This is a genomic window from Bartonella sp. B1099, assembly GCF_944801835.1.
Classification (GTDB): domain Bacteria; phylum Pseudomonadota; class Alphaproteobacteria; order Rhizobiales; family Rhizobiaceae; genus Bartonella.
In genome coordinates this window covers 280001-337671 of the sequence record NZ_CALYLN010000001.1, presented here as the reverse complement: position 1 = coordinate 337671, position 57671 = coordinate 280001, and the positions used below count along the sequence as shown (strand labels likewise).

General features: G+C 40.5%; 52 protein-coding genes and 2 pseudogenes. 36 read left to right on the top strand and 18 right to left on the bottom strand.

The window, feature by feature from the left end; translation table 11 throughout:
• Positions 1-1231: 1231 nt before the first annotated feature.
• The 3 genes from NNJ73_RS01415 to purE form a co-directional block, all read right to left on the bottom strand.
• Positions 1232-1609 carry a hypothetical protein gene (locus NNJ73_RS01415; protein WP_254492374.1) on the bottom strand — a complete coding sequence of 126 codons (378 nt, stop codon included), beginning with the start codon at positions 1607-1609 and terminating at the stop codon, positions 1232-1234.
• Positions 1610-2950: 1341 nt separating this feature from the next.
• Complete coding sequence (locus NNJ73_RS01410; protein ID WP_254492373.1) at positions 2951-4111, bottom strand: 5-(carboxyamino)imidazole ribonucleotide synthase; 1161 nt, start codon at positions 4109-4111, stop codon at positions 2951-2953.
• 1 nt (position 4112) lies between these two features.
• Entirely contained in the window at positions 4113-4607 is a 495-nt protein-coding gene (purE, locus tag NNJ73_RS01405; protein ID WP_254492372.1) for a 5-(carboxyamino)imidazole ribonucleotide mutase, read from the bottom strand.
• 833 nt (positions 4608-5440) lie between these two features.
• On the opposite strand from purE, the gene NNJ73_RS01400 reads away from it, so the two are divergent.
• The 4 genes from NNJ73_RS01400 to NNJ73_RS01385 all read left to right on the top strand — a co-directional run bounded on the left by NNJ73_RS01400 (position 5441) and on the right by NNJ73_RS01385 (position 8257).
• Positions 5441-5593, top strand: coding sequence for a DUF5993 family protein (locus tag NNJ73_RS01400; RefSeq protein WP_012232294.1), 153 nt, complete (start codon positions 5441-5443; stop codon positions 5591-5593).
• Positions 5594-5603: 10 nt separating this feature from the next.
• On the top strand, positions 5604-6179 hold the full coding sequence (locus NNJ73_RS01395; protein ID WP_254492371.1) for a disulfide bond formation protein B: 576 nt from the start codon (positions 5604-5606) through the stop codon (positions 6177-6179).
• Between the two features lie 1327 nt (positions 6180-7506).
• Positions 7507-7716 (top strand): hypothetical protein, encoded by a 210-nt coding sequence (locus tag NNJ73_RS01390; protein ID WP_254492370.1) that lies wholly within the window; start codon positions 7507-7509, stop codon positions 7714-7716.
• Positions 7717-8035: 319 nt separating this feature from the next.
• Positions 8036-8257 (top strand): hypothetical protein, encoded by a 222-nt coding sequence (locus tag NNJ73_RS01385; RefSeq protein WP_254492369.1) that lies wholly within the window; start codon positions 8036-8038, stop codon positions 8255-8257.
• Positions 8258-8388: 131 nt separating this feature from the next.
• On the opposite strand, the pseudogene NNJ73_RS01380 reads toward NNJ73_RS01385, so the two are convergent.
• A pseudogene (locus NNJ73_RS01380) lies at positions 8389-8780 on the bottom strand (helix-turn-helix domain-containing protein).
• A gap of 1026 nt (positions 8781-9806) precedes the next feature.
• Here NNJ73_RS01380 and infA point away from each other — a divergent pair.
• The 4 genes from infA (at position 9807) to NNJ73_RS01360 (ending at position 12267) form a co-directional block, all read left to right on the top strand.
• Positions 9807-10025, top strand: a complete 219-nt coding sequence (infA, locus tag NNJ73_RS01375; RefSeq protein ID WP_004857577.1) for a translation initiation factor IF-1 — start codon at positions 9807-9809, stop codon at positions 10023-10025.
• A 239-nt stretch (positions 10026-10264) separates the two neighbouring features.
• Positions 10265-11014 carry a Maf family nucleotide pyrophosphatase gene (locus NNJ73_RS01370; RefSeq protein ID WP_254492368.1) on the top strand — a complete coding sequence of 250 codons (750 nt, stop codon included), beginning with the start codon at positions 10265-10267 and terminating at the stop codon, positions 11012-11014.
• A 21-nt stretch (positions 11015-11035) separates the two neighbouring features.
• Entirely contained in the window at positions 11036-11365 is a 330-nt protein-coding gene (gene yacG / locus NNJ73_RS01365; RefSeq protein WP_254492367.1) for a DNA gyrase inhibitor YacG, read from the top strand.
• Positions 11366-11877: 512 nt separating this feature from the next.
• A complete protein-coding gene (locus tag NNJ73_RS01360) occupies positions 11878-12267 on the top strand; it encodes a hypothetical protein (protein ID WP_254492366.1) in 390 nt (129 codons plus the stop codon).
• Between the two features lie 322 nt (positions 12268-12589).
• Here the strand turns inward: NNJ73_RS01360 and NNJ73_RS01355 are convergent, their stop codons facing one another.
• Positions 12590-12958, bottom strand: coding sequence for a helix-turn-helix domain-containing protein (locus NNJ73_RS01355; RefSeq protein ID WP_254492365.1), 369 nt, complete (start codon positions 12956-12958; stop codon positions 12590-12592).
• A gap of 774 nt (positions 12959-13732) precedes the next feature.
• Here NNJ73_RS01355 and NNJ73_RS01350 point away from each other — a divergent pair.
• Together NNJ73_RS01350 and NNJ73_RS01345 are read left to right on the top strand one after the other, a co-directional pair.
• A complete protein-coding gene (locus NNJ73_RS01350) occupies positions 13733-13984 on the top strand; it encodes a DNA-binding protein (protein ID WP_005774741.1) in 252 nt (83 codons plus the stop codon).
• Complete coding sequence (locus NNJ73_RS01345) at positions 13981-14379, top strand: type II toxin-antitoxin system VapC family toxin (RefSeq protein ID WP_254492364.1); 399 nt, start codon at positions 13981-13983, stop codon at positions 14377-14379. Before NNJ73_RS01350 ends, NNJ73_RS01345 begins: the two co-directional genes overlap by 4 nt.
• 190 nt (positions 14380-14569) lie before the next feature.
• Here the strand turns inward: NNJ73_RS01345 and NNJ73_RS01340 are convergent, their stop codons facing one another.
• Entirely contained in the window at positions 14570-14959 is a 390-nt protein-coding gene (locus NNJ73_RS01340) for a helix-turn-helix domain-containing protein (protein ID WP_254492363.1), read from the bottom strand.
• Positions 14960-15432: 473 nt separating this feature from the next.
• Here NNJ73_RS01340 and NNJ73_RS01335 point away from each other — a divergent pair.
• From NNJ73_RS01335 to NNJ73_RS01310, 6 genes and pseudogenes are all read left to right on the top strand, one after another.
• Positions 15433-16669 (top strand): annotated as a pseudogene (locus NNJ73_RS01335) (MFS transporter).
• A 329-nt stretch (positions 16670-16998) separates the two neighbouring features.
• On the top strand, positions 16999-17136 hold the full coding sequence (locus NNJ73_RS01330; RefSeq protein WP_254492361.1) for a hypothetical protein: 138 nt from the start codon (positions 16999-17001) through the stop codon (positions 17134-17136).
• A gap of 199 nt (positions 17137-17335) precedes the next feature.
• On the top strand, positions 17336-17473 hold the full coding sequence (locus tag NNJ73_RS01325) for a hypothetical protein (RefSeq protein ID WP_254492361.1): 138 nt from the start codon (positions 17336-17338) through the stop codon (positions 17471-17473).
• A 636-nt stretch (positions 17474-18109) separates the two neighbouring features.
• Complete coding sequence (clpB, locus tag NNJ73_RS01320; RefSeq protein ID WP_254474782.1) at positions 18110-20689, top strand: ATP-dependent chaperone ClpB; 2580 nt, start codon at positions 18110-18112, stop codon at positions 20687-20689.
• Between the two features lie 564 nt (positions 20690-21253).
• Positions 21254-21466 carry a hypothetical protein gene (locus NNJ73_RS01315; protein WP_254492360.1) on the top strand — a complete coding sequence of 71 codons (213 nt, stop codon included), beginning with the start codon at positions 21254-21256 and terminating at the stop codon, positions 21464-21466.
• Positions 21467-21843: 377 nt separating this feature from the next.
• Positions 21844-22080 carry a hypothetical protein gene (locus NNJ73_RS01310; RefSeq protein WP_254492359.1) on the top strand — a complete coding sequence of 79 codons (237 nt, stop codon included), beginning with the start codon at positions 21844-21846 and terminating at the stop codon, positions 22078-22080.
• Here the strand turns inward: NNJ73_RS01310 and NNJ73_RS01305 are convergent.
• From NNJ73_RS01305 to NNJ73_RS01285, 5 genes are all read right to left on the bottom strand, one after another.
• Positions 22077-22439 carry a helix-turn-helix domain-containing protein gene (locus NNJ73_RS01305; protein ID WP_254492358.1) on the bottom strand — a complete coding sequence of 121 codons (363 nt, stop codon included), beginning with the start codon at positions 22437-22439 and terminating at the stop codon, positions 22077-22079. The two genes, NNJ73_RS01310 and NNJ73_RS01305, sit on opposite strands and share 4 nt — an antisense overlap.
• 554 nt (positions 22440-22993) lie before the next feature.
• Positions 22994-23356 carry a helix-turn-helix domain-containing protein gene (locus tag NNJ73_RS01300; protein WP_254492357.1) on the bottom strand — a complete coding sequence of 121 codons (363 nt, stop codon included), beginning with the start codon at positions 23354-23356 and terminating at the stop codon, positions 22994-22996.
• Positions 23357-24197: 841 nt separating this feature from the next.
• Positions 24198-24587 carry a VOC family protein gene (locus NNJ73_RS01295; RefSeq protein WP_254492356.1) on the bottom strand — a complete coding sequence of 130 codons (390 nt, stop codon included), beginning with the start codon at positions 24585-24587 and terminating at the stop codon, positions 24198-24200.
• Positions 24588-24860: 273 nt separating this feature from the next.
• Positions 24861-25025, bottom strand: a complete 165-nt coding sequence (locus NNJ73_RS01290) for a hypothetical protein (RefSeq protein ID WP_254492355.1) — start codon at positions 25023-25025, stop codon at positions 24861-24863.
• Positions 25026-25540: 515 nt separating this feature from the next.
• Entirely contained in the window at positions 25541-25783 is a 243-nt protein-coding gene (locus tag NNJ73_RS01285) for a hypothetical protein (protein ID WP_254492354.1), read from the bottom strand.
• A gap of 505 nt (positions 25784-26288) precedes the next feature.
• Between NNJ73_RS01285 and NNJ73_RS01280 the strand changes: the two genes are divergently transcribed.
• The 15 genes from NNJ73_RS01280 (at position 26289) to NNJ73_RS01215 (ending at position 40471) form a co-directional block, all read left to right on the top strand.
• Positions 26289-26603: a hypothetical protein gene (locus tag NNJ73_RS01280; protein ID WP_254474774.1), complete on the top strand. Its 315-nt coding sequence runs from the start codon at positions 26289-26291 to the stop codon at positions 26601-26603.
• Positions 26604-26693: 90 nt separating this feature from the next.
• A complete protein-coding gene (locus tag NNJ73_RS01275; protein WP_254492353.1) occupies positions 26694-26873 on the top strand; it encodes a hypothetical protein in 180 nt (59 codons plus the stop codon).
• Positions 26874-27292: 419 nt separating this feature from the next.
• Complete coding sequence (locus NNJ73_RS01270) at positions 27293-28654, top strand: PBSX family phage terminase large subunit (RefSeq protein WP_254492352.1); 1362 nt, start codon at positions 27293-27295, stop codon at positions 28652-28654.
• Entirely contained in the window at positions 28639-30504 is a 1866-nt protein-coding gene (locus NNJ73_RS01265; protein ID WP_371923229.1) for a portal protein, read from the top strand. Before NNJ73_RS01270 ends, NNJ73_RS01265 begins: the two co-directional genes overlap by 16 nt.
• An 11-nt stretch (positions 30505-30515) precedes the next feature.
• Entirely contained in the window at positions 30516-30785 is a 270-nt protein-coding gene (locus NNJ73_RS01260; protein ID WP_254492350.1) for a hypothetical protein, read from the top strand.
• A 98-nt stretch (positions 30786-30883) separates the two neighbouring features.
• Complete coding sequence (locus tag NNJ73_RS01255; RefSeq protein ID WP_254492349.1) at positions 30884-31657, top strand: hypothetical protein; 774 nt, start codon at positions 30884-30886, stop codon at positions 31655-31657.
• Between the two features lie 424 nt (positions 31658-32081).
• Positions 32082-33200: a N4-gp56 family major capsid protein gene (locus NNJ73_RS01250; RefSeq protein ID WP_254474763.1), complete on the top strand. Its 1119-nt coding sequence runs from the start codon at positions 32082-32084 to the stop codon at positions 33198-33200.
• 83 nt (positions 33201-33283) lie between these two features.
• A complete protein-coding gene (locus NNJ73_RS01245) occupies positions 33284-33979 on the top strand; it encodes a hypothetical protein (protein WP_254492348.1) in 696 nt (231 codons plus the stop codon).
• Between the two features lie 318 nt (positions 33980-34297).
• Positions 34298-34429, top strand: coding sequence for a hypothetical protein (locus tag NNJ73_RS10015; protein WP_256477953.1), 132 nt, complete (start codon positions 34298-34300; stop codon positions 34427-34429).
• Positions 34430-34586: 157 nt separating this feature from the next.
• The gene (locus NNJ73_RS01240; protein ID WP_254492347.1) at positions 34587-36050 is read left to right on the top strand and encodes a hypothetical protein; all 1464 of its coding nucleotides are present in this window, start codon (positions 34587-34589) and stop codon (positions 36048-36050) included.
• A gap of 276 nt (positions 36051-36326) precedes the next feature.
• Complete coding sequence (locus tag NNJ73_RS01235; protein WP_254474756.1) at positions 36327-36818, top strand: hypothetical protein; 492 nt, start codon at positions 36327-36329, stop codon at positions 36816-36818.
• On the top strand, positions 36815-37948 hold the full coding sequence (locus NNJ73_RS01230; protein ID WP_254492346.1) for a tail fiber domain-containing protein: 1134 nt from the start codon (positions 36815-36817) through the stop codon (positions 37946-37948). The genes NNJ73_RS01235 and NNJ73_RS01230 overlap by 4 nt, the downstream gene beginning before the upstream one ends.
• Positions 37945-38949 (top strand): phage tail protein, encoded by a 1005-nt coding sequence (locus NNJ73_RS01225; RefSeq protein ID WP_254492345.1) that lies wholly within the window; start codon positions 37945-37947, stop codon positions 38947-38949. The genes NNJ73_RS01230 and NNJ73_RS01225 overlap by 4 nt, the downstream gene beginning before the upstream one ends.
• 37 nt (positions 38950-38986) lie before the next feature.
• Positions 38987-39169 (top strand): hypothetical protein, encoded by a 183-nt coding sequence (locus NNJ73_RS01220; RefSeq protein WP_254492344.1) that lies wholly within the window; start codon positions 38987-38989, stop codon positions 39167-39169.
• Positions 39170-40012: 843 nt separating this feature from the next.
• Positions 40013-40471, top strand: coding sequence for a hypothetical protein (locus NNJ73_RS01215; protein ID WP_254492343.1), 459 nt, complete (start codon positions 40013-40015; stop codon positions 40469-40471).
• 88 nt (positions 40472-40559) lie between these two features.
• Here the strand turns inward: NNJ73_RS01215 and NNJ73_RS01210 are convergent, their stop codons facing one another.
• A complete protein-coding gene (locus NNJ73_RS01210) occupies positions 40560-40943 on the bottom strand; it encodes a hypothetical protein (RefSeq protein WP_254492342.1) in 384 nt (127 codons plus the stop codon).
• A 1570-nt stretch (positions 40944-42513) separates the two neighbouring features.
• On the opposite strand from NNJ73_RS01210, the gene NNJ73_RS01205 reads away from it, so the two are divergent.
• Both NNJ73_RS01205 and NNJ73_RS01200 read left to right on the top strand, forming a co-directional pair.
• The gene (locus NNJ73_RS01205; RefSeq protein WP_254492341.1) at positions 42514-42957 is read left to right on the top strand and encodes a hypothetical protein; all 444 of its coding nucleotides are present in this window, start codon (positions 42514-42516) and stop codon (positions 42955-42957) included.
• 1787 nt (positions 42958-44744) lie between these two features.
• A complete protein-coding gene (locus NNJ73_RS01200; RefSeq protein ID WP_254492340.1) occupies positions 44745-45518 on the top strand; it encodes a DUF4167 domain-containing protein in 774 nt (257 codons plus the stop codon).
• Positions 45519-46550: 1032 nt separating this feature from the next.
• On the opposite strand, the gene NNJ73_RS01195 is transcribed toward NNJ73_RS01200, so the two are convergent.
• The 4 genes from NNJ73_RS01195 to NNJ73_RS01180 form a co-directional block, all read right to left on the bottom strand.
• The gene (locus NNJ73_RS01195; RefSeq protein ID WP_254492339.1) at positions 46551-46979 is read right to left on the bottom strand and encodes a hypothetical protein; all 429 of its coding nucleotides are present in this window, start codon (positions 46977-46979) and stop codon (positions 46551-46553) included.
• 63 nt (positions 46980-47042) lie between these two features.
• Entirely contained in the window at positions 47043-47408 is a 366-nt protein-coding gene (locus NNJ73_RS01190; protein WP_254492338.1) for a hypothetical protein, read from the bottom strand.
• A 916-nt stretch (positions 47409-48324) separates the two neighbouring features.
• Positions 48325-49338: a sensor histidine kinase gene (locus tag NNJ73_RS01185; RefSeq protein WP_254492337.1), complete on the bottom strand. Its 1014-nt coding sequence runs from the start codon at positions 49336-49338 to the stop codon at positions 48325-48327.
• Positions 49339-49360: 22 nt separating this feature from the next.
• Positions 49361-50155, bottom strand: a complete 795-nt coding sequence (locus tag NNJ73_RS01180) for a response regulator (RefSeq protein WP_254474737.1) — start codon at positions 50153-50155, stop codon at positions 49361-49363.
• 166 nt (positions 50156-50321) lie between these two features.
• On the opposite strand from NNJ73_RS01180, the gene NNJ73_RS01175 reads away from it, so the two are divergent.
• The 3 genes from NNJ73_RS01175 to NNJ73_RS01165 all read left to right on the top strand — a co-directional run bounded on the left by NNJ73_RS01175 (position 50322) and on the right by NNJ73_RS01165 (position 52737).
• Entirely contained in the window at positions 50322-50525 is a 204-nt protein-coding gene (locus NNJ73_RS01175; protein WP_254474736.1) for a NepR family anti-sigma factor, read from the top strand.
• A 7-nt stretch (positions 50526-50532) separates the two neighbouring features.
• Positions 50533-51087: an RNA polymerase sigma factor gene (locus tag NNJ73_RS01170; protein ID WP_254492336.1), complete on the top strand. Its 555-nt coding sequence runs from the start codon at positions 50533-50535 to the stop codon at positions 51085-51087.
• Between the two features lie 225 nt (positions 51088-51312).
• Positions 51313-52737: a sensor histidine kinase gene (locus NNJ73_RS01165; RefSeq protein WP_254492335.1), complete on the top strand. Its 1425-nt coding sequence runs from the start codon at positions 51313-51315 to the stop codon at positions 52735-52737.
• Between the two features lie 502 nt (positions 52738-53239).
• Here the strand turns inward: NNJ73_RS01165 and NNJ73_RS01155 are convergent.
• Both NNJ73_RS01155 and NNJ73_RS01150 read right to left on the bottom strand, forming a co-directional pair.
• Positions 53240-54817 carry a metallophosphoesterase gene (locus NNJ73_RS01155; protein WP_371923228.1) on the bottom strand — a complete coding sequence of 526 codons (1578 nt, stop codon included), beginning with the start codon at positions 54815-54817 and terminating at the stop codon, positions 53240-53242.
• 572 nt (positions 54818-55389) lie between these two features.
• The gene (locus tag NNJ73_RS01150) at positions 55390-57369 is read right to left on the bottom strand and encodes a M23 family metallopeptidase (RefSeq protein WP_254492334.1); all 1980 of its coding nucleotides are present in this window, start codon (positions 57367-57369) and stop codon (positions 55390-55392) included.
• Positions 57370-57671 lie beyond the last annotated feature (302 nt).

Sequence of the window (57671 nt, the reverse complement as noted above, 5' to 3'; positions counted from 1 at the left end):
AAGTGATAGAGAATTTAACAAGAAGACTTACTCTTGTCAAGGGTCTCTCTGCGACAAAAAGGGGCTTGATGCTTGCTTTGAAGGACAAAATATTTGAGCAAAAGACGGATAAGGCGTGAAAATAAGCTAAAAACTTCTCAGCTTTGAACAAATAAGCTCTGTCAGGGGGGCGTTGAAGAGTTCGGGCCGCGTTGTTGCGCCATTGGATTGTTCCATAGTGGGGGGCTTTTAAGGGCGTGGTGATGTTTTTAAAAGAGCAGGGCTATGAAGCTTGTAAGACACAGGAGAGCTAAAGGGTGGCGGCGCTGTTCGTGGCTCTTGAAAGATGCTTGAAGCGCGAAAAATTTGCTGCTTTGTAAAGCGCTGTTTTGAGGGGCTTGATGAATGATATTGCTGAGATAAGAGAGAGAAAACTGTTTCTTATGTGTGATAAGTCTATTGCATAAACAAAGGAGGCTTACGATAAGGGAAGACTTTGTGCGAAATGCCATAAAAATAGGGTATAAAATCAATGGATATTCACGGTTCCTGAGGCGTCTTATCATTTCATGATTATTCATTGTCTGAATAAACTTAAAGAAAAGATGGAAAAATACTAAAAAAAAGCTGGGGGCATGAGAGAAGAAAATTGATCTGGAAAGGAGAAAAAAGAGGAAAGAAAATATGAAACAATTATGTGCTTTGAAAACAACAACCCTTACTTAAAGTTGATGCTGTTGAAAGAGAAGAAAGTCTCACGAGATGCAAAAGTAAAAATCATGTTTGCTAAAATAAAAATCATAATTTATCGCTTTATGTTTTTTAATGCTTTTCGTCTGTAATTCTTTCACTCCCTGTACTTTCAGCTCTTGTAAAGTGTCGTCGACAGTTATTCCCCATTGGGAAATTATTGCTCCTTGTCCCTTGACATAGGATGTATAATATTAAGCTTAAAGTTTCAAATACTTCCCTAATGAAGCGCTTAATACCTTGAATAATGGAAACTGTAATTACATCAAGGAAGTCTAAAAATATGAAAATAAGAATTATCGCTTTTTAATAAATCATATGTTTCACGATTTTATGACTTAATCAATCTTTGTGACATGCTTGATTACTAGGTCTCGTCCTGTAAGTGCTTTACGGTACAGTTTTCGATATTTAAGAAAAGAATAAAAAAGCCAAACAGATAATATTACTATACCACAACCACAAATAATTCCTAGAATCTGCCCTAATATTATAGCTTCAGTCATTTTTGTCTCCTTGTTGGATTTGGCTTAGCAATGATTTCGTCCAGTTGCTTCATTACTTTTTTCAGTTTCTTTTTTACCATGATGTAGAGCACCAAAGAGATGGGTATTGAAACGTAAAGAATTAATGAGCATATCAGCCCTATTGCAGTTATAGCATCCATTTGAGCTTTATCTGCATTGCCTGTTACTGCAAGGAAAATGTATATACAAATGCTTATAAAAATGATGAGTATAAATTCTTTCTTTGAAACAACACCATATTTTATTGTTTCCTTAACTTCTTTTTGTATATCAAGGACTAAATCCCATTGAGAGCATGTATCACTTTGTTCTTTTGACGCTGTGCTTGATACGTTTGGTTTTTGTATTGTCATGTGGATATCAGTTTATTTCTTGAATGTTTTGTTCTGTTAAAGTTAACGATCCTGTTTTCACGCTACTCTTTGTTACATGGAAAGAAGATTTTCTGTACTTTTTAGGCTTATAATATGAGCGATTTGCAATGTTTGTTGCACATCTTCCCTTTATTACTTAATTAGATATGTACAATCCTTCATTTCACTGTGTAAACGATTCGTTTGTGCATACAATTATCTTTATGACTGATCCTCAGGTGTAGAGGCATTTAATATGTAGTGTGCAAGTCGTCTGAACTTGCTTAAGGGAAGTTCGATTGTGGATAGATCGACATGGGATTCTTCGTCCTTGAGAGCCGTTAGGCGTTTAAATGTGAATAAGGCCTATAGAGGTGAGAACGAAGGCGATAAACATACAGAAGGTTGATAGATATTAAAGTGAATGATTTTTAAATAGCTGTTGTTTTAGAAATTACGCTAATTTTACTGTTTTCTTTTAGTGTATCAGAGTATTTAAATCTGTTAGTTTTAAGCTTTCTCGCTAAATGAAGCAAAGAGGAGCGTTTAAAGCCTTCGAAAAGATGACAAAGGTTATACACCATCACACTCTTTACCAGTCTTAAAATATTGCGACAGCCTTTGGTACTTGAGAGGATTCAGGAGGGGTATTTTATTCCTTTCTGTCCACATTTTTACTCATACACTCGCTCTACTTTCGACGTGTAAGCAAGTGATATTAATTGATTCAATATGAGAGAGATGACGATGAAAAAATCTTACACTACTGGGGGGATGATTCAAGTTAAAAGATGATTATTTATCATTATAAATCAATATCTTGTATTGAATTCGCGTGGATGTTATCTGTGATGGATAAGCTTAGTACTTATAATTATATCTTTTACATAGATGTTCGGTATGGAGCGTGAAGCTTGGCATTTCTCTGTGAAAAAATGAACATAAGGACAGCCGTGAGACAAGAAGAGCGCATTGTAAGAGTGCTTTTGCTGTGGGCGCAAGCGGTAAGTCTATTCCTTAAAGGTTGGAATGAAAAGGGTATGGATGGGGGAAGAAGGATGTTGGAAAAGGTGGAGAAAAGGCAAAACTGAGTGGGGTAGTGGATGGTTTTAAGTCGTGGAGGGATATTTTTGAAAAGGGAAGGCACTGTTGGATTGTTGAATGGTACATTTTTTTGTTTTTTTCAGAGGGAGGCATGGAGGAGAAGGGAATTTTGAGGAGAGAAAACCGTGAGGGGGGACAAGGGTTAGAGGCATTGCTGCTGAGCCGTTGGATCGCGGTGCGCGCGGAGGTTTTTGTTTTTTTACTTCGGAAAAATGGGAAAACGTTTGTATAGGGAGGTTAAGATTTGCTCGCTGGTCCCGTTAATTGAATGACGTGGCCCATTTTGCGATAGGGTTGGACAGTGCGTTTGCCATATAAATGGATCGAAGTGTGCTCTTGTGTAAGAAAATATTTTAAAGTGTTCAAATTGTTCCCAAGAAGATTGGTCATTTGGCAATCACTATGGCGATAGGGGCTGCCTAAGGGCAGACCACAAATCGCACGTATATGCTGCTCAAATTGTGAGGTGATGCAGGCTTTTTGAGTCCAATGACCAGAATTATGTACACGCGGGGCTAATTCATTCACTAAAAGACGACCATCCGTTAAGACAAAAAATTCAATGCAAAGAACACCTACATAATGAAGAGCATCCATTACGGTAACGCCGATGTTTTGCGCGGCTTTTTGCACTTCAAGGGGAATATGAGAGGGAACAAAGGATTTATGAAGAATGCCGTTTTGATGCTGGTTTTCAGGACAATCATAAAAAATATGCGTCCCTTCTTTTGTCCGCGCCGAGAGAACCGAAATTTCCGATAAAAAAGGAACGATCTCTTCCAAAATACAAGGCTGTCCTTGAAAAGTTTCTAAGGCTTCTTTACAGGTTTGTTCATCGGGATGATCAAGCTTGATCTGATTTTTTCCATCATAACCAAAACGACGTGTCTTTAAAAGACCACGGCCCCCTAAGGTATCAAGAGCAGAAACAAGAGAAGAAAAATCGTCAACAGCATGCCATGAGGCGGTGCTAATCCCTTGATCCCGTAAAAATTGTTTCTCAAAAAGTCGGTCTTGTGCGATCTCTAAGGCTTTAGAAGAAGGATAAACAGGCTTGCTTTCCTCTACATATTGAATCGTTTCAAGCGAAAGATTTTCAAATTCATAACTGACAACATCACACTGCGCAATCAATTCATCTAAGGCTGATGTATCATCATAGGAGGAAACAATATGCTTATTGGCTGTTTGAGCGGCTGGGCAATCAGATTCAGGGCAAAAAATAACCGTTCGAAATCCTAATTCTGCGGCCGCTATGGCGAGCATGCGTGCTAATTGTCCGCCGCCGATTAAACCAATGACACTGCCTGGAGGGAGCATGCTGGATGGCGCGGTGTTGGAGAGTGTGGTGCTGGATGGGGAGGCGTTGGATGGCGGGATGTTGGAAGACAGTGTCATTTTAAACCTCCGTAGGCGTTAGGGCGACATTGGTGGTTTGTTGCTGACGCCAATCTTCTAAGCGTTGGGCAAGATCAGGATCATAAACCGCCATGACAGCGGCAGCTAAAAGGGCGGCATTAATTGCCCCTGCTTTGCCAATGGCTAACGTGCCAACCGGTATGCCTGCTGGCATTTGCACGATTGAAAGTAAAGAGTCTTGACCAGAGAGAGATTGTGAATGCACTGGAACGCCAAAAACAGGAAGCGGCGTAAGCGCTGCCAGCATTCCAGGAAGATGGGCTGCACCCCCAGCACCAGCAATTAAAATTTTAAAACCTGCCGATTTTGCTTCTTTGGCAAATTGGTAAAGGCGTTCAGGAGTGCGGTGGGCTGAGACAATATGCGAACTATGAGAAATGCCAAGAGCCGTCAAAATATCGGCACTATGGCACATCGTTTGCCAATCCGATTGGCTCCCCATTAAAATCCCGACATCACATGATTTCTTCATCATTCTCTATCCTTTTCAAAGGTTCAAGGCGATTCTTTATCATTCGTTTTGTAAGAGTTTTATAATCTCTTTGCAAAGCCAATTGATGGCAGAGAAATAGTTTTTTTAAAATAAGATTGAAAGGTCAAAATTTAAAGGGCAAATACAGAAGTTCAAAAATACCCTCTTCAAGCGCATAAAATACTGTCCTTTGAGCTTTTTGCTGTTCAATATGTTGGAGGGGGAGAGCTGAAACCAGCGAGAGTGGCTTTTACTTTAAGAATGCTTTTGTACTTTAAAGAAAATGTACTTTGAAGCAAAAAGCAAAAAATACAGGCTGAAAATATATTCTGGAAAAATTTTTGAAAACTATAAGGTTTTTAGAAAATGTCTCATTTTTTGTTGCTAAAATGAATACCGTTCCCATATACTTTACAATATGGTGCAATTTGAAACACTGTTTATGATAAAAAGAGATTTTTATGGCATAACTGCGTTGTAAATAAGGATATTTTTCCAGAAAAAGTACAAAGGAATATCTTGTCTTTCAAAGGATTTTTATTTGGTTGTTTAAGTATGGGGGGAGGGGCTTTTTCAATCATTGTTGAGATCAAAGAACGCAAATAATCAACGCTTTAATTTTTGTTAAGAGGCGCTTTTAGGCGATGATCTCTTTCATCATTTCTTCATATAAATGTAACGATAAGACCATAAAGATAACAGCACTACAAAGTGAAGGATGAATTGTGAAAATAAATCCATGGTCTCTTTTTTGCCCAATTTTTTAATATGTATGAACGCTCATAATAAGAAAGAACAGTTAAACACCGAATATTAAGAAAGGAGATTTAAAAGTTATGTTTTTTCCATTTTTAATCGCTTTAGGCACTGCAATAACAACGGTGTATGGCAAAAAAAATATAAGTTATGCTTTGTGGGCTATTTTGTTCGTTGTTATTCTTCTAACTTTTAATCATCACGCAACTTCTACTTTGAATTTATCTTTTTGAGAGAATAGCCATGGAAAATGTTGAACAAAAAAATCCTCATTTCGTCATTTTTATGAATATACTAGGACTGATTGGATTGTCCATTGTCTTGGTGGTCGCTTTTTATTATCAATTGGTAAAATTTGAGTTACCTTGTCCCCTCTGTTTGCTGCAACGCGTTGGATTGATGCTGGCTGGATGTGGGTTCTTGCTCAATATTCACCATAGGGTGAAAAATACCCATTATGGGATGGTTATTATCGGTTGTATGGTCACCAGTGCTGTTGCTGCTCGGCAGGTATTTTTGCATATCACACCTGATGATCTGGGATATGGTTCAACGTTCTTTGGATTGCATTTTTATACTTGGGCTTTCATTATTTCTGTCCTTTGTATCTTTGCTGTGGCATTCGTCATGATTTTAGGCGAATTGGCATACAAGTTTAAAGAATTTTCTCCTTTGCCAATTTTGAGTAAAACGGCAAGTTTCTTATTTGTGTTTTTAATCGCGGCAAATTTGATTTCGACCATATTGGAATGTGGGGGAGGACAATGCGCTGATGACCCTGTAAGGTATGAATTGTTATCAAATTGGTTCCCTTCATAGTCTTGAATTTTTTTAATTATTCCTCATCATAATTTTACGGTTAAAGAGGCGGAGATGTTAAAAAAAATCCGCTTCTTTTTTACTCGGGGGATAATTCATCAAGTGTACTGGGGCGATATTCATCAAGATTTTTGATCTCCTCAAAGCGATCTTGTATCGAGAAATTGGCTTTTATGCCTATTTGCGATTGATCTTAAAAAAAAGACTTGGTTTGTCGTCTTTTTGGGGGGTAATTTTTTTTTAAATCCGCGCTATTTTTAAATGCTATGGAGGGATTCGCTCGAAGAGGGGGCGAACCGTTGGATTGTCGAGCGGTGGTGGGGATAAAAAAAGCTCACGTTTGTTAAGGGTGCATTAACGATAAAAATTTTTTGTTCTTGATTTTTTTTTACTTTGTGCTAAATAACCCTTTGTATTCATTTTGGTGCTTCTGAAGTATTTTAGATACTTTTAGAGGGAGTAGTTTAAAATTTTGAAAGTTATCTCAATAATTTTCTCTGAGGTTTGTTTATAAGAGACGAACCTTTTTTTTTATCTGCTTTTTTGATGTTTTTTCTGTGAAGTCTTTGTTTTAGAAAAGCATGAGCGCTTTGATGATGCTCCTTACAAAAAACATTGACGTAGAAAAACAATTTATCGTTGTGAATATTGAAGGCGAAAATCAAAAAGTTTTCTCATGTATAACTTTCTGAGAGTGAAGCCATTCAATGGATTTTTGTTCATTCTAAGAAAAGCACCGCTTGTGGGGCAAGATTCTCTCAAAAATTGTAAAAATGCTTTTTATGACCCCTTTTGATCACCCAAATGGGCGTGTAAGATTTTGTGCTGGTCAATAAAATAATAAACCGGTTTATCTCTATGATTGAAATTAAAGTGGGGGGATTGAAGTGAAAATGGGATCGAGGTTTTAGAGGCGTTTTTTAAAAACGTAGTCGTATCATCATTTTGTACAGATATTTCTGTAAATCTGTAAAAGCGTGAAAACAGAAATGTGCAAAAAAGAGTAGAGGATTGATGTGTTGTGCAAGCTTTTGGGGCGTGGTTTGGGCTTGTGGCATGGTGTGGAATAGGAGGGAGAAAATTGGGGTGAAGAGTTTGTGATTGGAGAGACAAGCTGGGATGAAAAGGGGAGGCGTGACTGGAGAAGAGCGTCTTGTGAGTGGAAGGGCAAGATGGGATGGAGAGGGGTGACATGATTGGAGGGGGGATAAGTTGGGAAGGAGAGGGAGAGGTAAGTGGGGGGGGATGAGAGGATGGAAGGGAGGAGAGGGAAAGTGTGTATGGGTAGGTTAGGATGGTCCTGTATAAGAGGCGGCGGTGCGAAAGGATGCGTGAAAAAGCGCGGAGGATAGGGATTGTTTGGTCCTGTCTGTTCCATGTTTTTGAGGAGGCGATTTGGGATAGCGCACGGGGGCAAGAGGCTGAATTGTCGTTTGTAAACTTTTGTTTTCGCAGTGGTGCGGGAAGGGAAGTTTTGTCTTGTGGGGGCAAGCTAATTGGTCTTTTTATCGGCAGTTTAGTCTACAGATTTCTTTAAAAATGGTAAAATGTAAAAACGTGTATCTGTAAAAAGATGAGGGACGTTTAAGCCGTGGGGATTGATGTATTGTGCAAGCTTTTGGGATGTGGTTTGGGCTTGTGGCATGGTGTGGAATAGGAGGGAGAAAATTGGGGTGAAGAGTTTGTGATTGGAGAGACAAGCTGGGATGAAAAGGGGAGGCGTGATTGGAGGAGGGAGAAGTTGGGAAGGAGAGGAAGAGGTAAGTGTGGGGGGACGAGAGGATGGAAGGGAGGAGAGGGAAAGTGTGTATGGGTAGGTTAGGATGGTCCTGTATAAGAGGCGGTGGTGCGAAGGGATGCATGAAAAAGCGCGGAGGATAGAGATTGTTTGGTCTTGTCTGTTCCATGTTTTTGAAGAGGTGATTTGGGATAGCGCGCGCGGTAAGAGGTTGGTTGGTCGTTTGCAGATCTTTGTTTACAGAAGTGCTCGGGGTGGCGGTTTTGTCTTATGTGTGTGGGGGGGAGAAGCGGGATTATTTGGTGCTTTGTGGAGCAATGATGGTTGGGAACTTTTTTGAAAGTGCGTAGAAATTAAGAATATTTTAGAGTGGCATTATCTGTCGTGTTTTATGAAACACTCTCTTTGAGAGGTGCATAAATTTTACTGAAAAGGATAGTATGAGCGAAGAATGTTTCTGTGCGCTTTTGTCTAATCAGAAATGAGCCCAAAAATTGCCTGCTGTTTTTTGCGGAGAAGCTCTCTGAAATTTTTTAAAAGAGCGTGTTCTTTTGCACTATAGGTATATTGATCATCGTGTGCGTGATGGTCTTTTGAGATAATATCTGCTGTCACAATATCCGCATAAAAAAAGCTCATCGGAACTGCTAGTTTTTGAGCGATTTCCAATAAACATTTTGCGCTTACACGGTTTAAACCTTTTTCATATTTTTGAATTTGTTGGAAACTCACCCCTAAAAAGCTTCCTAATGCCTTTTGAGAAAGCCCTATGGCAATGCGTCTTTGATGAATTCTTTTGCTTGATCAGAAACATCAATAAAATGCGGGTTTTTGGTTTGAAACTGTGAATTTCTGGTTTGCATGTTAAGCCCCTCTCCAGTTGCGAGCGCCCTCGCATTGGTATTCCGGGAGTAACAAGTACTGAATCCGAGTCAGTTTTTTTGCTTTTAGTGCTGGTAAGCACCTGGACAGTGCAAAAACTCCCAGAATCCCGGGATACCCACAAGAATGGGTTCAATTATACGCTAGGGTTTAGGGCTTTTAGTTCCCTCTTGATCGGTGCGTAGACAATCAAAATATCTTTTAACTAATAAAGGAATTTCAAAAAATTGGCAAGAAAAATGAAAATATTGGGAAGGTGAAAATATTTTTTGGAGCTCAAGAATTATACTCTTATGCCCTAAAAACACACTCTTTACGGAGTGGTGAAGAGAGTCATTCGGGATAGAGCAAGGCGTATTTTATGAAGTATTCTCGCTGAGAGGGAGTGATCTGGACCACATGAAGTGATCAGCATGGGGAATGAGGCGTGTTTGGTCCTGTCTGTTCCATGTTTTTGAGGAGGCGATTTGGGATAGCGCGCGGGGCAAGAGGCTGAATTGTCGTTTGTAAAGTTTTGTTTTCGCAGTGGTGCGGGAAGGGAAGTTTTGTCTTGTGGGGGCAAGTCAATCGGTCTTTTTATCGGCAGTTTAGTCTACAGATTTCTTTAAAAATGGTAAAATGTAAAAACGTGTATCTGTAAAAAGATGAGGGACGTTTAAGCCGTGGGGATTGATGTATTGTGCAAGCTTTTGGGATGTGGTTTGGGCTTGTGGCATGGTGTGGAATAGGAGGGAGAAAATTGGGGGGGATTGAGTGTCATTTCTTGTCATGCTGAAACCAAGATCATTCTAAAAATTGAAAAAAATTGGCAGGTAAAATTTGAGGGAGTGAAATTGGAATGCTCAAAATGGAAGGTGCGGTTTTTTGAGAACAGAAAAGAGAAAACTGGAAAAACCTTCCCCTTTTTGTGGAATTTTTATTCACAAATTTGAGAAAATAGGGTATGAACGCTGGAAAATAACGCACAGCTTAACAAAATATGTGCATTGTAAAGGAAATTATTGTTTATGTCAAAAGAAGAAGTTTTAGAATTTTCGGGTATCGTTACCGAACTCTTACCAAATGCGATGTTTCGTGTAAAACTCGAAAATGATCATGAAATTATTGCACATACCGCTGGAAGAATGCGAAAAAATCGTATTCGCGTGTTAGCCGGTGATAAAATCATGGTCGAAATGACCCCTTATGATTTGACAAAAGGACGCATTACATACCGCTATAAGTAGCCTTATGGAGGGGGGGCGCTTTTTTGTAAAAGTCACAATATTCTTTCTGTGATTTTTAACAGTCCTTGAAGGGACTTTCTCTGCGTCAGAAAAGAGCAATGTTTAAAATGACCTTGAAAAAGTGTAAAATCAGTGCGGAAAGTATACAAAAAGAATTAAGGGCAGTGCACAAAAAGAATAAGGAGACCCATGGCGCTTAATATGGGGGAAAAAATAAGCCGATTGTAAAAGGGGTGGAAATGAAAATTATAAAAGAGTGGGGGAAAAAACGTTGGGCACAAACTCTTGGGGGGAAAATGCATTTGGGAGAAGAAATTCATTTGGTGCTTGCCTCCGCTTCGCCACGGCGTTTAATGCTCTTAGCGCAAATGGGCATTGAGCCCCAACAGGTTTATGCAAGCGATATTGATGAAACACCAAAATTAAAAGAACATCCCGCAAACCTTGCCAAACGTTTGGCAAAAGAAAAAGCACTCAAAGCGCAAGAGAGCTTGCGCTGGTACGCTCAAAAATCCCAAGAAAATCAAAACCCTCAAGAAAAATTGCAAAACGTTCCAAAAAAATTATCTGGGCAGAAAACGATTATCTTGGCGGCTGATACGGTGGTGGCGGTGGGGCGCACCATTCTTCCCAAACCAGAAGGGGAGGATGAGGCTTATGAATGTTTGCGTTTCCTTTCTGGAAGGGCGCACAAGGTCTATGGCGCCATTTGTGCCTTGAATGAACAAGGAAAAATAACCGTAAAATTGGTTGAAACGCGTGTCCGTTTTAGACGCTTAACCTCTTTTATGATGAAGGCTTACCTTGCTTCTGGAGAATGGCAAGGGAAAGCGGGTGGCTATGCTATCCAAGGAAAAGCAGGGGCTTTTGTGGTCTATATCGCAGGCTCTTATTCGAATGTCGTGGGATTGCCTTTGGCTGAAACTGCCGATCTCTTGACTGCTTATCACTATCCACTTTACGCTCAGTGGACTGAAGAGATGCCGTAGAAAAATTTGAAGGTAAGAGCTATGCAGGGTGAAAGGCAGCAAAAAGTGCAAAGCAAAAATAAAACAAGGCAAAATGAAAAAAGAAAAACAGAAGAAAATTTAATGAAAGAGGCGCAGACGTTTCAAAGCCAAAAGAAATTTCATAGCCAAAAAGAACGCTCTGAGCAACAAGAGCCCAATTTACCAAAAGAGACTCGTCCTCCGCATCCTTGTCCTATTTGTGGTCAAATGTCTCAAAAGTCTGCGTATCCTTTTTGTTCACCCCGATGCCGCGCCATTGATCTCAATCGCTGGCTTTCGGGGGCTTATATCCTTCCTCCACCTCCACAGGTTAGCGATGAAGAAGAATAAAGGGGCTATGGTGGAGGTTGTGTGAGTTTTGCGTGTTGGAGCAAGGCTTGGGGGGGAGGGTTTGTTCTTTGGGGGAATTTGCTTTTTGAAGGGGAATAGGGGAAAGTTTCATTGGGTTGCTTTTTAGTAAAGATGATAAAGCGTAAAAACGTTAAATCGTAAAATCGTAAGAAAAGAAGGAAAGTTCAAGGACGTGGAGGGTTAATGCGTTGTGGAGGCTGTATTTATGCAGAATAGCATGAAAGTAAGTGTCCATATAGGATATGTCTACGCTATGCCTTCCATGTGTTTTGTTGACGTTTAACATATATATTTTGTATCTGAAGTATCACTATAGGTTAAGGATAAGTTTTGAGGGCTATCAAGCCACCGTTTCTTTGACGCGTGAAAAATTGATGTACTATTCCTTGATTACAAACCAATACATTGTTAACATTGCTTTTTAGCAAAGGTGCTCTTAACTTTTGGTGTAGGAGCTTCTCAAGAGAAAATACAATTGAGAGGGGGTTAAGGTGTCAAGATATTTATTACCGTTACCACTTGTGTTGGTGGCTGGTTGCGCATCTATGAATCATGCAAATTATGTTGATCGAAATATTACCAACTCTGATATAAAATTAATTGCTCATGATTTTGTTCACAATCTTAAACAATCTTTATTGCCAGCTCAAACAACACTTATTGTGAAAAAAAGTAAAAGAGAAGACAATTTTGCACCTTTATTTATCGATCTGTTGCAGCGCAATGGATATCGCGTGATCTATACAGATCAACCAAATAAACAGCAAAATGGTGTCGTTTTGACTTATCAAATAATGCCAACAAATATAGGTATCCTGTCTACTGTCTATTATGATGAGGCTGGAGTAACACGTTATTATATCCGTACTTATAAGAGATGAAATCCCTTTGACGGTTTGTCTAAAAGAAGGAGATAATAAAGAAATGTTGGCAGAAAAATCGCCTTAAGAAGTGAAACTATAGGCCTGTCCAATCAGATAAAATTCTGCTGAGAATAGTGAAAGGTCTTCTCTAGACTTTGATGTTGGTTATTCTTAGGAGGGATGTTCCTCTATGAGACCGTAAAACAGCGTCGTTTGAGGTCTGGTTATATCCTACAATGTTGTAAAATATCATCATTTGGGATTTGGTGATATTAAGCATGGGGAAATCTTAAGCTGGGGGGGAGGGATATGCGCGAAGAATGTTGCTGGGCGCTTTGGTCTAATCAGAGATTAGACACCAAATCGCCTGTTGTTTTTTGCGGGGAAGCTCTCTAAAGTTTTTTAAAAGGGAAAATTCTTTTTCGCTATAGATGTATTGATCAGGGTTTGAGAGATTTTCTTTTGTAACAATATCCTTTGTTAAAAGATCCGCATAAAAAAAGCTTATTGGAACTTGCAGTATATTGGTGATTTCTAGTAAACAGCTTGCGCTTACACGGTTTAAACCTTTTTCATATTTTTGAATTTGTTGGAAACTCATCCCTAAAAAGCTTCCTAAAGCCTTTTGAGTAAGCCCCATGGCAATGCGTCTTTGACGAATTCTTTTGCCGATTGAAATATCAATAAAATGTGGGTTTTTGGTCTGCACTTTAAGCCCCCTCCAGTTGCGAGCGCCCTCGCATTGGTATTCCGGGAGTTTGAAAGCACTGAGCTCAGCCAGCCTTTTGCTTTTAGTGCTGGTAAGCACCTGGACATAGCAAAAACTCCCGGAAACCCGGGATACCCGCAAAGCGGGATAAATTTATGTGTCAAGTTTTGGGGTTTTCAAATCCCTATTGATCGTTGCGTAAGCGACCAAAATTACAGTATTCATTCATAAGGCAATTTCAAAAGATTGGCAAGAAAAATGAAGATATTGGGAAGGTGAAAATATTTTTTGAAGCTCAAGAATTATCCTCTTTTTTGTGAAAAAATGTTCTTTGAGGTCGATATTAGGGTATGGAATACTTAGCGGGGATATTTTGACAACGAATTGGGCGTTCCTTTGCTGTTTTTAGCAAAAGGTGGAGGATGCGTAAAACCTACGGCCTCATCATTTTTTTTCAATGGTGCGTGTTTTTCTGCTTTAAAAGCTTTTCCTATTGATCGCATTTGTGTCAGTGGATAGATGAAACATGATTATCTTCAATTCTACACATTCTTCTATGCTATAAAGCACCGTTGTTTAACGCTGTGAGGAGTTCAAGGTCTCCTATTTTTCGGGGATAATCAGGTATTGCCGGTATGAAAACGAATATATCTTACAATTCCTCATGTTCAGGATCTGCCCTATAGCGCTTTGGCAATTTTTAAAAAGTAATTGAATTTTTCATTATTTTTTATATATACTCAATAACGATATCTATATTAAGAGGATTTTTCTATGCCTTCACTAACTGTTACAGCAAAAGGACAAGTGACGCTGAAGCGGGATTTACTCCAGCACCTTGGTGTTAAACCAGGGGAGCGCATCAACTTTGATAAGTTACCAGGTGGTGAACTTCGTATAAAAGCAGCACAGCCTACAAGCACAATTGATAGCTTTATCGGACGATTTGCTGGAAAAGTTAAAAAAACACTGACTGTGGAAGAAATGAACGAAATTGCTGCCTCTGGTTGGGCGGGGAAAAAGTGAAGATTTCTGTCGATACAAATGTTCTAGCCCGCGCTGTTTTACAAGATGATAAAAAGCAAGGTGAAATAGCAAGTAAGATCTTAAGAGAAGCTTCTCTCATCGCTATTTCTCTGCCTTGTCTTTGCGAACTGATTTGGATACTCCGCCGCGGGGCAAAATTATCAAAAGAAGAGATTGCTTTGATGGTTCGTGATCTTCTTGCAACGCGTAATGTCGTCATGAATCGACCAGCTGTTGAAGCAGGGCTTGCTATGCTTGAGGCTGGTGGAGATTTTGCTGATGGAATTATATCTTATGAGGGACATTGGCTAGGTGGTGAAACCTTTGTTTCATTTGATAAATTAGCAATAGACCTGCTAACGAAAAATGGGCTCTCAACAAGACTCCTTTCTTAACCTTGTCAGTTAAGATCGTGATGGTGTCATTGTTATAGGAATAATGGGGCTTACTTTTTAAGCTTAGCGCATTTTTCTCTTCTATGATAAATTTATCCTATCATGCCCTAAAACACTGCTCTTTTTGGGGGATGGGGAATTTTAAGCTGGGGGAGGGAGATGCGCGAAGAATGTTGCTGTGCGCTTTGGTCTAATCAGAGATTAGATACCAAATCGCCTGCTGTTTTTTGCGGGGAAGCTCTCTAAAGTTTTTTAAAAGGGAAAATTCTTTTTCGCTATAGATGTATTGATCAGGGTTTGAGAGATTTTCTTTTGTAACAATATCCTTTGTTAAAAGATCCGCATAAAAAAAGCTTATTGGAACTTGCAGTATATTGGTGATTTCTAGTAAACAGCTTGCGCTTACACGGTTTAAACCTTTTTCATATTTTTGAATTTGTTGGAAACTCACCCCTAAAAAGCTTCCTAATGCCTTTTGAGTAAGCCCCATGGCAATGCGTCTTTGACGAATCCTTTTGCCGATTGAAATATCAATAAAATGTGGGTTTTTGGTTTGAAACTGTGGGTTTTTGGTCTGCACTTTAAGCCCCCTCCAGTTGCGAGCGCCCTCGCATTGGTATTCCGGGAGGCTAAAAGTACTGAATCCGAGTCAGCTTTTTGCTTTTAGTGCTGGTAAGCACCTGGACAGTGCAAAATCTCCCGGAATCCCGGGATACCCGCAAAGCGGGATAAATTTATGTGTCAAGTTTTCGGGGGTTTCAAATCCCTATTGATCGTTGCGTAAGCGACCAAAATTACAGTATTCATTCATAAGGCAATTTCAAAAGATTGGCAAGAAAAATGAAGATATTGAAAAGGTAAAATATTTTTTGGAGTTCAAGAATTATCCTCTTTTTTGTGAAAAAATGTTCTTTGAGGTCGATATTAGGGTATGGAATACTTAGCGGGGATATTTTAACAACGAATTGGGCGTTCCTTTGAAGTTCATATCATCAATTGTATGAAAGGGCGGGGAATTTTAACTGTAAAAAAGTTGAATATCGGGTGGGTGATATGAAGTTATTTTTAAAAAAGAGTCCCTTCGCTCTTTTTTCTTCTCTGTTTATTTCTAAAGTTGGTGATTATGCTTATGAAGTCGTTTTCGTTTTACTTGTTTTAGAAGTCACAGATAATGCCTTTTTGATCGGTCTTGTATATTTTTTTCGATTTATCCCTTTTCTCTTTTTTGGACCTATAGGCGGTTGGTTCGCAGATAATTTTTCTTTGAAGAAAAATATGATCTGCAGTGAAGTGGTGAGATTATTCGCTGCATTCTTCGTGTTCATAACCACTATAACAGGGACTGACCATATTATTGTGCTTATTTTGGCAGCAATAGGTACAACAATCGGAAGAAGTATTTTTCAACCAAGCTTTCAAGCTGCTATTCCTAGAATGTTTGCAATCAAGGATCTGACAAAGGCAAATAGTCTTGCACAAATTATCAATGAAATTGCCGCCGTCATTGGTCCTTTAGTTTGTTCCCTCCTGCTGTTTTTAGCCAATAAATCCACCGTCCTCATTTTTGATTTTTTTACCTACTTTATCTCTATTATCCTGTTATTGAATCTCATGAGTTTAAATTCAAGTGAGACTCAATCATTCAATTTTATAAAAATTTATCGGGAAACAGCTTCTTATCTTAAAACTATTTCTACTGAAAATAATAACTTATTGATTACGCTCATTGGATCGGCGTTTGCTATTCTCTTTACGGGGGCAATTTTAAGATTTTTAATTCCAGCTTTTGTTCTCTCTATAGGGGCAGAGGAAAGCTTTGTGAGTTCACTTTTTTCTCTCATGGCTGTGGGAACGATTGTCGGCAGTTTGTTCTATCATAAAATGATCGTCAATGTTACATCATTAAAGCTTATGATCTTTTGGCTTCTTTATGGGGGCGTTTTATTTGTTATGCCTTTAATTTCAATCCTTTCTTTAAAACTCCTTCTCGTATTCGCCTTTGTTTTAGGCTTTACGGGTGCATTTGTGGATATTAGTTTAGTCTCAGCGCTTCAATTATATTCTCATCGTGAAGATTTTGGAAAGAGTTTTGGAACCTTTTCAACCCTAGCAAACTCTGCGGAAGCCGTGTCTGGCCTTATTGCTGGACTTTTTGCACTCGTCGGATTAATGGGCTCTTTTTTAGCGATGTCTGCCTTTATTATTGCCACTGGAATGACTGGTGTTATAAAAATTAAAAAAAGTAAAACGTTAACACCCCCTTCACATGACAGTCGAGAATGATCATTGAGCGATTTGAGATCTCCATGCCGTTTCTTTTTTTAAAAAAGACAGTGCGTTCATGATCCTATCATGGCGTAAAACACTGATCTTTGAATTGTGGTGATATCAGCTCTATCGCTTTATACATTTAAGGCGCTTTTTTTGTGTGTGTGGATTGTGGAGCTTGCTTGTCGCGCCTTTTGTCGCACCGCTCCCCAAGGGCGGTGATCTCAAGATAGGAGCGTTGCTAAACTGTTGTGTTGTTTACAAAGTGGCTGTGTACTGAGGAGCGCAGGAGCGTGAGCCTTTGGTTGGCTGCTTTTGAGTGAAAATGGGAAAGCGTAAAAATGTGGATCTGTGAAAAAGAAAGGGGAGGTTCAAGGACGTGGAGGGTTTTATGCTTTGTGCAAGCTTTGGGGTGGGGAGTGGTTTTTTGCCATAGTGTGGAATGGGGAGAGAGGATTTGGAGCTGAAGATCTTATTAATGGAGGGTGAGTTGAGATGGAGAAGGGCGTTTGATCTGTGGAGGCGTGGGGCAAGAGGTTGGATTGTTGTTTATTGGGATTGTTGTTTATAGAGTGGGGGAGCATTTTGTCCTTTGGGGGGAATTTGCTTTTTGAAGGGGGAGTGGGGTGGTTTTGAAGTTCTTTGGCTGCTTTTGAGTGAAAATGGGAAAGCGTAAAAATGTGGATCTGTGAAAAAGAAAGGGGAGGTTCAAGGACGTGGAGGGTTTTATGCTTTGTGCAAGCTTTGGGGTGGGGAGTGGTTTTTTGCCATAGTGTGGAATGGGGAGAGAGGATTTGGAGCTGAAGATCTTATTAATGGAGGGTGAGTTGAGATGGAGAAGGGACGCGCGTATTGGTGCGTTGAGCGGAGAGAAGAGGAAACAGAGAGAGGAAGGAGAGAGTGGGATGGAAGGGGCGTGACTGGAGGAGAGAGGCTGTCAGTAGGGAGATAAGCTTGAGAGGGAAAAGGTGCGCTAAGGATGTTGGGGCGTTGATAGAAGGGGGGAGGAAGATTTATGTTGGATGTGTGTTGGAGGAAGAGGCGCGCGCATGGCGGGGTAAAGTCAATTTTTCTAGGGGGGCTTTCATGTTTTTCTTGAGGGCGCTCTCCTGAATGTTTTTAGGGGATGGGGATGTGTCATTGGTCGCAAGGAATGAGGTCATTTTTTTGGGGGCGCTGTTTTGCAAAACCTTTTATCTTCTGGTTTTATGATGCTTTTTTGCACGCGTTTCTTGTCTTTATTTTTTCTTTCATGTTTTGCTCTTGCACTCGTTTAGATCATAACCCATATTCATTTTAACACGACAGTTCTTCATGCTTCAACGTTTCTGGTGTTCGTGTGGTGGGGCGGTCTTTATGACATGCGGGGGAGAGCTTTTGGTTTAGTGTTTTGAGAAAACAAAAGGGCTGGGGCGATGACTAAAAAAGAATGCCTAAAGAGTTGCCTCAAGAAAGGAAAAAAATGCACTTGGAAAAATATAGCGAACGCGTGCAGGGCTTTTTACAATCAGCACAAAATAACGCGCTGGCTTCTGATCATCAGCAGTTTATGCCAGAGCATTTCTTGAAAGTGTTGTTAGATGATCCACAAGGATTGGCTGCATCGCTGATCCAAAAAGCAGGGGGAGATCTGAAGCTTATTCAAAAGGCACTTAAAGAAGCACTCGAAGTTTTGCCAAAAGTGCAAGGGGGAAATGGACAACTCTATCTCTCGCAGCCGGTGGCAAAAGTCTTCGCAGCCGCAGAGGAGCTCGCACAAAAAGCCGGTGATCAATTTGTTACTGTCGAGCGCATGTTGCAAGCGCTGTTGATGGAAAAATCTGCAAAAACAGCCGATATTCTCACAAAGGCGGGCTTGACCCCGCAGGCGCTTAATCAGGCAATTAATGATCTGCGCAAAGGAAAAACAGCCACAAGCCCCCATGCCGAAGGTCAATATGATGCCTTGCAAAAATATGCACGTGATCTCACAAAAGATGCACGCGAAGGAAAACTCGACCCTGTCATTGGGCGAGAAGAAGAAATTCGACGCACCATTCAGGTGCTCTCACGGCGGACGAAAAATAATCCTGTGCTGATCGGAGAGCCAGGGGTCGGAAAAACCGCTATTGTTGAAGGGTTGGCGCTGCGCATTATCAATGGCGATGTTCCAGAAACTTTGCGCGATAAACAACTCTATGCGTTGGATATGGGTGCGCTTATTGCCGGTGCAAAATACCGCGGGGAATTTGAAGAACGCCTTAAAGCCGTTCTGGCGGAAGTGCAAGCCGAAAATGGGCAAATTATTCTCTTTATTGATGAATTGCATAACCTTGTGGGGGCTGGAAAATCTGATGGTCCGATGGATGCTTCCAACTTGTTAAAGCCGGCTCTTGCCCGTGGAGAACTCCATTGTGTGGGCGCTACAACTTTGGATGAATATCGAAAATATGTCGAAAAAGACGCAGCTCTTGCCCGCCGCTTTCAACCGGTCTTCGTACCTGAGCCCTCTTTGGAAGATACGATTTCTATTTTGCGTGGGATTAAAGAAAAATATGAACAGCACCACAAAGTGCGTTTAGCAGATAGTGCTTTGATTGCCGCTGCACGACTTTCTTCTCGTTATATTACTGATCGTTTCTTGCCCGATAAAGCTATTGATCTGATCGATGAAGCCGCTGCACGCTTGCGTATGCAGGTTGATTCAAAGCCCGAAGAATTAGATGCTCTCGATCGGCGCATTTTACAGTTGAAAATCGAACGGGAGGCTTTGAAAACAGATGTTGAACCTACAGCAAAAGAACGTTTGAAAAATGTGCAGGAAGAACTCAAAATATTGGAACAACAGTCCGCCGAGATGACAACGGCTTGGCAGGCTGAAAAACAAAAATTAGGGCATGCGGCTGATTTGAAAAAACAACTCGAAGAAGCGCGCAATGCTTTGGCAATTGCACAGCGGGATGGACAATTCCAACGCGCTGGGGAATTGGCTTATAGTGTTATTCCGGAACTCGAAAAACAATTGACCTTAGCCGAAAATGATGACCAACAAAATCATCTCGTTGAAGAAACGGTGACCGCTGAACATGTCGCACGGATCATTTCTCGCTGGACCGGTATTCCTGTTGATCGGATGTTGGAAGCAGAACGCGAAGCGCTCTTGCGCATGGAAGATGAAATTGCTACCCGTGTCGTGGGACAGGGTGAAGCGGTGCAAGCGGTGGCGCGAGCTGTCCGGAGGGCACGGGCTGGGTTGCAAGATCCTAATCGTCCCCTCGGCTCCTTTATGTTCTTGGGACCTACCGGTGTGGGAAAAACAGAACTCACCAAAGCTTTGGCGGCGTTTCTTTTTCAAGATCCCAATGCTATGTTGCGTATTGATATGTCGGAATATATGGAAAAGCATGCTGGGGCGCGGCTCATTGGGGCGCCGCCCGGATATGTCGGATATGAAGAAGGGGGCGTACTGACGGAGTCCGTGCGAAGAAGACCTTATCAAGTTATTCTCTTTGATGAAATTGAAAAGGCGCATCCGGATATCTTTAATCTGCTGCTGCAAGTGTTGGATGAAGGGCGCTTGACCGATAGTCAAGGAAGAACAGTCGATTTTCGTAATACTTTGTTGATTATGACTTCCAATCTTGGTGCTGAATTTTTAACCGCTTTGCCGGAAGGGCAAACGGTTGATCAAGCAAAAGACGATGTGATGAATGTTGTCAAAGCCGCTTTCCGTCCGGAGTTTTTAAACCGTATCGATGAGATTATTCTCTTTCAGCGGTTGCAACGCAAAGATATGGAGGCGATTGTTGATATTCAGATACAACATTTGCAAAATTTGCTCAATGAACGCAACATAACCTTGCATATCAAACCAGAAGTCCGACAGTTCCTTGCCGATAAAGGTTATGACCCCCTTTATGGGGCACGCCCCCTTAAACGGATTATCCAAAAGGAAATTCAAGATCCGCTCGCAGAAAAAATCTTGTTTGGAGAAATTCACGATGAGACGGCGGTGACAGTTACAAAACAAGGAGATCGCTTGGATTTTTCGCCTGAAGCATAAGTGGGGGGAAATTCCATGGGATAGAAGGGGGCAATAATCCTCTTATGCCATAAAGCGCCGTTGTTTTTAGGGGCGCTTACGGTGTGCAGCTCTGCTTGAGTGGGGGGGCAGAGAAATCTGCTATAAATTGTTGGATTCTTGACAGAGCAGTGTGCGGGCTGGGTGAACGTTTCATTTGGCTTATTTCTGTAAAAGCGTAAAAATGTGTATCTGTGAAAGTGAAGTGAACGTTCAAGGACGTGGGTGGATTTATGCGTTGTGTGTGCTTTGGGGCGGGTGAAGCTTTTGTTATGGGGTGGAGAGGGGAGAGAGGATTTGGAGGGCGAAGAGGAGGGGCAATAATCCTCTTATGCCATAAAGCGCCGTTGTTTTTAGGGGCGCTTATGGTGTGCAGCTCTGCTTGAGTGGGGGGTCAGAGAAATCTGCTATAAATTGTTGGATTCTTGACAGAGCAGTGTGCGGGCTGGGTGAACGTTTCATTTGGCTGCTTTCTGTAAAGCTGTAAAAGCGTAAAAATGTGTATCTGTGAAAGTGAAGCGGACGTTCAAGGACGTGGGTGGATTTATGCGTTGTGTGTGCTTTGGGGCGGGTGAAGCTTTTGTTATGGGGTGGAGAGGATTGGAAGGCGAAGAGGAAGCGTTTGTCAATGGAGGAACACGTTGTGATGAAGAGGGGGGGCGTATGGATGCGTTGATGGGAGAGAAGAGGAAGCAGAGAGAGGGAGGAGAGAGTGTCGAAATGGGAGAGAATGGGATGAAGGGGGCGTGGTTGCTATAAGAGAGGGAGGAGAGAGTGAAGGGGGAAAGGTTGGTTTTTATGATCACAAGGTATGGAGCGTTATTTTGCAGTGCACTGTCGTGAAATGGCGAAAGCAGTAAGGCATGTTTTTTCAAATTTTTTCAAAAACGCGTGAATGAGCAACATCATGATGGTTTATTTTGTGCTTTATGTTTTGGGCATTCTGGTTGCATGAGAGAGATGATTATGAGAAAGAATGACACAAAATATTAAAAGAACAATATAAAACTTGACAAGGTTAATGTAAAAAGGTATCATAATGACACAATCGGAATTGTATCTTTAAACCAGAGCAGATAAGAGCCCCTCCATAAAAGCTATTGGGAAGACGTGGGTGAGAAGAGAATGGGGTGTGGATGCTCAAGGTCTTTTTCCAAGATTTTGTTGCTTTATTGCTTGTTGCTGTTGAATCCGATGCTGTCAAGGGGGCTGAACAAGGGGCGGTATTGCAAGAGGGGTGTTGTTTGAAGTGGAGGGATGTCCTTCTCCATTGGGAGGCTGCTGTACATTATTGGAGGCGGGTGATATCCGATATCAAAAGCTTTAGGTGCAGGGGGAGAGCGACGAATAATGTTTGTGGGCGTTTTATCTAATCGGAAATTAACCACCAAATTGCCTTCTGCTTTTTAGGGTGGAGCTCTCTAAAATTTTTTACAAGAGCGTGTTCCTTTTCGCTATAGGTTTCTTGGTCGTAGTGGGAATGATTTTCTGGAATGTCTTCTTTTGAAATATCCGCATAAAAAAAGGTAATGGGGACCTTCAGTAGGTTGGCAATTTCCTGTAACCGCCCTGCGCTTACACGATTGAAACCTTTTTCGTATTTTTGGATTTGTTGAAAACTCACTCCTAAGTGGCTTCCTAATTCCTTTTGAGAAAGCCTCATTGAAATTCTTCTGTGACGAATTCTTTTGCCAATAGAAATATCATTAAAATGTGAATTTTTGGTTTGCACTTCAAGTTCCCCTCCGGTTGCGAGCGCCCTCGCATGAGTATTCCGGGAGGTTGAAAGTACTGAGCCTAATCAGCCTTTTGCTTTTAGTGCGTAAGACACACTTGGACATAGCAAAAGCTCCCGGAATTCCGGGATACCCGCAAAGCGGGACAAATTCATGTATTAGGCTTTTCAGGCTTCAACTCCCTATTGATCGCTGCGTGGACGATCAAAGCACCTTTTGAGTGATAAAGTAATTTCAGGAGATTAGCAAGAAAAATTAAAACATTGGCTATGCTGCACACTCGTAAAGGAGTGTTGTTTTGAGGTGTGGTGAAGAGAGCAGAAATATTCGGGATAAGGTGTGCTTTATGAAGGATTATTCGTTTGAAGGGTGATGATCTGAAGTCCGTAGGGGATATTTGCTCCATAAGAAGCTCGATTGTTAATAGACCAGTGTTGACTAAAGTAGTATGGGGTGTTGGTTTGGAGGCTTTTTCTGTAAAGATGGTAACGCGTAAAAACGTGGATCTGTAAAAATGAAGCAAAGGATTGAGGTTTTGTGGGCGTTTTATCTAATCGGAAATTAACCACCAAATTGCTTTTTGTTTTTTAGGGTGGAGCTCTCTAAAATTTTTTACAAGGGCCTGTTCCTTTTCGCTATAGGTTTCTTGGTCGTAGTGGGAATGATTTTCTGGAATGTCTTCTTTTGAAATATCCGCATAAAAAAAGGTAATGGGGACCTTCAGTAGGTTGGCAATTTCCTGTAACCGCCCTGCGCTTACACGATTGAAACCTTTTTCGTATTTTTGGATTTGTTGGAAACTGACACCTAAATGGCTTCCTAATTCCTTTTGAGAAAGCCTCATTGAAATTCTTCTGTGACGAATTCTTTTGCCAATAGAAATATCATTAAAATATGAATTTTTGGTTTGCACTTCAAGCCCCCTCCGGTTGCGAGCGCCCTCGCATGAGTATTCCGGGAGTCTAAAAGTACTGAACCCTAGTCAGCTTTTTTGCTTTTAGTGCTTTTGGCACCTGGACATAGCAAAAACTCCCGGAATTCCGGGATACCCACACAGTGGGCTCATTTTTACGCTAGGGTTTAGGGCTTTTAGTTCCCTTATTGACCGTTGCGTGGACGATCAAAATATCTTTTAAGTGATAAAGTAATTTCAAAAGATTAGCAAGAAAAATTAAAACATTGGCTATGCTGCACACTCATAAAAGAGTGGTGTTCTGAGGTGTGGTGAAGAGAGCAGGAATATTCAGGATAAGGCGTGCTTTATGAAGTTCTATCCGTTTGAAGGGTGATGATCTGAAGTTCGTAGGGGATATTTTGCGACATAAGAAGCCCGATTGTTAATAGATCAGTGTTGACTAAAGTAGTGTGGGGTGTTGGTTTGAAGGATTTTTCTGTAAAGATGGTAACGCGTAAAAACGTGGATCTGTAAAAGAAAGCGGAGAATTGATGTGTTATTTGGGCTTTTTGTTATGGCGTGGAATGGGATGAGAGGTTTGGGGGCAAGGAGTCTGTAAATGGAGCAGAGGGCTTAGATGAAGAGGGATGACGAGAGAAAAAATATTTTAGGGCTGGATGGACAAGTTTGATAAAACACTCTGCTTTGAGGGGTGAAGATCTCGAAGTGAACAAGCAGCTTCTTCTTTAGAAGAAGCTAGACTGTTCAAAAAAATGGCGCTGGATGAAGTCTTCGTCCTTTAAGGTGAGAGGAGTGGCAGTCAAAATTCAGGCGATTAAAGATCGGGTCTTAAGGTTTTTTAATCCAGTGGACAAACACGAATAAGATGACCGTCGGGATCTTTGATGAGGAAGGTCCGTCCAAATACGTCCGTATAGGGTTCTTTCAAGACATTTATCTCAACGGTGGTTTGTTCTTGCCATTCTGCATAGAGTTTATCGACGTCCTCTCCGTGAGGCAACATAATGCCAATTTCTGAAAAACGAGGCACATTTTCCTCCGGCGTATCGCCCCCAGACCAGAGAGCAAAGAGGGCATCACCCGAAGAAGCAAATGCAACATAGCGTGGCGAGATGAAAATAGGCTCTTTTTTGAAGATGAATTTGTAAAAAGCGGTAGAATGCTCTATGTTTGATACGTATACCAACTGTAGGTTCGGGGTAACAGGATAAGAGGGGATCGTACTCATAAATTCTCCATTAATAGCGATTTCTTGACATGGTATATCTCTATAGAGGATATTTCAACAAGAGATTGTGAAACTTCCGTTCGCGGAGTGTTTTATTTATCCCATCATACCGTCAAACACTGCTCTTTGAGGAGCGTGACCTGAAGTCAACAGACAACTTCTTCTCTAGAAGAAGCTGGACTGTGCACAAGAATGGCACTGGATGGAGTCTTCGTCCTTTAAGGTGAGGGGTGGAGGTCAAAATTCATACTTTATTGTCGTAAGCTATGTAATTTAATATGCATGTCCACGATCTGTATCTGGTGATTTTGTCTCAAAAAACTTTTTCGCTTGTTCTTCTTGTTGGTCCTTACGCTTTTCCTCTTCAGTTTTACCACAACCGGTAATACTAAATCCTACAGCTAACATAACGATGCATAATAAAATGGTTTTTTTCATTTTTATCCCTCTTTAAATTTATATATGGCAATATCATCATCCTAAGGTATGAGATGGTTTATTGTATTGGTGTACAGATTGAATTATCGTGAGCTTTTGTTTTTTTATGAGCATTGTTAATGGGGTATGTGTAAACAGTTTACCTTAAAAAGCGTATCAATGTTTCATAACAAAAAATGAGAAGGAAAGAGCCAAAACTTACAATAAACAACAAAAACATGGGGTATATCAATGATGATATTGACCGACTTACTGATGAAAAATGTATTGCAATAGGAAGTCCAACGAATGTTACAAAAGATATAACTGATAGAGTGCTTAGTATAACTATTACAGGACCACGAAGCCACAAAAGCAAAAGAAACAATGCACTTTTGCCCACTTGTAGTTTTGACATTATTTTCCCCTCACGCGCTTAAATTAAGATGTCTCATAATATATAAATACGATAAATGATACAAGTCATATTTTTGTAAAGTCTTCGAGATCTGTTTGAATTCCATCAGCAAAGATTTCTATAAAATTTTCTTCATTTGTTTTTTTTCTGTCACATGAATTGTAGGTATGACTTCTGTTCTATTTGTATCAGAGTTGATAAATTTTTGTTGTGTAATGGATGTTTTCACAATCTTATTATCGGCAACAATTTCAGATTTTTTGAGAAAAGGATTTTCACACGGTGAAAATTTTTGCTTTCGCAAGTTTATCCTAGCAAGCCATAAAACACTGCTTTTTGGGGTGTGGTGATCGTGGGGCATGTAAATGTAAGGGGCTGCCTGTGAAAGTGGGGGTGGATATTTTAGGGCAGGATTTGCAGGCTGGGGAACACTCTTCTTTGAGAGACAGTGATAACCCTATGAAATAATCAGTAGGGGAATCCGCTAGCACCAGAAGCTGCATTGTTAACAGACCAGTGTTGACTAAAGTGGTGTGGGGTGATAGTTTGGAGGCTTTTTTCTGTAAAAATGCAAAAGCGTAAAAACGTGTATCTGTAAAAAAGGAAGAGGAAGTTCAAGGAACTGGAGAATTTACACGTTGTGTGGGTTTGGGGGCGTGTTGCCCTTTTATGAGGGCATGGAATGGGATCAGAGATTTGGGGATGAAGGTTTCGGCATTATGGGGGCTTTTGGATTGGGGCTTTTGCCTTGTTGGGGGTGGTTTTCCTTTTTTCATTGTGGAGTGCTTTTGAAGGTTCGTTGCTGATTTTCATGGCATTCTTTTATGGTATGGAATGGGTTTTTCTTGATTGAAAGGAACATGATGATGGCTGAGAAAAATTGTCTTCCCTTACGTCGAAGAGAACGCAAAAAAGGGACTTTGAATAAAATAACAAAGCGGTTTAATGAAGCCTTACTTACAGCCGCTGAACAGGCTGGATCTCAGTATGGAGAAGAAGGACTGGTGTCTTATCTGCAATATCATGCCCTGAATAATCCTGTGCCTTTTTTTTCGTTGCTGGCAAAAGTTTTGCCTCTGCAGGTGACAGGAGAAGGAAATGTCAAAACAATTTCGCGGATTGAGATTGTTCCCGTGAAGTCAAAAGAGACCCAATCGGAAAAGCGTGATCTTGAAGCGTGATCTTAAGGAAATTCAAACGTGTGATATCGGAAAATATGAGGCGGGTGAGAGAATAAGTCGTCTTGGAAGGGTGCGCTGTTTTGAGGGACGATGGGTCAAGGGCGTTTAGAGGTTATCGAGCTGGTGGGCGCTTGTGATACTGGAAGGTGTTCGGTGGAGAGGGGTGAGGCGTCAAGGGTGTGTGCTGGAGGGGGGGTGGTGAATGATGCCATAAAGGTGTCGTGGGGCACAGAGGCTTTGGTGCAGGGGGATTGGCGAAATGTGAGATAATACTGTTTTGATGGTTGAAGGAGTGTGACACGTTCGATCTTATGCTGGGCGGCTGGTCATGCTTTGGTCGAGGATCTTTGAAGGAGATTGATCACGTGTTAAGGCTTGGGGATGGGGGTGTGGCATGGTGTTGAGCTTTTAGGGGCTTTTGTGAAGGATCGGTGAAATTCGGGGGAAATACCGTGCTTTTGTGGGGGACAGGGGTGCGGTGTTTCAGGGCGGGGCTTTTCGCGCTTCGAGAGAGGGCGTTTGGGGTGCAGAGGGCGCATGCAAAAAATGCCAAAAGCGTGATGTATCACGTATCAGGATGAACAGAGCGCTTTTGAGATAAGCGTTTTTCCTTCAATGGTTCTGGAATCATCAAATTGAAATCATCAAAAATGTGGAGCTCAATTGTTGCTAAAGTATAAAAATTTATCATGACAACGGTTCAGAAAATTTCTCAAAAAATAGGGCAGAAAACCGCTCAAGTGGCTCTTATTCCAAAGCTTATTCCTGTCTTTACCGGAAAAGCGGATGTCCGAGCCGCTTGGGGCGGACGAGGCTCTGGAAAAACACGCTCTTTTGCTCTGATGACAGCGGTGGTGGGATATCGCCATGGAATGGCAGGAGAACGCGGGATTATCCTTTGTGCCAGACAGTTTCAAAATTCTCTCAATGAGAGCTCTTTGGAAGAAATTAAACGCGCAATTGAAGCTTACCCTTTTCTGCAAGATTATTATGAAATCGGCGATAAATATATTAAATCAAAAGATGGACGCATCGTCTATGTGTTTGCGGGGCTTGATCGAAATATCGCGAGTATTAAGTCTATGGGGCGGGTGTTCCTTTGCTGGGTCGATGAGGCGGAGCCGGTCACTGAGACCGCTTGGCAAACCCTTATCCCAACTTTGCGCGAAGAGGGAGACGATTGGAATGCAGAATTATGGGTCACTTGGAACCCATATCATGAAAATGCTCCCGTGGAAAAACGTTTTCGAAATGTCGATAATCCCAATATCAAAGGCGCGGAAATTAATTGGCGCGATAATCCGCAATTTCCCGAAAAGCTTAATCGAGATCGATTGAGCGATTTGCAGCAAAGACCAGAGCAATATAACCATATTTGGGAAGGTGAATATCTCCAAGCTGTGCAAGGGGCTTATTATCAAAGGTGTCTTTTGGAAGCCGAAATGGAAGGGCGGATTACTACCGTTCCACGGGATCCTTTGATGCAGGTGAAAATCTTTTGGGATATCGGGGGAACAGGAGCCAAAGCCGATGCAACCGCTTTGTGGGTCGCGCAATTTGTAGGACGCGAAATCAGAGTACTCGATTATTATGAAGCTCAAGGTCAACCGCTCTCTGAACATGTGGGGTGGGTTTTTCAAAGGGGATATGAAAAGGCGTTGATGGTCTTGCCCCATGATGGCGCAACAAAAGATCGTGTCTATAATGTCAGTTTTGAAAGCGCCCTCCAACAAGCTGGTTTTCAAACCAAAATCATTCCTAATCAGGGAACAGGCGCGGTGAAAATGCGTATCGAAGCCGTCAGGCGTTTGTTTCCTGCTCTATGGTTTAATCGTGACACAACAGCTACGGGGAGAAAAGCGCTCGCTTGGTATCATGAAAAGCGTGATGAACAACGCAATATTGGTCTTGGCGCTGAACATGATTGGGCAAGCCATGGCGCTGATGCCTTTGGACTCATGTGTGTGGCTTATGAACAGCCCCATGCGAGACCACGAAAAAAAACTTATCGCTCTTCTCTCCATTCTCAAACTTCATGGATGGCTTTTTAATGAATATGTCTACAGATTCTTCTTTTTCATCTTTCGATCAAATCGAAACACTCGAACAGCAAGCGCTTTTTAAAAAACTTGTCGGATGGTATCAAGATGATATTGCTCATGTCGAAAAATGGCGAAAAAATGCCCAAGAAGACTACGATTTTTATAATGGGCGGCAATGGAATGAACAAGACTTGGCTGTCTTGAACGAACAAAATAGACCGGTGATGACTTTTAACCGTATTGCCCCGCTGATTAATGCTGTTATTGGGGCAGAGCGCAATAATAAACGACAAGTGCAATTTATTCCACGACAAGAAGGCGCAGCCTTTGCAAACCAGATCTTGACAGGGGCGGCTGAATGGTTTCGCGATGAAGCTGATGGGGAATATGAAGATTCCGATGCTTTTCAAGATGCCATCATTTGCGGTATGGGGTGGACAGATACACGCCTTGATTATGAAGAAGATCCACAAGGAAAACCCGTCATTTCGCGGCTCGATCCTATGAAAATGGTCTGGGATGCGAGTGCTGTTAAGCCTAATCTTATTGATGCACAACGCTTATGGTATATTGATGAAAAACCTCTGGCTGTGGCGCAAGAAATGTTCCCTCATGTGCATTGGAGCGATCTTCATGCCGATTGGGTGAAACATCAGGGGTTTTTACACCCAACCAGCAATGGGATAACGAAAAGCTATCAGGGAGAAGAAGCCTATCTGGAAGAGGGGATAGAGGCTGGCGGTTCTCAACAGCCTAAAATGGTGACATTGGTTGAATGTCGCTGGTTTGAACGCGAGGTGGTCTATAAAGTACTCGAGCCGCAAAGTGGAAAGTTTATCGACTATTTGGAGCAGGATTTTCAAAGTTTAAGGAAAGAATTTCCAGATCTTCAAGCAACAAGGTTGACCAGAAAAATTGTCAAACGGGCATTTTTGGGCAGAAAGTTGCTCGAAACTCCTGATAAGCCTTTGGTTCCAGCAGGTCAATTGGGATGGGAATGTATTACCGGTACTTTTGATAAATTAAGCCGGCACTTTTACGGACTTGTGCGCCCTACAAAAGATCCGCAACGCTGGGCAAATAAATATTTTAGTCAAGTGATGCATTTGCTCAATAGCCAATCAAAAGGCGGCATTATGGCTGAACGCGATGCTTTTGATGATGATCGACAAGCTCTCGAGAGCTGGGCTAGAGCCGATAGTATTACTTGGTTGAAAAGTGGGGCTGTCTCTGGGGGCAGAATCCAGCCTAAACCGGTGGCGCAATTTCCCCAAGGATTTTTCCAATTGTTTAATGAAGCAAAGAGCGCTCTCGAACAGGTGACGGGCTTGTCTTCTGAATTTATTGGAACAAGAGCGGTTAATCAGCCTGGTATTCTGGAACAACAACGACGCCAATCCTCCCTTAATCTTTTGGCTTCCTTTTTTGATGCTTTGCGTCGATATCGGCAACGACAGGGAAAAATTATTCTCTATCTTATTCAAAATTATCTCTCCGATGGGCGGTTGGTGCGTATTGCCGGGGATGAAAATGCTCAATATGTTCCCTTAACACGCGAAATGGTGACCAGTTTGGAATATGATATTGTTGTGGATGATGCGCCAACAAGTCTTAATGAAAAAGAGCGGACTTTTGCTCTCATCATGCAATTGCTGCCTTTGATGCAAAATTTTGCAACACCAGAGATTATGCTCGATCTCTTACGCTATTCGCCTTTACCAGCCTCACTGATTCATAAAATTGCCATAAAGGCGCAAAATGCTCTTCAAGAAGAGCAAAATGTTTCTGCGCAAATGGGGCGTAATGTCGGAGCAGAGCAGATCATGCAGATGTTGCAAAGAGCAAATGCGCAACAATAGAACGCTTTATAATGGCGCTTTATAATGCGCAATGTTGGATGCATTTGATCAAGTGCAGTGATCAAGTGAAGGGTGTCTATAAATTTCCATCTTTAGTGCTGCTGATACCGCGCAATGGCGCTTCTCTTTATCTTGAGAAGCGTTGTTTTGTGGATAGGGCATGTTGGGGAAAATGTTCGATAGAGCCTCGTTGTTCATGGTGGGCGGGCAGGGTGGGAGGTATCTGGCCGTCTTGGGTTGAGGGGCAGGGTGTCTCGATGGGCTGGAGCCCAAGTGGTTAGAGAGCCTGGGGATCAAGGTTAGCAGGAAGCGTGGCTCGCAGGCTGTTTTATTGGAAAAATTTCATTGTATTGTTTTTAAAAAAGAAAAGGCTAATGTCATGGATCAAGAACACTTAACGCCGGCAGAACAAAACCATTTGAAACAGGATTTTCTTGCCTCAACACAAGAGGGAGAAGAGGGTGAAAGTGGAAGAGAAGAAAAAACTTTGGAAGAAAATTTTCAAGGACAAAGATTTCAACAACAGCTATCTTCTCAAGAAGGCGGAAAAGAGATGCAGGGGGAAGAAAATACACCACCAGATCCGCAAAAGGACTTTATGGGTTATATGCAATGGTTGGGAAAAACACTGCAAAAACAAGGGCTGTTACAGGAAAAACAACAACCTTCCTTGGCTCGTGAAGCAGAACAGCTGCAGGCGTTTTATCAGCAGTCTGTGGCAAGTGTTAAACAAAAGCACCATGATTTTGATCAAGCTGCCGATTTTATTTATGAAACGCGCGCGAAACAGTTGGCAGCTTTTGCGCCGCTCTATCCTGAGATGGCCGATCCCCAAAATATTGATGCAAGGATTGGTGATGAATTGAAGCAGATCTTGCGCGATTGTGCGCAAAAAAATCAAAATCCGGCTGAAGTGATTTACACAATTGCACAAAAATTTGGCTATACTAATGTTCAGAGTACCATGGGGGAAAATTTGCAGGAAAGACACAATTCTGCACGGACTCTTGCTGCTTATAACGGTTTGACACCCAGTGAGCCGATTTCTTTGGATATGCTGGATAAAATGTCAGAAGCAGAATTTAGCACTTGGGTTGCTGATCCTAAAAATAAAGCTGCTTTTAATCGTTTAATGGGGGGAAGAGAATTTTAATCACAAGAATAGTGTTTACGCGAAAATGTGAGGAAACTTCTGGTGCAGCAGGGATATTGTGGGGGATGTTCTTTTGTGGGATCCATGAGAGGGTTTCTGGTGCGTGAAATGCGGGGGGTTGTTTTTTAGCTGGACACGTGCGTGGGGGTATGACGCTGGGAATGCGGGGGCTATTTTTTTTCTGAATACGTGAGAGGCTTTTTCGCGCATGAAATGCGAGGGGATACGCGTGGGCTTGAGGCTTGCGGGGGGGCGTTCTCAAAGTACAGACGGCGTGAGGAGTGCTCTATTAGGGGGAGGCGAGAGGCTAACAGAAACAAAACACACAAGAACAACTTAAGCCACCATTTGAAATGAAATGTGGTGTTTTGAGCGCCCGGCGTTTTGCCGGGTTTTTTATGTCAATAAACTTTTAGAGGACAAAATGACTGTAACTTATATCGGACTCAATGACCCAATGGCAGTGCGCACATGGTCTAAACTCTTAAATCAAGAAGTCTCAAAAGCAATCCCGATTGCACCGTTAATTGGAAATGATTCAAACAGTATCGTACAGTTAAAGGATGAAACCACAAAAGCAAGTGGCGATGCCATTAGCTTTAATTTGCGTGTGCAGTTGCACGGTGATGGGGTCAGTGAAGGGCAAACGTTGGAAGGCAATGAAGAAGCTCTACAGTTTCTCAATGATCGCTTGGCGATTAATGAACTCGTTCATGCGGTGCGGGTCAAAAATGAAGGCACCATTGATCAGCAACGCATTCTCCACGATTTGCGCACGGAAGCAAAAAATGGTTTGGTCGATTGGTATGCGGATCGTCTGAGTATGATGTTCTTCATTCAAGTGTGCGGATATACCGCAAAATCCATTAACTTTGAAGGACGATCTATTACACTCAAACCCGTTCATTATGGCTTTAATGCCCCAACGGCACCAACCGATAAACGCGTGGTGCGTCCGAATGATAAAACAAAAGATGAAGATTTAAAAGAAAACGATGTGTTTAATCTTAAACTGATCGATAAAGCGGTTGAACGCGCTAAATTAGCTAATCCTAAAATTCGTCCCGTACGGATTGATGGGGAAAATGTCTATGTGCTTTATCTTCATCCAACCCAAGTGACGCAATTGCGAACCAATACCGATGCCGGGCAATGGCTCGACATTACCAAGGCAATCTATAGTGGAAGCCGGATCAAAAATCCGCTCTATGATGGATCTTTGGGCATGTATAATGGTGTCGTTTTACGCGAAGCTGAACATATTACCGAAGGGGTTGAGTCGGGAACAGCAAACAAAGCTGTCCCTAATGTGCGTCGTGCGGTGCTTCTTGGAGCACAAAGTGCTGTAATCGCTTTTGGAAAAGATCGAGGCGCAACACGCTATAAATTGGTGGAAGAACTCTTCGACTATGAAAGAGAATTCGGAGTCGCAGCAAAAACCATTATGGGGATGAAAAAAACCTGCTTTACCTTGCCAGGAAGTACGCAAGGGGCTCAAGATTTTGGAACAATCGTCATTCCAACTTATGGAGCACCTGCTTAAAGCAAATGCTTCCTTCTTTCCCCCCAACAAGAGGATTCTGTTGGGGGAAAAATTTAAAATACTTCCAAAAAAAGGACAGGCTTATGACCACTCTACCCGATGATCCTAACACGGGCGATCTTAAACATTCAGATCGCTTGCAAACTTTTGCTTCTATGGTCGCGCTTATTCAAGATGAAATTGACGATACAACAGCGGAATATTCACAGCAAATTCAAGATTCAATTGTTACAGCTTTGCGTTTGTGTGAACGCGAACTCTTTTTCTTTAATGAAAGGAAAAAAAGCACGTTTAACACACAAAGTGGGAAAACATGGTATGGACGAGAAGAAGGGGTTTTTATTGAATCAGAAAAAAGCTTGGCTGACGTCTTTTTAGCAACAAAGAATGCAACACCAACAAAGTTATTCTTTAAGCCCTTGGAAGCACTCCATCAACAATATGGGATGCATCCTGAGTTGGGAACACCATTCTTTTATACCATCCGTGATCAAAAAATAGCACTCTTTCCAACGCCAGAAAATGTCGAAACCGTACAGCTTTCTTATACGCCTCTCCATTTAGCCGATGAACAGCTTAAAGAGGACAATAATCCTTGGTTGATTTATGCTTTTGATCTCATTAAAGCCCGAGCAAAATATGAACTTTATAAAAATATTCTTAAAGATCCTGAATATGCTGCCGTTTCTTTTAGAGATTTTCAAGAACAGCTTCAAGCTTTACGCATTGAAACATCACGCAGAAAAGATTTCTCAAAGATTCAGCCAATGACTTTTTAAAAAAACATCTTTTCAATTTTTATGCTTAAGGGTGCTCTTGAGACCTAGAGCAATGCTTATGTTTAAGAGTCGCTTTGGGGCTTTAATGGAGCTTTAATCCGTGTTGGAGTCTGGATTGGCTTTGGGGGTTGAGGTTAAGCCGCTGTTGGGGGGGCTTGTGGACGTGGATATTTTGAAAGTAAAATCAACTGTAGGTTGTTTCTTTGTGGTTTTAACCCCATCAACCTTGGTTTTTTGAAGGGGACTGATCTCTTGGCACTGGGTTCTTCAAAGATTTTATGAAGGCTTTTTCTCAATACTGAAGAAGTGCTGGCATTGGTGGTTGGTATTGGGGTGGTTGGTATTGGGGTGGTTGGTATTGGGGGGGGGGTGGTATTGGCGCCTGGTATTGGAAAGTGCTGGCGGGTGATTTTGCTGGACCCGCAGGTAGCGGCAGTGGGTTTGCTATGATGGGTGGGATCATTTTTCTCGATGGTTTAGCAACTTATCGTTATATCTTTATGCAATTTTATGTCCTTAGAGTTTCATTCTAGGGGCTTTTTTTGGTTTCAATGAGCAAGCCTTGGTGTTTTGGCACTGGGTGCTTGAAACATTTTAGGGGGGCTTGATGGCTTTTTTCCCAATCGCTGATTATCGACCCGATGTGGCGGATATCAATGGAATTTTTACCGATGAACTTGTCAATGTGCTCCCGGCGGATGGCTCTTATATCCCTATGCCAAATTTTGAACCTTTGTCAGAGCCATGTCCAGAGCCCATTTTAGGCGCTCTTGCGGTAAAAACAAAAAATGGCGTTTCAATTCTTGTCGGGACAAGAGAAAAAATCTTCTTGCTTGATAATACAACAATGAAGTGGAAAGATATTAGCCAAAAAGGAAAGGCTTATATGGCGAATATCGATGCGCCGTGGTCTTTTGCTTTGTTTGGTGATTTTATTATTGCGGTAAATGCTAATGATAAACCACAAGTGATCGATATTATTCATGATAAAACATTTAGAAATTTAGGGGGAAATCCACCACAAGCGGGGATCGTTCGCGTCTGGGGAGATTTCGTTTGTTTGATGAAATTAACCGAGCATCCAAGACGGGTTCATTGGTCAGGATTGAATGATGCAGAATTTTGGACTGTAGGGAAAAAAAGCTGCGATTATCAAGATTTTCCTGATGGCGGTTTCGTGCAAGGGGCAACAGAGACAACAAATCCCATTATCTTTATGCGTTCTGCAATCTATGCCGGCTCTTTTATTCCAGGCTCTAAGATTATTTTTAGTTTCCAAAAAATCCACGATAAAAGAGGCGCAAAAAATGCTGAATCGATTGTTTGTCGCGGTGACTTGGCTTTCTTTGCCGATGAGGGCGGTTTTTATCAAATAGCAAATGACGGACAGATTATCCCCATTGGCTTTGAAAAAGTTGATCGAACTATGACTGCAAAATCAAGACAGAGTAATCTGTATACCATGTCTGCGGCGATCGATGGCGTGTATAATCGTGTTTATTGGATGGTCGATAGCGATGAAAACCTTCATAAACGGATCTTGCTCATTTATGATTGGGGATTGCAAAAATGGACAAAAGCTCTCGTGGATATCAAAATGATCCTCCCCATTTTCTTGACCGGAACAACGCTAGAAGGTCTTGATTTTGTGGCTAAGAATATTGATGATTTGTCCTTTTCTCTCGATAGTAAAGCTTGGAAAAATGAATCACCTATTCTGGGAGCATTTGATCAACAGGGAAGACTGGGGTCGTTTTCTGGGGCTCCTATGGCTTGTGTGGTCACTTCACAAGAAATGGGGCAGACAAATGGCATGATAACACGGGTGAAAAATATTATGCCTCAAGTCAATAGTGGAAAGTTTTATTTGTCTGTGGGAATGCGCTTTCGACAATCTCTTGAAGAGGAAACCGTTTGGTTGCCAGAAAAACAGCCTTCTCATAATACTGGACAAATTCATTGTCGCGCAAGGGCACGATTTTATCGCTTTAAATTGCGTATTCCTGAGGGAATGAATTGGACTCATGTCACGGGATTTGATGTGGAATTGATGCCAGCCGGCATGCGATAGGCATGCCTCTATAATCAAAAATGTATGCGATAGCTAAGCCTTTATTATAAAAAAAAGCATGCGATAGCCAAGCTATGATCATCAAAGGACAGAGGGGGATGTCCTTATCATTAAAGGAATAAGGTGGGGTTGATGTTTCTTTATGATCGGAAAGAGTTTGTCCCATGGTTTGTGATAAAAAAAGCGCTCTCTTAATCTTATGACACAAGGGATGGCGGAGGCTTCCTTTTGAAAGCTGTGCGGTAAACAGGAGCGCGTGGAGGGCGCAAGGGGGGGATGTTTGGTGTGCGTAAAAAAATTAAGAAAGCTAAAATCATGATGAAAGAGCATCAAGATGTCTATTCTGCTCACCTAACACAGCACTGGTCATGGAAAAAAATAGCGCCCTATCAAGAGCCTCTTAATGCAGCATTGAAAAAATATGCTCAGCGCTTTCCAGATGATGTTTGTCTGGAAAAAATTGCTGAAGAAATTGCTATAGGACAAGCTCAATTGTGGCTGGTCTTAAAAAATAAAACCCAATTTAGTGCTTTTGCAATCACTAAAATTGAAAGTATCCATACGGGGAAAAAATGCGTCGTTCTCTCAGATTTGGCTGGAGAGGGAGGACTGAAATTGGTCAAATTGATTGATGAGGTTGAAAAATGGGCGCGAACAATCAAAGCTGAAGAAATACACATGTTTGGAAGAGTTGGATGGGCGAAAAGGCTCGCTCATCACGGATATTCTCGTAATCTTATTCAATATAGAAAGGTTCTGGGTCCATGAGTAGAAAAAAAACACCTCAAGTGCAAACGACAACACAAACAAATGCACCCCCCGCTTGGGCAGCGGATATTCTGAAACAAGCCAGTGCAGAGGCACAGGGGCTTTATAAAAAAGGAATTGGTGGAAATGTTTATCAGGGAGAGCGCGTTGCGGGTCTTAGCGATATGACACAAAATGCGCTGGCCGGTTTACAACAAGCTGCAGGGCTTTATAACAATCCTACACTCACGCAGTGGTTAAATGCACCAACCAACAGTGCTATAAATCTTGCCGGTATGGCGAAGGGAAATTGGATTGGAAATAATAGTAAATTTAATATGGCATTGCAAAATGCCCTGAATAAAACCTCCGATGCCATTAATCAATCGATGTCTGGGGCGGGGCGTTATGGTTCTGGAGCCCATACCGGCGTGCTCGCCGATGAACTGGGCGCCTTGGCTACAAATGCGGCAGCACAGCAGTATAATCAAGATATTAACAATATGATGAATGCAAACCAGATGATTGATCGCGCGCAGCATGATCAAGTGAATGCGGCAAACGCCTATTATCAAGGGCAGAGTAATGTACAAGGAAATGCTCTGAAAGGGGGGATGATTCAAGATCTCAATCGACAAAATATCTTAGATGCGGAGCACCAAAAATGGTCAGAAAAAGATAATCAAGATTGGAACCGGTTGGAACGCTTATTACAGGTTGGAACACAGGCGGCTGGAAATTACGGAACAACTTCCGGAAAATCTACAATAATCCCTTCTGTGACAAAAGATCCATTGCGTGATGCCCAGCAAGTGCTGGGATTGGTCGGAGGAATTCTAGGACTTTGTGATGTGAGAGCAAAAGAAAATATTACCCTTGTGGGAAAGAAAAAAGGATATCCTCTTTATAACTTTAATTATAAAGGAAATCCACAACGGTATCAGGGCGTTCTGGCGCAAGACGTGTTGCGTGTGAAACCTGAAGCTGTTTTTGTCAATGCGAAAACAAAATTACTGCATGTGGATTATGACAAAATAGGGCTGAAAATGAAGAAAATGAAGGAAACACCGGCTTCTAAAAATAAAATTCTGGCTTTCTTTTCTTCCGTTTTTGCGCGTCTTTCCTTTTTGCAAAAAGAGTGTTTCCTATGAGTTCGATTTATGATTGGTCAATCATCGCATCAGAAAATGCTTATGTCGATGAAAATATAAACTGGGCTGAAGGGCAACCGCCAAGTTCAGTCAATGATAGTGCACGCGCTATGATGCAACGTATCAAAGAATATTTGTTGGATAATGGGGGCGTGATTGAAACACAGTTTACGGTTGATAACGAGAACAAGAGAACATCTCTTCGTTTGGCGACAAAATCTTTTTTTGAGACCTATATGGATGGCATTGTGGTGCGTTTTAAAGCACAAGGCGTCAATAGAGGAATAACAAATGTTTCTTTAAATCAATTGCCTCCAAGACCAACTTATATGGCAACGCCAGAGGGGATTATGCCTTTAAAAGGGGGAGAAATCCAAAAGGGAGGGCTTTATGAAATCGTCTATACGCATGATATTGCTGGGAAAAATGCTGATGGCTGGTTTTTAACCAATCCTACTATAAAACTTCCTGAAATTCCGCCCTTTCCTCCTTTACCGGAATCTTTTTCACCTGGGTTTATTGGAACTTTTGCGAGTGAAAAAATACCCTCTGGGTGGCTGTTGTGTGATGGGAGAGAATATTCGCGAAAGAGCTATGCCAATCTCTTTGCTGTTTTGGGGGAAATATGGGGAAAAGGAGATGGGAAAACAACATTTAATGTTCCCGATTTGCGGGGAATGTTTTTACGGGGGCTCGATAGTGGAAAAAACATTGATAAAGGACGCCTTTTGGGAAGTCGACAAGAAGAATCTTTTAAAGCCCATACCCATGAAGGGAAAACAGATTCAACAGGCAAACACCAGCATAGTTTTCCAGAGACTGAAAACAGAATTTTCGAGGCGAATTGGGGTGATGTTAAAAGGTATGCAGCTCTCTTCCTCATTAAAACAATGTTGACAGATCCTGCAGGAGAGCATGAACATAAGGTTTTATTACAAAAAACAGGGGGGGATGAAACACGCCCCGTCAATATGGCGGTGGTTTATGCGATCAAAGCCTGAAAATGAAAGCTGAGAGATAAAAGAGAGAGCAAAATGGTTGAAAAATCTTTATGATGAAAAAACGCCTTATCGAATCTATCGTACAGAAAGTTTTGAGATGCTCCTGAAAAAAAATAACCCCTTAAACCCTCTTGATGATTTTACTTTTTGTCGCACCTTTATTGGAGATAAAGGTCTTTTTGCCTCTTGTTCTTTAGAGGATCAAGACAATGATCATTAAGGTGAGGGGATCATTAAGATGAGGGGCTAAAAGAGAGAAGAAAATCTTCCTTCGTTTATAGAGTTTTCATCTAAAAAATCAAAGGTTTTATCCACTTTCTCTTTCTTGTATGCCTTTCTCTTGTGGTGTCGCGATTCATTGTTGAGAGCGTTTGAGTTTAGAGCTCTGATGGGCGATGATAAAAAGTGCTCTTTGTTTTCAAAATGGGCGATCTGTTTGCTAGAGCAGGGGGGCGATTTATTATAACGTCTGGTGAGCTGTCTTTTGGCAAATGGCATTTTGTATTTGCTTGGCAATTGCTTGAAACAGGATAAGCGTGAGACGAAAAAATCTGTCAGATAATCGTTTCCTTGTTTGAGAGATGGTTAAAATTTTATGCATGGGGTGTTTCTTAATGTGTGTGGTGAATATTGTGTGGGAGGCTTGTAGAGCTCTCATGAAATTTCCTCCTTTGAGCGGTGACAATATAGAGAATTTAGGGAATCCAAGTGGAATCCCGCTAAACACCGGATTGTTTTCAAACTCTTGTTTATCGATTGGCATTGTTTAAAGATTGATGAGGTTTGTTTTGTCTTATTGGGAGAATGCCAACAAGGCATGCAAGGCGATCCTATATTTTTCTTTGGTTTTAGGGGATAAATTCATCATTTTAGGTGAAAAGCAGAAGATAATTTAAAAAATATCTTGTAAAAATTTTCGATAAAGAAATTTTTTCAAAAGCCACGCGGTTTTAAACAGTTTCGACGCCTTCAAGCGGTTGGTTGCACGAGAAACAAAAGAGCCGTGCAAAGCGAAAAGAGATTCATTCAAAGGCTCTAGGGAGCTGTTCAAAAAGGGGATATAATGGCACTTTTTCCATTTTCTATTGCGGACATTGATGATCCTGAATGTATTCGTGTGGTGCTTTATGCCAGCGGGAGAATGGGACATGCTCCTTTGAACGCATTGTTGAAAAAAACATATGAAGATATGACAAAAATTTCAAAGCGCATGGATGCTTTAGAAAAAAAGTTAAAGACTCTCGATCTTGACAATGTCAAACAAAAACAAAATACGAAAGAAGATGATCAAAGCAGTATGAGTAGTAGTATTGTGAGTGGTGGAATAACCTTATCAGGCACTAAAATAAATGCACCAGAAATGAGTGTAGAATCATCTGTCGATAAGAGCAATTTTGTTTCAGAAGCTATATCTCTGAAGGTGCCAGAAATACACAGTCATGCTGGTCAAAACATCACTTTTGGATCTTCTCAAGGTTTTGCTTCTTTGTTAAACAAGGGAAAGAGAAAAAAGTCATCATAACACCTATCTATAGCTTGAAGCTATCAATGAAGAGAAACCTTATTACCATCTTCAGTGGGCGTAAAATTACTATGCGTTTGTGATGTCTTTAAAAAGAGTAAAAATTGATAGAAAGCGTGTCTTCAAAAACAAGCGGTATTACAGCAAAATTTATCATGATGTTTTTGAAAAGAGGTGGGCGCATGATAAAGGCACAGAGACAAAGTCTTATAGGCAAGGCTTTGGAGCCCAAAGAGAAAAAAGCCTTACCTAAATAAAAAACAATGGCAAAAAAGTTTGCAAAAAAAGTTCTTGCAGCCGTTTGAAATATCTTGTCAATAGAGCTTGCCATGGTTTTACATCTATAAAAATTTGCTGTTTTTACGCTTTTTTCAAAGAAAAAATATCTGTCATTGTGTCTTTTCTTATCAGCAACTAGAAAAGCTGTGTAATTGGAGAAGGCTTGCTTTGCACTTGTTTTCCTATCAGACAATACTGTACAAAATAGGGGGTATCCTTATAGGAAAACCGTTGTTTGTTTGTCTCATCTTGCTGATGTCGTAAAATAGCATCCGTAAAAAATTTGATTTATTAAATACATTTTGCTTTTAAAGTATGCTTTACTGCAAACGATACTCTTCAATAAAAAGATATTATTCTTCATATGGTTAAAGCCAGAAGAGAGACAAAACGGTCTTTTTTCATTCAGATGAATGAGATAAAAAAGTGCTTTTATCGCTCATTCTTTATACTTATCTCTGGATAAACTTTATAAATATAATTAAAAATCTTGCAATACTATACATTTTGTGTATAAGTATTGGTTATTGATTTCTTTTTTATGTTATTTAAATTATATCTCTATTCATAAGCCGCACCATTGAATGGTGCGGCTTTTTTTATTGCCTCACAGGTGGAGTGCTTGATCTCTGTTCTTGAGAAGGCTTTGAATTCTTTTTTCATTATTCTCATCATTGTATTTTGTGATGTCCTTTTGCAATGAAATTGCTCAATTCTTAGGTATTTTTATCCCAATGGGGGGCATTAAAGTAAAAACGCAGGTGTTTGTTTCTTTGCGTTGGTTGTCTTTAAGGGCGTTGAAGCGTAAGAGATCTTTGTTCCTTTTTGACCGAGAATGACATGAGGAGAATGACATGGGGGGGGGAGGAGTAGCATGGGAGGAAAACATAAAATGGGGAGACAGCTTCATTGAAAATGTAAAGGCGGATAATGACGCGTCTTATCAGTTTCTTTTTTCTTTACGACTTTTAAAACGATCCCTATCTTTTAAATAATGAAGATCATGTTTTACACTTTTGTTTCTCACGTGTCTTTAGGGGATCGTATTCCTCTGGGAAAACAGAATGCTCTCAATATATTTCTCTGGCTTTCAATGTTGTGACAAGCTCTAAAGAGTCATCCTTCTTTTAAGTTTATTTCGCGAGGGGTTACGTGAATGGTATAAGGAACCCTCATGAACTTGTATAAAATGGATAGGGTTCTTCTTTTCTTGATAGTTCATAAAAGAGTATGTTGGCGTTTTCATCCACTTGTCCAACCCACAATGTTGCGATAAGCTCTTAGAATTTGAGACGGTTAGAGGTATACCTTTCTTGGATAGTCTTTGGCCTACACGTTAGCTCCACTTGTAATGTCTAAACAAGGGGTTTTGACTGATATAATAGCCAAAACAGATTTGAAATGAGAGAGAGTTCTGCGATATTTGGATGTCTTATTTAACATGCAAAATAATGAACATTCTTTATCAATCAACGGGGTGCGTCTTAATGAAGACGAGTTGTTTACAGAGTGGGCTGCATGAAGAATCTTTGTCTTTTAAGCTGGTGGGAGAAAATTATAATCTGTTTTTTCTATAATGAGGGAAGGTTTTTCATAAGAGTTTTATATGATAAAAAACAGTAAAAATATTAACGCTACAGAGAAAAAAGAGTCCTTAAGCATATTGATCGTTTGCTGTTATACCCTGTATTATGTAAAAAGATACTTCTATCATTTTGGGTTGTAAAAAGCTTCTCTTGGGATGTGTAAAGGGTATAGTCTTTATGGAAAAAAGAATCCGCGCAAGACAAAAGGCTTATTTCAAAAGATTATATCGCAAGATTGCTTTTGTTTGCATGATAGTCTGTTGTATTGTGATTTTGTTTTTTGTTTTTGCAAAGGCGGTCAGTTATTTTTCTTCTCACAAAAAAATAGCACAACAAGCGCCTGTTGAATTGGCTATTCCTGTTTTTGATCTGCGTGTGTATTGCAAGGAAATTTCTGCTTCCGTGATGCCCGATATGAAAAGAGAAGTTTATCAGCATTGTCTTAATTTGGAAAGTGAGGCCTATTTTGCTATTCGTGAAATGTGGGATAAGCTTTCTGATACGGCAAAAAAACAATGTTTGACGATGGTTCGACCGGGGGATGGAAATTATTTTCTCTTACGAGACTGTTTTCTCAATGAAAAAGAAGGTGAAAAAGGCAGAAAACGCAATTACTTTTAAGGTGTTACACGAAAAGTTAAAAGAATGTGAATTTTGATGAAAAGATAAAAAACGCCCCATTGCTCTCTGCCTCTATACCAATGCCCTCTATACCATTAAAATATATTTATTTTGTACAAGTCTTGGTTCATTTAAGGTGTGATCGTATAAGCTATGGAGGCTTCTTTAAAGTATTTTAAAGGGCATGGTGCGTTTTCAGGGGAACTTTTGCAGGCGTTTCATTTAAGGGAAATAATAGGTATGGGAAGCCCATTTTCAACGGTGCTGCGTAAATGAGGAAGGCGCTCATGAAATATATAAAACGTCTATGGAGTATATAAAACTTATAAGTTCCCCCTCTCTTTTTGCTTCATAAAAGTGCAAGCCAGCGCCTCTCATATATTTAGCGCTCCAATGTTACGGACAGTCTTTGAGCTTTAAAAACAGTTCATAAGAGGCATTTTGAGTCTTTTTTATCGTTTGTGCAGGCTCTCCTTCGCGTGTAACGTGCAAGGCAATGAATTTTGATTGATTGAATAGGAAGCAGATTGAGGATGAAAAAATCTTACGGTCTGAAGGTTTTTTTACTCAATACAAAAATTTAAGACAAAAAAGATGAATGATCTTTATAATCAATTTGTTGTACGAATTTTAAAAAAGTTCGGATTGTGGACAGATTGGTGTGGAGAAAGAATCCGCTTCCTTTGAGGGTGGCTTAAGCCAACAGGGATGATAAAGGGGGCAATAGATATGATAAACTGAGATATGACAAAACTGAGTAAAAAACATTTCTTTCTTTGAGAGGGTATAAATTTCAAGATTGCTTCATGCATAAAGTGCTCTATGGGGGGCCCATGGGCTTATTTTATCCCCCTCAGTTTTCTTGATAAGACAAGGATAAGAGAAGAAATCTGTTATGTTATTCTTGTTGATAGACTTTGAAGGGGCACTTTTTTAAAGGAGAATCCGATTTTTAAGGAAGTGTAACATGTTGGTCGTTTTTTTAAATGATTTGATATTTTTTGTATTTAACTATTTAGTTTTTAGGATCAATTTGTCTTCAATAAAGAAGGGGGATTAACTTAAAAATCTATGGGATTAAAATAGAAATTAAGAGGATCTTTGGTATGTTTGAGAAAGAAGAGTGGTCTTTTGATGATTATAGGGCTTGAATAATCTTTCATATTAATTTATCTATAAGAGTCTTAAGGGATTTTGTGAAGCGATTGTCAATTATCGCTCGCAAGGGGTTGCTTTAGCGGTGAAGAGAGGCTATATTCATAAAATAAAGAGGTTCCCGCAGTGACTCGTTAGGGCAGAAGTGCTTATGAGTTTAGGGCACGAGGGGGAAAGAATATCGGCGTTTTTAGGAGCGGTGGTTTTAGAGCAAAAAGTGGTTTTAGGGCAGAAAAAGGGAAGCTTCCCATGTTCTCTGGCAGGAGTTTGCTCTTTGTCAGAGGTGTTCTATGTGTGTTCTCCTTTTTGTTTTCCACAAGGTAATTATTTTTTTTAGTGAAATATGGTTTATTTAAAAAAAAACACTTGGCATTTTATGTGAACATCACTAGGTTTCTGCTGGTTGACAGAAAAAGAGGGAATTTTTGATTTACAATTTCCCTGCTGTTTTGTGATTTTCAAGAAAATATATGCTTTTATCAATATCAGTAGGGTTCGTTTGAGTGAAATAAAACGCGGATAGCTTGATAACCGTATGTTAAACATGAGCAGCATGATCAAAAAATAATGCAAAAAAATAATGCAATGAAGAAGAGTCAATATAAGATACACACTCCAATAAAGGGATAAAGATGAGGCCACAACAAAATAGACGGGTACGCGGTCGCAATAATAACAATAATGGTAATAACAATAATAATCGTCGCGGTCCTAACCCGTTGTCTCGCAATTATGAAAGTAGCGGTCCGGATGTTAAAATTCGCGGAAATGCTCAGCAAATTGCTGATAAATACATCAGCCTTGCGCGGGATGCACAAGGGGCGGGGGATCGCGTGATGTCGGAGAATTATTTACAACATGCCGAGCACTATTTGCGGATTATTTTAGCCGCAGCTGGGCAAATGGCTCAATCGGCTCGACGTGATGAAACACGTGGGGATGAAAATCGTGATGAAAACAACGGACAAGAATGCAGTGAAAGTGATCCTGAAGAGCAAAAAATAGAGGCTATCGCATGTGACACAAAAGGATTACAGGACACAGATGGATTGCAGAAAAAGTCGCAAAAAAATGGTCATGATTCATATGTCGAAGCACAAAATGGTAATGCACGTGAAAATGCTGTCGAGGCTCTATCAGATGCGAAAACAGCTCAGGAGAATGGTTGCTCTGAGGAAAATGGTGAACCGGTTAAGAAAACACGTCGCTCTCCGCGCCGGCGTACGGTACGGACTAAAGAGCAATCATCCCTTGAGTTTTCATTGACTACAGCAGAAAACTCTGAAAATGGCGATGTGTCAACATCAACAGAAGAGGTCTCTGATTTGCCGGGATTAAGTGAGGGGATACAGAAAAAAACGCGTCGTCGCCGTGTGGTCAGTCTTGAAGCAGAGAAAAATGTTTAAATCCTTCAAGTCAGCCGTGTTAAGTGTTTAATGGTGCTTTTGGTGTAAGAATGTGTACAGGTGCGGTTTTTTACACTTTCTTTGAATTTTCATTCTTTACGTTTTTATGAAAAATATTTGCCAATAGGGGAGACGGCTAAGAAGATTATCTCTTGGCTTGGCGTGGGGGGCTTGGAAGAGATGAGGGGGATGGAGAAAATCTGCGTTTGTGTATTTTAAGAGGCGGTTCTTTTATGAAGGACAGGTTGCTTTGTTAGATACGTGTGTGGTGTTTAATCTCTTTCAATCTACTCAGTCTATTTTACTACCGGAAAGCTATACTGTGAAAGCCATCAATCACTTTTGTGAATAAAAGGTGCAAACTGGGCATTCTTGCTTTCATTATCAATGTTGCAACAGCTTTTCCCTCTGGCTTTTGAAATCAGTTCATAAAGAGCTTTTTATGCATAGGCCTCTCTGCTGTGATGTGTGAGAAAATGATTTTGATAAGCTTCATCATGAAGAGCGTTGGTATGAGAGAATCTTAAGATATTTGCAGTGTTCGTTTAGCATAGAAAAAAGGGGCATTATAAATCAATAGACTGAATTTGCGTCCTCAAGAAGGTATATTTCTTGCACTTTCATTTAAGTTATTGCAGGCGATATCCGTTTTCTTAAGAATGGAAATGTATTGACTTGAAAAGTAGCTCCTTTATTTCGATGAGGTGAGACGGAGAAAAAAACGCCGCCGTTCAAGTGATAGCATCTTGAAGCTGAGGAAAATGTTTAAACATTTTAAGCATGTTGGGTTAAGTGTTTGTGGTGCTGTTGCTGTAATGCATGTGGGGGTATGTGCGGTTTCTCGCACTTTCTTTGAATTTTCGTGGGTAACTTCGCCCAAAAGGGGGTGACAAAACAGCTATCTCTTGTCTTGGAAGTGGTGGAGGGGAGACGGAGAAAAAACGCCGCCGTTCAAGTAATAGCATCTTGAAGCCGAGAAAAAATATTGAGATCTCAAAAATGCTCTGTAAGCCGGTGATGTTATTGACTTGTTTAATGAGGTATTGCCGTTGATATTTCTTCTGTTGTTTCAATAGAAAGAACGGCAATCAGTGCACCGGTATGATAATTGTAAATCATAAATTTTGTTTGTCTCTCAGGGGTTAACGTCTTCAGAACAATATTGTGTTCTGAGAGGCTTTGCGACAAAATCTGTGTTTTTTTCGGTAGGGAGAGCGTGTGGTGGATAACGTGTGGATTTTTGCTGTGGGAGGAAGAGAGCTCTGTTTGTTTTGGCGCTGATCCCGTTGTAACTTTATAAACGATTAAAAATAGAACGGTTAAAATGAGGAAGAGCGTTATTAAAACGGAAATCATCATTAAACCCATCAGTTTTTTTCTCACCCGCTCTACAGCAGGATCTAAGGGGAGATCTTGGGGGTGAGGGTTTTGCTCTGTGTGAGGGGCTTTTGAGGAGGGCATTGGCTTATTTATCCATCATGTCTTCTATTGAACTTTTTTTTAAGATCTGATGGGTTTATGCGTTTAAAGTTTTTTGTGCAAGAGGTTTGTGGAAGAAGAACGCAGAAGAGAAGGCAATGTTGGTAAAATGTCTTCTTTTTGGACTATTGATCTCTTGTCGTTGACATTTTGGCTTTCAAGCAGGAAATTTCCGTGGTTTGTTACAGACCAGATCAATTTTACTTTTTGTTGATGTAATTGGGGGGGGACGTTTATACATTGGGCAAAAATTTGTTGTCCATAAAATGCAGACTTTTTTATGGATGGCACCATGGCTTGTTCACAGGCTTGAGCCGTTGGGTAGATTTTAGCCATGGTATTGTTGGAATAGCAACTGTTAAAATCATCCGTACATGAAACCAATAAGAGAATAAAAATAAGGGGATTCATAAAATATCTTCCAAATGAGCGGTTGACAGCGTAGGCTCCAATTCGTCAGCCTAGGGTTTCTTCGTTGTTAAACGTTTTTAAAGTTTGTTCGTTCCAAGGGATTCCAAACCCCAAGAATCTTCTAGATTGAATCACTCAAAATCATTGGCTTGCACTTCATAAAAGCCAAGCTTGTGGGCTAAACTGGTGGGGAAAAATATTTGTAAAAAACACTCAAAATAGCGCTTGTGAATGCTCTCTCATGTCAAAAGTTTGTTGTAAGGGGAAATATAATGGGTTTGTTGTATCGCTGGGTATAATGGTGCTCAACGGCTGCTTTTAGCGCGTAAGGGCTATGCAAGGGCTTGATGGTTCACTTTACAGGGGAGAGGAGCCTATTTGCAGGCGCTGTGTTGAAATGAGCTTGGAAGCATTGAGAAATATTAAAAAAGTGCGTGAAGGGAAAAGGTATCTGCCGTTTTGGATGTTCTCTTTTGTGTGAAGAGGAGGATTCAGAATGCGATCAATAAAAAAGCATTAAAATTGTGTCATTTTTATTGGTTTATTGATTTTGCCATAGATTCCTTAAGCCCTGTAAAGCTCTGAAGCGTAATGGTTGGCTTTAATCCTTAAAATCATCATTTTTCCAGAATGAAAAGGTTTGCGCCTGGAAAAAATAATACAAGAAAATTATACAAAAAGATAGGAGGAATAGCTCCGCTCTGATGGGGTATATAAAAGCTGAAACAGCTTGTTTTTCATCCTTTGGGGTTTTGTCTTAAAATATATGGCAAGAGATGGTCATTGATGGACAGCGGGAAGGGCGTTGACTGGAGCATTTTCATTGTTACGGTTTTTTGCGAGGAGAAAAATATCTTTATGTTGAACAGGTTAGAAATTTTCCTGAAGAGAGGAATTTATGGTTTAAAAGGCTCTTTTAAGAAAAAATATCAAAATACGTATCAGGAACAGAAAGGCAATAAACAATCCCTTCTTTTGTCCATTTGAAGGAAGCTGAACCATTGACAGAAATGGGAACAATTTTTTCGAGAACAGTACTGCCAAAACAAGCTTTTTTATCATTTGCCGGAAGGGTTCCGGATTCAAAGTGTTCATTCCAAGTGATGCGTAGATGCGTTTTGCCATTCAGTTGTGTCTTGATTTCACAGCGTACATAGACGTGTCCTTTTTCTTGGGAAAGGGCTCCAAAAGAAAGAGAATTGACAATCAATTCATGAAAAGCCAAACCAATATGCAAAGCGGCATTGGGAAAAAGGTAAGGATCAACACCCTCAAGTGAAAAACGTTCTGTTTCTTTCATTAAATAGCCAAACGCTTGCGTTTGGACCAATTCACGAAATTGGGCGCCACGCCAATCGGAATCGGTGATAAGATCTTGAGAATGAGAAAGAGAATGAAGACGACCTTGAAATTTGCGTAAGAAAACCTGAAGCGTTTCAGTATAGCGGGCCGTTTGGCTGGCAATACTTTGAATGATCGCTAGAAGATTTTTAGAACGGTGGCTGACTTCGCGTAGAAGAATTTTAAGCACTTGTTCACGGCGGCGTAAACCGGAAATATTAACACCGGTGGTAATAATACCAATGATGTCTCCGTTGTCATTGCGGTGGCAATCAATAGAAAATTTATACCAAATCTCTTGTTTGCTCGTATCTTCAAAACGTGCTTCAACGGTTTGCATTTTGCCACTGGCTAAAACCTGCAATTTAATGGTTTCCATATTGTCTGCAAGGTCAAGCGAAAAAAAGTCGCTGTCACGACATCCAACCCGCCATTTATCGTGCAGGTGTTGTGGTAAGTTTTCAGCCCATAAATAAACCAGATTTGTTGCCTGATAGAGAACACAAATATCAGCACCACGAATCGCTTGCATGAGCGCGCTTATATGAGATCTGTCTATAGGACGCTTGGAAAGAGGCGTAACGATCATAATGGAAAAGGTTTACTTTGCTCTAAGCCGCTTTAGAAGCATTCTCTTGAAAAAATAAAGCCTGCGAAATAAGCGCTTTCACCATATCTGGGTTAAAAGGTTTGGTTACTAAAAAAGTCGGTTCTGGACGCTCGCCGGTCAATAACCTTTCCGGAAAAGCCGTGATGAAAATCACCGGTATACGATCATTTTTCAAAATCTCATTGACCGCATCAATGCCTGAACTGTTATCGGCTAACTGAATATCCGCTAAAATCAACCGTGGCTTTTTCTTATGATACATGATCACAGCTTCATCACGCGTGCGCGCTATGCCCACAACATGATGACCTAGACTTTCTACCATTTGCTCAATATCGAGTGCAATAAGAGGTTCATCTTCAATAATCATCACGTGTGTGGCAATTTGTTGAGAAATATCAATCGAGGCTTGGTTGAGAAGCTTGCGAAACTCTTTCGTATCTAGATCCATGATTTCGCTGGCTTCTTGTTCATTAAATCCTTCAACGGCAATGAGCAAAAATGCTTGGCGGGCACGGGGTGTCAAATAGGATAATTTGGCACTGGTTTTTTGTTCAATTCCAAATTGTGGCAGGGGTTCAGGGATATTCGGAGTGGTTTGGTCAAAAAGATGGCAAAAAAGCCAATAGGTCCCAATCCGATCACTGGATGCTTTGGGAAAAATAGAAATGTCGGCTATGAGCGCTTCCAACATTGCGGATACATAGGCATCGCCAGAGGATTGGCTCCCGGTGACAGAACGGGCAAAACGCCGAAGATAGGGAAGATGCGGGGCAATGCGCGTGGATAATGACATAATTTATAACTCCTTTGACCTTTCAAGCATTTTGTTGGTTGAAATTCTCAACAGATAAAAAAGTTCCGATTTGTATGGAACTTTTTACCCACAGCTATATTTACAACCATAAGGCGAAAAATTCTTCGCGGTGCTATTGATATTATATGGATTAGGGGGATGAAAAATGAACGACCGTGATGAAAAAAATCTCACTACACCCTTTAAAGTTGGAGATGATCTTCTCGGGGTTAACAGTGAGATAGCACGGAAATTACGCCAATTTTACATGGAAATTCAAGAAGAAGCACTACCACGGCGTTTGCTCGAGCTTTTAGAGAAGTTGGAGCGTGCAGAGCAATTTGCTTTAAACAATGTGGAAAAGGTTTGAATCCTTTATGTCAAAATGTGCGAGAAACTTTAAACAAGAACTCCTTTTGGTGTTGCCGGCTCTGCGTGCTTTTGCTGTTTCTTTAAGTGGAAAGCATGATAAAGCCGAAGATTTGGTCCAAGATACGGTGATGAAAGCATGGGCTAAACAAAATTCCTTTGAGATGGGAACCAATCTCAAAGCGTGGCTTTTTACAATTCTGCGCAATGAATTTTATAGTCAAATGCGCAAAAAGGGAAGAGAAGTTCAAGATACCGACGGCGTATTTACCCAAAATGTTGCGGTTCATCCTTCTCAATATGGAACACTTGATTTGCAAGATTTTAAAAAAGCCTTAAATCTGCTTTCAGCCGATCAAAGAGAAGCCATTATTCTCATTGGGGCATCGGGGTTTTCTTATGAAGATGCAGCGGCTATTTGTGGCTGTGCTGTTGGAACCATTAAAAGCCGTGTGAGCAGGGCGCGTCATCGATTACAGGAGATTCTTCATGTCGATGGTGAATCCGATTATGGACCTGATTCTTATTCTGCTGGAAGTACATTGTGTTCATTTAACGGCTAAAAAAGCATAATAATTATGATGGATAGCCTTGTTTTTTTTATTCCCGTTATAGCTATTACAGTAAAGTCAGTATCTGAGGAAATTCAGAATGTTTGACGTGTATCTCTTCGGAACACAAAAAAAGCCCGTATGAAATACTCTCATGGGTTTTTGGTGTTTGTTCCATAAGGTTGCCTTCCTTTGTACTGAAAAATGACGACTTTCAAGTTCGCCAATGGAAATTCTATGACAACAAAAACAAATTTGCTGCCTCAAATGCCTTCTTCTGATGCAACGATATCACGCTGGCGATGGGCAGCGATTGTTGTTTCCCTTGTGATGGCTCTTTTAGCATCGGTTTTTATTATGTTGCTTTCCAATGCCGTTGATCGAGAAGTTGCCCAGTTAAATACGAGTTCAGAATTGCGCGAACAGGCTGATTTGGTGCTGATCAGCCTGATTGATATGGCTGTTGCTGATCGCAGCTATGCAAAAACCCGAAAGCCAGAAGATAAGATCCGCTTTGAAAATGCAGAGCGGGAATTGGGAGATATTCTCGATTATATCGAACTTATTGTTTATGCGCATCCGCAATGGGATGAATGGTTTAAGGCTTTTAAAAAAGAAGTTGAAGCACGAAAAGCATTTATGAATGCCCATATGCAGGCGCTTGATACACTTCCTGATCAATCTTCTCAACCTTCTGTGTCGTTGGATGTCTCGAGGATTCCCGTGGCTCGTTTAGCGCAATTGATGACAAGTTTTATTAATGGCGATGATGTGGTGCGACAAAAACAACGTGAGGGAATCGCATTGATGCGGGCTGCTTTAACATTGGCAGCGATTGTTTCGGTTGTGAGTACTTTTATTTCTGCCTATTTTGTGATTAATCGTTTTCATCGTGATGTACGTTCTTTAAAATTGTATCAATTGCTGCTTCATAGCGAAAATGCCGCGCTTGAAGCCCGTGTGAAAGAAAGAACCCAAGAATTAGAAAAAGCGCGCAATCACGCCGAAAAAGAACGCCAACGGGTTGAAATATTGTTGCAGGATGCAAGTCATCGTATTGGTAATTCTCTTGGGACGGTATCTTCTTTGCTGGGGCTTCAATTAAGTCGGAGTAAAAATGAAGAAGTCCGTTCTGTTTTAGGAGCCGCACGGGATCGTATTCAGACAATTTCCACAGCCCATCGTCGTTTGCGCTTGAGTGATGATATGGAAACGACTCTCTTGGCGGATTTTCTCAGTTCTGTTGTGCATGATGTCGAATTGGCGGTCCCTTTTGAATTGCGTGAAAACATTACCATTCACACGGACTTTAAAGATTGTCGTTTGTCTTCAAGAGATGCCACAACCCTTGGAATTATCCTTGGTGAATTGCTGACCAATTCCTTAAAACATGCTTTTCCTGATCAACGGGAGGGGCATATTTATATTTCCTTTGGTCCTCAAGCCAATGGACAATTGATGCTCGTTGTCGAAGATGATGGCGTGGGGATGAAAAATCAAACTTTAAAACAAAAGACAGGACTGGGACGTGTGGTGGTGGAACAGCTTTGTATGCAATTTGGTGAAAAACCACTTTTTGAAACGTCTTCTTTAGGAGGAACAAAGATTGTCATTCCTTTGCCAAAACTCAGTACGAAGAGTGCAAAAAAAATCTCTGACTGATATTTTTAAAAGGCGTAAATTTTCTCTGTTTGCTCGTTTTTAAAACAAGAAAATAAAAGATGGTTTTGCAAAATCATCACTCTTCATGAAAGTGTTGCTTGTCTTCAAAAGATGCTACAACCCTTGGAATTATCTTGGGTGGATTACTCACCAATTCCTTAAAGCACATCTTTCCTGATTAAAGGGTGAACTGTATTGATTTCTCTTTTTTATTTAAATCCAATAGATAATTGATACGCATTGTAGAAATTGTAGAAGATGATCGAGGGCATGAAAAATCAAACTTCAAAGCAAAAACTGGCCTTGGTCCATGTGGTGGTAGAACAGCTTTCGTATGCAATTTGGTAAAAAATTTGCTTTTGAAACATCTTCTTTAGGGAGAGACAAAAATTGTCATTCCTTTGCCAAAACTCAATATAGGTGGTGAAAAGGATATACTGTTCTCATAAAGCTCTGTTTGAGTTTCCTTTTTATTTGTTGAGATTGAAAAGAAAAAATGCCTTTATAAACGACTACAACTTTCAGAGAATTTTGTATCATTTCCTATGAGACCAAGATCTTCATATAAAATCGGTTTTCCGTTACTTTCATTATAAGCTTCAACATGGATATTTTTTCCCTCTACTTTTATGAGGTAATAGCTGCCTCTAAAGAGTGCTCCTGCTGTATAGACTGGAATGTTTCCAAAGACTTTATCATCCTGTGCGCGGCAATAGAATCGACTATGTACGTGTCCAACAAAGATTGCTTTGACATTATGGGCGGTAATGATGGATTTAAATATAGCGAGATTTTGAGCATTTTGAGGATGAAGAAAATGAGAATTTTTATCTTTAAAATAGGGACGCGCATCGTGAAAGTTGAGAATTGTAACTTTCCCTCTTTTATCAGCAGCTTCTAAATCTTTTTTTAGCCAATTCAAAGAGTTCTTAATATTTATTGACGTTGTACGGTCGTTTAAATGCACTTCATAGAGTGGATAATTGTGAAGTTGTACATAGTGAATATCGCCATGATCCCATGAATAACTCAAACTTCCTTTTACTAGGTGAGTGCCGTTAAAAAGCCACTTCTCTGTGAGATCTTGAGAAAAGTTTGATAGGCTCTTCTTATATTTTTTCATTTCTGCGATCATTCTTTCAACAGCACTTATCGCACAGGCATCAGCGAAAAAATTGAATTTCCAAGGAATTATACAATCATGAGCATTATTTGCGTAATCGTGATTTCCTAGCCCCTCATAAACAGGAACACCAAGGTTTTTATAGATATTGGCATAGCTATCATATGTTTCTTTTCGACCATATTCTGTTAAGTCACCATTCACAATGATAAAATCTGCCTTATGTGATTTTAGTGCTTGTGCAACTTTTTTATTTTCTCTGATCCATGGATCTCTATTTTTTGTTGAATTCGGATCTCCGGTTGTTAAACGCCATGGCTGGGGGTCAGCTGCGATAATGACGGTGTAACCCTTGTGAGATCGAGATTGATTTTGAGGTTGCTGTGTTTTAGAAGAACGATCATCGTTGCTTGAAAGAAGTTTGGATTGCTCAGGCTTTTGAACATTGGAAAGGTAAGACTGAGACTGATTTTGAGGCTGCTCTATCTCTTGTAAAGGATTATTTTCTTGAGGTTGCTGTATTTTAGAAGAACGATCATCGTACCTTGAAAGAAGTTTTAGGATAAGCATTAAGTGATCAATCTGTTGGATGTTGGAAAGACCTCTGCTTCTCTCAATGTTTGTTTTTTCGTTTGTCAACTTTTTCTCGTTTATAAGAGAAATTCTTGATTTGAGCTTTTTACTTGTTGCTTGATCCAATTTTTTTATGGTTAAAGATTTCTTTTTCCATTGTGCATTTCCTTTCTGTTTTGTCTTAATTGACATACGAAGATTTCTTAGTTTTTTAGCTCTATTGATGCTTTTCTTCTTTGCTGAATAATTTTGCAACTTTTTCGATTGCGTTTTTGATGCTGTTATTCCATTTTGCGTGTGATAAGGTGTCGCTATTGCTTTTTCCGAGATAAGAAAAATACTTAAGCCTATCACAATACTTATATTTATAGTTGAATATATCATAAGTTTATCCCCTTTTAAGTATTTTTACCTTTATGTTGCAAAAGCTAAAATTATTTTTTTCAATTTGAATTTTACATTATACTTTATATTTATTTAACTTCCAAGTTAAAATTAAAATTTAGACTGAAAAAAAAGACGTAAATTTAATAAAAATAGCTTTATGGTCATCTTATTTGCTAAAATAACTCCTTATAATGCTTTTTTTAATCAAGTATTTTACGATTTGTATTTTTATTTGAATGCAAATATTGTTTATTATTTTATAGAAAGTTATTATATGGATTTTTTTAGAGATAGGGAAGAACGCGATTTTCAGATTCTTGATAGAACATATAAGAAAAGAGTCACGATTTTTTCTTTTTTATAATTTCACCTTTAGGTCTTGATAAGGCAATAGAGGCTATGCCTATTTTAAACATTGCTCTATTTTTTTGTGTATCCGTCTCCTTTAAAATATTCTTAAGCGCGGAAATCCCTTTGAGGTCGTTTAAACTCTAGGATATTTTTTGAAAGACTTTGAAAATGTTGATAAGCTTTTGTGAGAAAGACACTTACACGGTGCTTTTCATGTTTTAAGTCTCTTCAGAGGGGCTTATCGGGCTGTTGATTAAGGAATCGATATTGTTTTTTTCTTGTAGGAATGTTTGCAGATCTTGATTGGTTAAGGCTTTGCTATCAGGTATACGGATGCGCATGGGATCAACTTTGACGCCATTGACAATGATTTCAAAATGACAATGGGGGCCGGTTGCCATCCCTGTTGTTCCAACATAGCCAATGATTTGTCCTTGTCGTACTTTCACGCCTGGTTTTATATCTGGTGCATAACGGCTTTGGTGTGAATAACTGCTGACATATCCATTCGCATGTTGAATTTCCGTATGGTTTCCATAGCCGCCTGTGACGCCTACTTTTGTAACAATACCATCTCCTACAGCAATAATAGGTGAGCCTTTTGGTGCCACCCAATCAACCCCTGTATGCATGCGCACATAGCCTAAAATAGGATGTTTGCGTGGACCAAAGGGGGAACCGAAAATGCCATTGGGTGTGGGTTTGCGCAGTAAGAAAGGCTTTGAACTCTTTCCTTCAGAATCATAATAATCAACGCTTCCGTCTTTTAATTGATAACGGTAATATTTATAAGTTGTATTGCCAAAAGTTGCACTAATATAACGAATTTCTGGATCAGTGCTTTGAGAGGGTTCTTTTGCTTTCTTTTTGCCGTTTTGGGTTTCTTTATCGCTTTGGGGGACGGCATAAAATATTTCGATTTGGTCATTGGGAGTTATTCGGCTTTTCATATCAATATTGGTGGCAAGCAGACGAATAAGACGATAAGAAAGCGATTGTGATATATTGTGGCTCAGCAAAGCACTATAGAGTGCATCATAAGCCGTTGGTAATTGTGCGCTATTGATATAAGAATGGGGAATACCATTTTGAAAAGCCGTTTTGAGTGCTTTAGACATCTTAGGCTCTGCGCTTTCAATGAATTGACCTTTATCATTGAGGGCAATGGTGAGAACATGATACATCCCGTGATAAATACTTGCGCGTACGAGATGGTCTTCTTCTCCAGCTTGTGTCACGATACCAATGCGCAATAAACTTCCCTCTTTAAGCGTATCGGAAAGGCTAAATTTTTCGAGAGTGCTAACAACTTGTTCAATTTGATTCTTTGTGTAACTGGTTTTTTTGAAAGCATCAGCGATTTTTTGTTTTTTACGAATAGGAATAATATCTTCAACATAATTTTTTGCCAAATCGATCCGCTGATTTTGAGGAGAAACGGTTACATTTTCTTGAACGATTCGGACTTCAGGAGATTCTGTTCCTTGGGAATCAGAAGAGGCATCTTCTAATTTTAAAGGATCGATGAGTGTGAGAATCGAAAGGAGTTCACTACTTTTTTCTAAAGTAAATCCAGCTTTTTGTATCTCTTGTTGCGCCTCTTCCTCTGTTAGCGTATCGGTGTCCTCAAAATCGAATTGATTGACCTTAAAATCATAGCTACGTAAGGTGAGTTTTGTTTCGATTTTTGCACCGTAAATCTGTCCCGAATCTTTTAGATTGCTGCTTTGATTTTTCGAATCACTGGCAAGAATGCTTAAAGAATCAAATTTTGGATAGCTATATTTCTGGGGGCGCTTTTCGGCTAACGCCATGCGAATCCATTCAAAATGTTGTGTTTGAATAACTTTTTCATCGCCTTTTTTTTGCAGAATTGATAGCTCAAATTGGCGTTTACTATCGAAGCTTTGCCGTGCATGCGTGGGCGCAATACGATCCCCTTTATAGCCATTGGCTTCAGGGTCTTGTGCGTGTGAGAGAGTGTCTTTTGTAAACCATTGTGGCGGTGTTACCAATCGTTGTTGTTCATCAAGAGCTGTAAAAAGTGCAATCCCCATAAGAATGCAGGAGGTGATTCCCGTGAGCACAGTTCCCGTAAGCCAACGGGCTGAAACCTGTCGACGTTCAGGATGCAAGCGTTTAACGACAAGAGCAGGGTCCTGTCCGGGATCGTTCTTTTGTTGTTCGTTATCCCACATAGATTTTAAGCATACTTTTCGATATTAAATGAGGAAAGCTAACATAGCTTAGCACGTTTCTACAAGAATTTGATTGATAGATTACAGATCATGTAAATCCTTTTTATCCCGTAATAACCCATCGATCTTATGCCGAGAAATCCCTTTCAAGCAACCTTTAAAGGAACGTCAAACAAGCGCTAGAATGATTAACACACTTTAGCAGTAGCTCCTCTTTTCATGCATTGCAATGAGGCACTATACTTTCTTTAAAGTCAGCCTATTTATTTGATCCTGTTTAGTTATTGAGTTTTATATATTTT

Bases quoted from the DNA above. Each gene is read 5' to 3' on its own strand.
- NNJ73_RS01415 (WP_254492374.1), bottom strand. From the start codon at position 1,609: ATGACAATACAAAAACCAAACGTATCAAGCACAGCGTCAAAAGAACAA.
- NNJ73_RS01410 (WP_254492373.1), bottom strand. From the start codon at position 4,111: ATGACACTGTCTTCCAACATCCCGCCATCCAACGCCTCCCCATCCAGC.
- purE (WP_254492372.1), bottom strand. From the start codon at position 4,607: ATGATGAAGAAATCATGTGATGTCGGGATTTTAATGGGGAGCCAATCG.
- NNJ73_RS01400 (WP_012232294.1), top strand. From the start codon at position 5,441: ATGTTTTTTCCATTTTTAATCGCTTTAGGCACTGCAATAACAACGGTG.
- NNJ73_RS01395 (WP_254492371.1), top strand. From the start codon at position 5,604: ATGGAAAATGTTGAACAAAAAAATCCTCATTTCGTCATTTTTATGAAT.
- NNJ73_RS01390 (WP_254492370.1), top strand. From the start codon at position 7,507: ATGCGTGAAAAAGCGCGGAGGATAGGGATTGTTTGGTCCTGTCTGTTC.
- NNJ73_RS01385 (WP_254492369.1), top strand. From the start codon at position 8,036: ATGCATGAAAAAGCGCGGAGGATAGAGATTGTTTGGTCTTGTCTGTTC.
- infA (WP_004857577.1), top strand. From the start codon at position 9,807: ATGTCAAAAGAAGAAGTTTTAGAATTTTCGGGTATCGTTACCGAACTC.
- NNJ73_RS01370 (WP_254492368.1), top strand. From the start codon at position 10,265: ATGAAAATTATAAAAGAGTGGGGGAAAAAACGTTGGGCACAAACTCTT.
- yacG (WP_254492367.1), top strand. From the start codon at position 11,036: ATGCAGGGTGAAAGGCAGCAAAAAGTGCAAAGCAAAAATAAAACAAGG.
- NNJ73_RS01350 (WP_005774741.1), top strand. From the start codon at position 13,733: ATGCCTTCACTAACTGTTACAGCAAAAGGACAAGTGACGCTGAAGCGG.
- clpB (WP_254474782.1), top strand. From the start codon at position 18,110: ATGCACTTGGAAAAATATAGCGAACGCGTGCAGGGCTTTTTACAATCA.
- NNJ73_RS01315 (WP_254492360.1), top strand. From the start codon at position 21,254: ATGCGTTGTGTGTGCTTTGGGGCGGGTGAAGCTTTTGTTATGGGGTGG.
- NNJ73_RS01310 (WP_254492359.1), top strand. From the start codon at position 21,844: ATGCTCAAGGTCTTTTTCCAAGATTTTGTTGCTTTATTGCTTGTTGCT.
- NNJ73_RS01295 (WP_254492356.1), bottom strand. From the start codon at position 24,587: ATGAGTACGATCCCCTCTTATCCTGTTACCCCGAACCTACAGTTGGTA.
- NNJ73_RS01290 (WP_254492355.1), bottom strand. From the start codon at position 25,025: ATGAAAAAAACCATTTTATTATGCATCGTTATGTTAGCTGTAGGATTT.
- NNJ73_RS01285 (WP_254492354.1), bottom strand. From the start codon at position 25,783: ATGCCCCACGATCACCACACCCCAAAAAGCAGTGTTTTATGGCTTGCT.
- NNJ73_RS01280 (WP_254474774.1), top strand. From the start codon at position 26,289: ATGGCTGAGAAAAATTGTCTTCCCTTACGTCGAAGAGAACGCAAAAAA.
- NNJ73_RS01275 (WP_254492353.1), top strand. From the start codon at position 26,694: ATGGGTCAAGGGCGTTTAGAGGTTATCGAGCTGGTGGGCGCTTGTGAT.
- NNJ73_RS01270 (WP_254492352.1), top strand. From the start codon at position 27,293: ATGACAACGGTTCAGAAAATTTCTCAAAAAATAGGGCAGAAAACCGCT.
- NNJ73_RS01265 (WP_371923229.1), top strand. From the start codon at position 28,639: ATGGATGGCTTTTTAATGAATATGTCTACAGATTCTTCTTTTTCATCT.
- NNJ73_RS01260 (WP_254492350.1), top strand. From the start codon at position 30,516: ATGGCGCTTTATAATGCGCAATGTTGGATGCATTTGATCAAGTGCAGT.
- NNJ73_RS01255 (WP_254492349.1), top strand. From the start codon at position 30,884: ATGGATCAAGAACACTTAACGCCGGCAGAACAAAACCATTTGAAACAG.
- NNJ73_RS01250 (WP_254474763.1), top strand. From the start codon at position 32,082: ATGACTGTAACTTATATCGGACTCAATGACCCAATGGCAGTGCGCACA.
- NNJ73_RS01245 (WP_254492348.1), top strand. From the start codon at position 33,284: ATGACCACTCTACCCGATGATCCTAACACGGGCGATCTTAAACATTCA.
- NNJ73_RS01240 (WP_254492347.1), top strand. From the start codon at position 34,587: ATGGCTTTTTTCCCAATCGCTGATTATCGACCCGATGTGGCGGATATC.
- NNJ73_RS01235 (WP_254474756.1), top strand. From the start codon at position 36,327: ATGTTTGGTGTGCGTAAAAAAATTAAGAAAGCTAAAATCATGATGAAA.
- NNJ73_RS01230 (WP_254492346.1), top strand. From the start codon at position 36,815: ATGAGTAGAAAAAAAACACCTCAAGTGCAAACGACAACACAAACAAAT.
- NNJ73_RS01225 (WP_254492345.1), top strand. From the start codon at position 37,945: ATGAGTTCGATTTATGATTGGTCAATCATCGCATCAGAAAATGCTTAT.
- NNJ73_RS01215 (WP_254492343.1), top strand. From the start codon at position 40,013: ATGGCACTTTTTCCATTTTCTATTGCGGACATTGATGATCCTGAATGT.
- NNJ73_RS01205 (WP_254492341.1), top strand. From the start codon at position 42,514: ATGGAAAAAAGAATCCGCGCAAGACAAAAGGCTTATTTCAAAAGATTA.
- NNJ73_RS01200 (WP_254492340.1), top strand. From the start codon at position 44,745: ATGAGGCCACAACAAAATAGACGGGTACGCGGTCGCAATAATAACAAT.
- NNJ73_RS01195 (WP_254492339.1), bottom strand. From the start codon at position 46,979: ATGCCCTCCTCAAAAGCCCCTCACACAGAGCAAAACCCTCACCCCCAA.
- NNJ73_RS01190 (WP_254492338.1), bottom strand. From the start codon at position 47,408: ATGAATCCCCTTATTTTTATTCTCTTATTGGTTTCATGTACGGATGAT.
- NNJ73_RS01185 (WP_254492337.1), bottom strand. From the start codon at position 49,338: ATGATCGTTACGCCTCTTTCCAAGCGTCCTATAGACAGATCTCATATA.
- NNJ73_RS01180 (WP_254474737.1), bottom strand. From the start codon at position 50,155: ATGTCATTATCCACGCGCATTGCCCCGCATCTTCCCTATCTTCGGCGT.
- NNJ73_RS01175 (WP_254474736.1), top strand. From the start codon at position 50,322: ATGAACGACCGTGATGAAAAAAATCTCACTACACCCTTTAAAGTTGGA.
- NNJ73_RS01170 (WP_254492336.1), top strand. From the start codon at position 50,533: ATGTCAAAATGTGCGAGAAACTTTAAACAAGAACTCCTTTTGGTGTTG.
- NNJ73_RS01165 (WP_254492335.1), top strand. From the start codon at position 51,313: ATGACAACAAAAACAAATTTGCTGCCTCAAATGCCTTCTTCTGATGCA.
- NNJ73_RS01155 (WP_371923228.1), bottom strand. From the start codon at position 54,817: ATGATATATTCAACTATAAATATAAGTATTGTGATAGGCTTAAGTATT.
- NNJ73_RS01150 (WP_254492334.1), bottom strand. From the start codon at position 57,369: ATGTGGGATAACGAACAACAAAAGAACGATCCCGGACAGGACCCTGCT.